Genomic DNA, 56,475 nt, shown 5'->3' with positions numbered 1-56,475 from the left:
CGCGGTGTGCAAGTGCCGTGATGGCAGAGCCTGCGGAGCCTTGGGCAGGCCTTGTACAGAGGGACACGGTGTAGGAGCAGGGAGGTTGGTCAGCTTGCACTGTGTCGGGTGCCGCGCTGCTGCACCAACCGACGGATTGGCCTTGGTGACCGTTCAGCCCTTGCGCTGCAAGTCCCGAGCCCCATAAGCACAGTACCCAGGCTTGGGGCTCTTCTTTTGTGGGTGCAGCCGGCACGTCTCCGGCCGCTTGTCATACACCGTGCACAGCCGGGTCTTCGGGTCCAGAAAATTGCAGTCCCCAGTGGCCCGCCGCGCCATCGTGAAGATCGCGTTCTTGTGATTGAAGTGGTCAATCAACCGCGCCTTGAGCAGCCGCTTGGCAATGTGCCGCAGCTCTTCATGCTCGGCCTCGAACGGGTCCACCAGCTCAAGCCGCACCAGGTCGGGCAACTGCACTTCCAGCGGCATCGTGCAGCAGTTGGCCGCGCAGGTGTCGCACAGGCCCGCGCGGTAGCGGGTCCAGGTGTCGAGGCGGTCGACGTCAACGATGGCGATGGGGGATCTCATGGATAGATGCCGCAACAGGTTCACTACCGCTCTTTCACTGGCGGTGCGTTTGGCTGCCCTGAAAGAGCTCAGTGCTTCAGGCGATTTTTGACTTTAGCGCACAAGATGAAGCGCATGCTGCAATGCTCTCGGGGCTCATGAACCGTCATTGGCAATCAACCTGCGCAATCCGTCGCGGAACTTCCCAAAGCTTGGAGAAGCGTTTCTTTCGATATCCATGCCTGGGCTGATCTTTCTGACCCACTCATGCTTAAGTTGCCCGGGCAGAGGCCAGCCCGCTTTTTGGATACTGGCGTGTCCGCCATGATGAACTGCATCCGCCAACAATTCCCAGGTGCCGCAAATGCTGTCTTGGACATACCTTGCCAGTACGTCTTTTCTTGCTTTTGGGTAGGCGGCCAGCAAGGCCGTGCGATCACCCAGAATCCAGGCTTCCATCTCTTCGATGGCAAGTCGAAAAAGCGTGTTGGGAGCAGGATTGCAGCGTTTCAGCAATACTTGTAATTCGGACAGAAAATCTTTGCAAGGACGGTTGTCACTGTCCAATACGACGACCACTGCGTCGATGCCGGGAGTTTTGCCGTAGCCGATCAGCAAGCGGGGCAATTGATCGAGCAATGCCCGCTTAGAGGGATCACCCTTGGCGACAAGCCCCTGAGGTATTCGACCCACGCCTTTGTAGGGATGGATGCGCCAGGAGTGTGGGTCGCCTTGGGGGCCGATTGCTTGGGGCATTAGGGACTCAATCAGCGCAGCACCGGAACTGTCTTCCACAAGCACTTCGATGTGCATGCCTACCTCGCGTCTAGATAGTCGCTGTACCAAAGGCCACCCAGGGGTAGACCCTCATCCACGAGGTTGCGCACCAGCTCGATATCAGATGCCCGCCGAACGGTCGAAAAGCCATTCCCGCTTTTTTCCAGAATCCAGACTTCGCTCGGAGACAGCGCATCTACGAAATAGGGTTGGTGCGTGGTCACGAAAATCTGAGGTTGGTTCTTCTTACCCGTGGCATGGCTGCGCAACTCGGTGGCCAAAGAGTCCAGTAGGCGGTGGTACAGCCCGTTCTCAGGCTCCTCAATACATATGAATGGGGGTGGCTCTGGATCCTCCATCAGAAGCAGATATGCGAAAATTTTCAGCGTGCCATCAGACATCTGCGACGCATAGAAAGGGTCGGCGAATGCACCATCGTTGAACTGGAGGAGAACGCGCTTGTCCTGTGTGACACTGGTCTTTATGCTTGTCACGCCTGGAATTTTGCTGGCAATGCGATCCAGAATTGCTTGAAAGCGTGCCTTGTGTTCACGCTCCATGTACTGCACCACATTGCCGATATTGTCTCCGTGGATGTTCAGGTGGCGCTGCGCACCGGCGGGCTGGATAGCACGCGCCGCATCGGGGTGAAAGTAGGAGAGATACCAGCCCTTTAGAAAGTCGCGGAAGCGTTTGATGCGCGGATGTTCTTTGAGCGTGCCCAGCGTGGCGATGCCCAATTGGCGCAAGTCGGTCAATTCCACATCTTCCTGTGCCCGGTCTTCTTCCTCGCTGTCCGTCTCTACGGCCTCCTCACCGGCCCACACCTTGCCGAGCCCGTGATGTAAGCGAAGGAACGGATAGGGCCTGCCGTGCTTCTGGCCTTTGCGGCGCTGCTTCAGGACCTCCGACTCAACGAAAGGTCGTCCGCTACGGTCCACATTGATCGCCAATTCGTAAGTGATGGGCCGCTCGCCGGGGGCTTCTCGGTAGTAGATGTCGAAGCGAATGGGTTCCGTGACTCCCAGGGAGCGCATGCGATCGAAGCCGCCGCGCAGCTTGCTATCGCAGGCTGTTTCCACATCGGTGTTTAGGCAATCTGCGACGAAGCCGAATGCATCGAACAAAGTGCTTTTGCCTACTCCGTTCTTACCGATGACTACGGTGAATGGAGTTAACGGGTCGCCTCCCTGGTCGGTAGAGAGTTTGCCTAATGTGATGTCGTGCAGCGCCCGGTAGTTGCGCACGCGAAAACCTTCGATCAGCGCCATGCATAGCCTCTTTTCATGATGTGCCTTTCGTGCTTGTCACCGGCCGAATTTACCGTCAGCAGCGCCAGCACGGCGGCCTTGGCGTTTTGCCCCGGTGTTGGCGTTTGAGAACAGCCTGTGCTAGTGACTGGCGCGAGCCAGCAGAAGTCAAGCAAGGCATGTTGCCAGCTGGCGGCTATGCATTTTCTGCGTGTGCTGGTAACTCTGGCAGGCATGGCGCCATGCGTGGGTCAAACGTCAATATTCCCCGCCCGCAGCGCATTCGTCTCAATGAAATCCCGCCGGGGCTCCACCTCATCCCCCATCAGCATCGTGAACACCCGGTCCGCCTCGATCGCGTCGTCGATCTGCACGCGCAGCAGGCGGCGCACGTTGGGGTCCATCGTGGTTTCCCACAGCTGCTCGGGGTTCATCTCGCCCAGGCCCTTGTAGCGCTGGCGGGATGTGCTGCGTTCGGCTTCGCTGATCAGCCACTTCATGGCCTGGCGGAAGTCGCCGACTTTTTCTTCCTTCTGCTTTTCGCCTTCGCCGCGCAGGGCCTTGGCGCCCTCGCCCAGCAGGCCGCGGAAGGTCTCAGCGGCTTCGGCCAGGGCGGCGTAGTCGGCGCCGTGCACGAAGTCTTGCGTGATGACGCTGCTCTTGATATTGCCGTGGTGGCGGCGGCTGATGCGCAGCAGGGGCTTGTCGGTGCGGGCGTCGAACTCGCCAGCCACTTCGGCGGGGGCGCCGGTGGTGTTCAGTTCGCGCAGCTTGGCCTGCAGGGCCACGGCGCTGGCTTCAGCGTCGGCCACGGTGTCGAGCTTCAAGCTCACGCCGTCGGCAATGGCGCGCAGGGCTTCGGCGTCCATGAAGTTGCCCAGGCGCGCAATCACGCTTTCGGCGATCTGGTGCTTGCGCGCCAGTTCGGCCAGGGTGTCGCCGGTCAGCGTTTGCGGGTTGGCACCGCCGGTGGTCACGCTGGCGTGGTTGAGCGCAATGCGCAGCAGGAAGCCGTCGAGCGCGGGGGCGTCCTTCAGGTACAGCTCTTCCTTGCCAGCTTTCACCTTGTACAGCGGTGGCTGGGCAATGTAGATGTGGCCGCGCTCGACCAGTTCGGGCATCTGGCGGTAGAAGAAGGTGAGCAGCAGGGTGCGGATGTGGGCGCCGTCGACGTCGGCGTCGGTCATGATGATGATGCGGTGGTAACGCAGCTTGGCCACGTCAAAGTCATCGCCACCCGTGGTGCCCCCGGCCTTGCCGATGCCGGTGCCGAGGGCCGTGATCAGCGTGAGGATTTCGTTGCTGGTCAGCAGCTTTTCGTAGCGGGCCTTTTCCACGTTCAGGATCTTGCCGCGCAGGGGCAGGATGGCCTGGAACTTGCGGTCGCGGCCTTGCTTGGCAGAGCCTCCGGCGGAGTCACCCTCGACGATGTAGATTTCGCACAGGGCGGGGTCTTTTTCCTGGCAGTCGGCCAGCTTGCCGGGCAGGCCCATGCCGTCGAGCACGCCCTTGCGGCGGGTCATTTCGCGGGCCTTGCGGGCGGCTTCGCGGGCGCGGGCGGCTTCCACGATCTTGCCGCAGATGATCTTGGCGTCGGCCGGGCGCTCCTGCAGGTAGTCGGTCAGCAGCTTGCCCACGATGTCTTCCACGGGGGCGCGCACTTCGCTCGATACCAGCTTGTCCTTGGTCTGGCTGCTGAACTTGGGCTCGGGCACCTTCACGCTCAGCACGCAGCACAGGCCTTCGCGCATGTCGTCGCCGGTCACTTCGACCTTGGCCTTCTTGGCGAACTCGTTTTCTTCGATGTACTTGTTGATGACGCGGGTCATCGCGGCGCGCAGGCCGGTCAGGTGGGTGCCGCCGTCACGCTGGGGGATGTTGTTGGTAAAGCAGAGCACTTGCTCGCTGTACGCGCTGTTCCACTGCATCGCCACTTCCACGCCGATGTGGGTGCCAGGGATGCCGCCATACGTCTCGGCCGGGCGCTCGCCCGCGGCGTAGAACGATGTGGGGTGCAGGACGGTCTTGCCCTTGTTGATGAACTCCACAAAGCCGCGCACGCCACCAGCGCCCGAGAAGTCGTCTTCTTTGCCGCTGCGCTCGTCTTTGAGGCGAATGCGCACGCCGTTGTTCAAGAACGAGAGTTCGCGCAGGCGCTTGGCCAGGATCTCGTAGTGGAACTCGTTGTTCTCCTTGAAGATCTCGGTGTCGGGCAAGAAGTGCACTTCGGTGCCGCGCTTGTCGGTGTCGTCCAGCACCTGCATGGGCGAGACTTCCACGCCGTCCACCGTCTGCACGATGCGGTTCTGCACGAAGCCCTTGCTGAACTCCAGCGCGTGCACCTTGCCTTCGCGGCGCACGGTCAAGCGCAGCATCTTGCTGAGCGCGTTCACGCAGCTCACGCCCACGCCGTGCAGGCCGCCCGAGACCTTGTAGCTGTTCTGGTTGAACTTGCCGCCCGCGTGCAGTTCGGTCAGTGCGATCTCGGCGGCCGAGCGCTTGGGCTCGTGCTTGTCGTCCATCTTCACGCCGGTCGGAATGCCCCGGCCGTTGTCGGTGACGCTGATGGAGTTGTCGGAATGGATGGTGACGACGATGTCGTCGCAGTGGCCGGCCAGGGCTTCGTCGATGGAGTTGTCGACCACCTCGAACACCAGGTGGTGCAAACCGGTGCCGTCGCTGGTATCGCCGATGTACATGCCGGGGCGCTTGCGCACGGCCTCCAGGCCTTCGAGGATGGTGATGGCGCCTTCGCCGTAGCTTTCGCTGGCCCCGGCTTGGTTGGTGTCGATCTTGGCGAGGGTGGGCTCAACATGGCCGGAGACGCCGGTGTCTTCGGGCTCGGAGGGGATGTTGTCAACGGTCATGGTGGGCCTTGGGATCCGTGGAAACCGGGGTTTCCAATGTGTCAATATGGGTCAAATAGGGCTCTAGCGCTTATCCAGTAAGCGCTAGTAGCTATCAAAACGGTAGTCGTTGTGGTCAGGCTGTGCAGCAGGACGGGGGCCGCCTCAAATGCGCATTGGCATGACCACGTACTTGAAGCTGTCGTTCTCTGGGATGGTCAGCAGCGCAGAGCTGTTGCCGTCCGAAAGCTCCACCTTCACCATGTCCTGGCCCATGTTGGCCAGGGCGTCGATGAGGTAGGTCACGTTGAAGCCGATCTCGATGGTGTCGCCACCGTAGTCGATGTCGAGCTCGTCCACGGCCTCTTCCTGCTCTGCGTTGTTCGACGCCACGCGCAGGGTGCCGGGCTCCAGGTTCAGGCGCACCCCCTTGAACTTGTCGCTGGTCATGATGGCCGTGCGCTGCAGGCTGGCCAGCAGCGGGGCGCGGCCCAGGGTGATGCTGTTCTTGTGGTTCTTGGGGATCACCCGGTTGTAGTCAGGGAACTTGCCCTCGACCAGCTTGGTGACGAACTCCATGCCGCCAAAGGTGAACTTGGCCTGGTTGTTGGCGAACTGCATTTCGATGTGGGGCTGGTTCTCGCCGCCCGCATCGCTGAGCAAACGCTGCAGCTCGATCACGGTCTTGCGCGGCAGGATGACTTCCTGCTTGGGCACTTCCACATCCAGCGTGGCGCTGGCAAAAGCCAGGCGATGGCCGTCGGTGGCCACCAGGGACAGCTGCTTGCCCTCAGCCACGAACAGGATGCCGTTGAGGTAGTAGCGGATGTCCTGCACCGCCATGGCAAACGACACCTGACCGAGCAGATCTTTCAGCGTCTTTTGCGGCACGGCGAACACGGGGCCGAAGGCGGCAGACTCTTGCACCAGCGGGAAGTCTTCAGCCGGCAGGCTTTGCAACGTGAAGCGGCTCTTGCCGCCTTTCAGGATGAGCTTGGACTGTGCCGATTCGAGGCTAACGGTCTGGTCGCCCGGCATGGTGCGCAGGATGTCGATGAGCTTGCGCGCCCCCACGGTGGTGGTGAAGTCGCCGGTGTCGCCGCCCAGCTCAGCCGTGGTGCGGATCTGGATTTCGAGGTCGCTGGTCGTCAGCTGCAGGGCATTGCCCGTCTTGCGGATCAGCACATTGGCCAGGATGGGCAGCGTGTGGCGGCGCTCCACGATGCCAGCCACGGATTGCAGAACCGCGAGAACCTTGTCTTGTGTTGCCTTCAGGACGATCATGTCTTCAACCTCTTGTGGTTTTTGGGACGGTGCGTGGACAGCGGCACAGGTCGTGCCTCCCCCTGCTGTATAACCCGCCATTTTGCCCGTTTACCGGGCGGGTTCTTTTCGGGGTCTCTCCCACCGGTTGTCAGCCTTTCAGGGTCTGTTCCAGCACATGCAACTGCTGGTTCAACTCGGTCAGCTGCTGGCGCTCGCCCGAAATCTTGCGCACTGCATGCAAAACGGTGGTGTGGTCGCGCCCACCAAACAATTCTCCGATCTCGGGAAGACTCTTTTGCGTCAGTTCCTTGGCCAGGTACATCGCAATCTGGCGCGGCCGGGCAATGCTGGCCGGGCGCTTCTTGCTGTACATGTCGGCGACCTTGATCTTGTAGTAGTCAGCCACCGTTTTCTGGATGTTTTCCACAGAAATCTGCCGGTTCTGGATCGACAGCAGATCGCGCAGCGCCTCGCGGGCGAGCTGGATGGAAATCTCTTTCTGGTTGAAGCGCGAGTAAGCCAGGATCTTGCGCAGCGCGCCTTCGAGCTCGCGCACGTTGGAGCGCACGTTCTTGGCCACGAAAAAGGCCACTTCTTCGGGCATCTCGGTGCCTTCGACGCGGGCCTTGTTGATCAGGATGGCCACGCGCATTTCCAGCTCGGGTGGCTCGATGGCCACCGTCAGGCCCGAGTCGAAGCGCGACACCAGCCGCTCGTGGATGTTGGCCAGGCCCTTCGGATACGTGTCCGACGTCATCACGATGTGAGACTTCTTGGCCAGCAGGGCTTCGAAGGCGTTGAAGAATTCTTCCTGCGTGCGGTCCTTGTTGGCGAAGAACTGCACATCGTCGATCAGCAGCAGGTCGAGCGAGTGGTAGCGCTCCTTGAATTCATCAAAGGTGCGCCGCTGGTAGGCCTTAACCACATCCGACACAAACTGCTCGGCATGGATGTAGAGAACTTTGGCGTCGGGCTTGTCCTGCAGCAGGCGGTTGCCCACAGCGTGCACCAGGTGGGTCTTGCCCAAGCCCACGCCGCCATAGATAAACAGCGGGTTGTACAGGTGGCCGGGCATGCCCGCCACGTGCATGGCGGCCGAGCGCGCCATGCGGTTGGCCGTGCCTTCCACCAGCGTCTCAAAGGTGAGGCCTGCATTGAGCCGGTTGCGGAAGGCGCCCGCCGAGGCTTCATCGCTGTGGCTCGATGGCGGTTCGGACTGCGTTGCGGTGTTCGATGGTTCAGACGCTGCGGGTCGTGCGTAAGTGCGTACAACGGATTCCCGCTGAGCGAGCGCTAACTCCAGGGTGACGGGCTGGCCATACAGGCCTTCGAGCAATGCGGCAATGCGGCCCGCATACTGCGCCCGGATCCAGTCGAGCTTGAACCGGTTGCCCACCAGCACGGTGACCTTGGAGAAGTCTTCGGCCACCTGGGCAATCAGGGGCTTGATCCAGGTGTTGAACTGCTGCTCGGGCAGGTCTTGCGCCAGTTGCTCTACGCAGGCTTGCCACAGGCCCTGGCCGGCATCTGCACCGGGTGAATGTTGGGGGCTGCGGGAGGGTTCCTCGATCATTTCAGGGGGATTCTTGTTGTGGATAGGAGGAACGGGGCTGGGCGGCGGATTGTAGCTTGTCAAATAGTTATCCACAATTTGAAAACTGCGGTGGTCAGAGGTGTTGATAGTCGTTCAGGGGGCGCTGTGGTGCTGGCGTGTACCCATTGAAAACCGCAGCTGTAATTGCCGTGAACCCGCGAAAAGCCGCGATAAAACAAGCCGAAACGTGATCCGGAGATAAGCCTGCCAGCCAAAAGGCATTGCCAGCAGCTGGCTAGCCTGCGATAATCTCGGGTTTCCCTGAATGTGTTCAGGGTGATTTGACCCGGCGCGCCGTTATTTCTGCCCCGTGGATCTGCCGCCAAAGTCCTGTTGTACAGGGCGTGGCTGCGCAGATTGCAGGGGGTTCAAGAGCAGCAGTCCGGAACTGAACCTCAAGGAATAGCACCATGAAACGTACTTATCAGCCCTCCAAGACGCGCCGCGCGCGCACCCACGGTTTCCTCGTCCGCATGAAGACCCGCGGCGGCCGTGCCGTTATCAACGCACGCCGCGCCAAGGGTCGCAAGCGCCTGGCCGTCTAAGGCCGCTACGGTCTACGGCCTGCTCCCCGCCTGTTCCCGGCTTGTACCGCCAGGTTCCAAACGGGGCGCTTGCATGCACAGGCTGAAAACCCGTCCGCAGTTCCAGGCCACCATGGCGGGGGGCACTGTCTCCCGTACAGCGCATTTTGTGCTGCACCGTCTGGTGCTGGATGCCGAACGTGCTGCGGCTGACCGCCAAGCCAGTGCTGCTTTACCCACAGGGCCCGGCTCCTTGCCACAACAGCAAGGGCCGCAGGCCCTGTTTGCCGTGCAGGGCGTCTGGCTGGGTGCCATGGTGCCCAAGCGCTGGGCGCGCCGCGCCGTGACGCGCAACACCATCAAGCGACAGATCTACACCGTGGGCGCCACGTTTGAAGCACGGCTCCCGCAGGCCGCCCATGTGGTGCGTCTGCGCACGGCGTTTGACCGCAAGCAGTTTGTGAGCGCTACGTCCGACCAGCTCAAGCAGGCGGTGCGGGCAGAGCTGCTGCAGCTGTTTGGCTACGCCGCACGGCGTGCAGGTGGGGCCGGTGCTGCTTCCCCCGCGCAGCAACAAGGTGGTGTTGCAGAGCCGGTGGTGCCATGCTGATGCAGCGCCTCTTGATCGGTGTCGTCAACGGCTACCGGCTGTTCCTGAGCCCTTGGCTGGGTTCGTCGTGCCGGTTTGAACCGACCTGCTCGGCCTATTCACTGCAGGCGCTGGAGCAGCATGGCGCTGCGGCGGGTAGCTATCTCACGGTGCGCAGGCTGGTACGCTGCCACCCCTGGTGTGACGGGGGCCATGACCCGGTCCCGCAACAATTGCCGCGCAGCATGCGGCTTTTCTCGCGGCTTCATCCTTCCAACACCCAACCATCCTCACCAAAGAAGTCTTCATGAACGACATTCGCCGCACCATCCTGTGGGTGATTTTTGGCTTTTCCATGGTTCTGCTGTGGGACAAGTGGCAGCTGCACAACGGCAACAAAGCCACCTTTTTCCCCACCACGCCCGCCGTGACGGCACCCGCCGCTGCTGGCGCTGCGTCGGGCGCGACCGGGGCTGCCAGCGTGCCTTCCACGAGTGCACCCGTGGCCGCTGCAGCGACGGGGGCCTCCGCCGTGCCGGGCCAGCCAGCGGCTGCTGCGGCAGCACCTGCCCCCCGCGAGCGCATCGAGGTCAAGACCGACCTGTATCGCCTGGTGTTTGACAGCGAAGGCGGCTCGCTCACGCATGCCGAGCTGCTCAAGCACGCCGACATGGCCGACAAGGCCCGCAATTTCCTGTTGCTGGACGAAAGCGCCCAGCGCGTTTATGTGGCGCAAACCGGCCTGATCGGTGGCACGTTCCCCACCCACAAGACTGCCATGACCGTGGTGCCCGGCCCGCGTGAACTCAAGGACGGTGAAGATGAAATCAGCGTTCGCTTCGAATCGCCTGCACAGGGCGGCGTGAAGCTGGTCAAGACCTGGACCATCAAGCGTGGCGCCTATGACATCGCTGTCAAGCACGACATCGTCAATACGGGCAGCGCGGCGGTGTCGCCCCAGCTGTACCTGCAATTGGTGCGCGATGGCAACAAGCCTCCCGGAGAGTCGTCGTTCTACTCCACCTTCACCGGCCCGGCCGTCTACACCGACGCCAAGAAGTACCAGAAGATCGAGTTCAAGGACATCGACAACGGCAAGATCGACATCCCCAAGGACTCGCCCAACGGCTACGTTGCCATGGTGCAGCATTACTTCGCCACAGCATGGCTGCTGGCCGACGGTGTGCAGCGCGAGCCCTTCACCCGCAAGGTGGACACCAACCTGTACTCAGTGGGTATGCTGACCTCGCTGGGCGCCATCGAGCCCGGTGCCACCAAGACCATCGATGCGCGCCTGTTCGCTGGCCCGCAGGTCGAAACGATGATGGAAAAGCTGTACCCCGGCCTGGAGCTGGTCAAGGACTATGGCTGGCTCACCATCCTGTCCAAGCCGCTGTACTGGCTGCTGGACCAGCTGCACAAGCTGCTGAACAACTGGGGCTGGTCCATCGTCGCCCTGGTGCTGTTGCTCAAGATCGCGTTCTACTGGCTCAACGCCAAGGCCTACGCCAGCATGGCCAAGATGAAGGCCATCAACCCCAAGATCATGGAGATGCGCGAGCGCCTGAAGGACAAGCCGCAGCAGATGCAGCAGGAGATGATGCGCATCTACCGCGAGGAGAAGGTCAACCCTATGGGCGGCTGCTTCCCTATCATGATCCAGATCCCTGTGTTCATTGCGCTGTACTGGGTGCTGCTGTCCAGCGTGGAAATGCGCAACGCGCCCTGGATCGGCTGGATCCACGACCTCTCCACGCCTGACCCGTTCTTCATCCTGCCCTTGCTGATGACGGCCAGCTCGCTGCTGCAGACAGCCCTGAACCCCGCGCCGCCAGACCCGATGCAGGCCAAGATGATGTGGTTCATGCCGCTGATCTTCAGCGTGATGTTCTTCTTCTTCCCGGCCGGCCTGGTGCTGTACTGGCTGACCAACAACATCCTGTCGATTGCGCAGCAGTGGCTCATCAACACCCGCATGGGCGTGCCACCGCAATTTAACTTGCCGAAGTTCAAGTGATGCCGCAGCGGCAACGCTGACATCAATGAACTGACTCCCGAAAGGCCGCGCAAGCGGCCTTTTTCTTGCCCATCCACCCTGTACAGTCACCACCATGCTTGCCCGCCACCAAGACCCCATCGTCGCCATCGCCACCGCCCCGGGGCGTGGGGCCGTCGGCATCGTGCGCGTGTCAGGGCGCGGGTTGGATGCGCTGGTGCAGGCGGTTTGCGGGCGCACCCTCAAGCCCCGCGAGGCCACCTACCTGCCCTTTCGCGATGCGCAGGGCCAGGCCATCGACCAGGGGCTGGCGCTGTACTTTCCCGGCCCGCACAGCTACACCGGCGAAGACGTGCTGGAGCTGCAGGCCCACGGCGGCCCGGTGGTGCTGCAACTGCTGCTGGCACGCTGCCTGGAGGCGGGTGCCGCCACCGACCCCGCTACCGGCCAGCCCAATCTGCGCGGCTTGCGCGTCGCCCAGCCGGGCGAGTTCACCGAACGAGCCTTCCTGAACGACAAGATCGACCTGGCCCAGGCCGAGGCGATTGCCGACCTGATCGACGCCAGCACCGAGGCGGCTGCCCGCAGCGCCAGCCGCTCGCTGACCGGGGCTTTTTCGGCCGAGATCCATGGCCTGCGTGATGCCCTCATCCACCTGCGCATGCTGGTGGAGGCCACGCTGGACTTCCCTGAGGAAGAAATCGACTTCCTGCGTAAGGCAGATGCGCATGGACAGCTATCGAATTTGCAGCAAACATTGGCCTCTGTGATGCAGCGGGCGCGCCAGGGCGCGCTGCTGCGCGAGGGCATCAAGGTGGTGATCGCAGGCCAGCCCAATGCCGGTAAAAGCTCGTTGCTCAACGCGCTGGCGGGGGCCGAGCTGGCCATCGTCACCCCCATTGCAGGCACCACCCGCGACAAGGTGCAGCAGACCATCCAGATCGAAGGTGTGCCCCTGCACATCATCGACACCGCCGGCCTGCGCGACAGCAGCGACGAGGTGGAGCGCATCGGCATCGCCCGCGCCTGGGACGAAATTGCCGGGGCCGACGCGGTGCTGTTCCTGCATGACCTGGAGCGTGCGGATGCTCCTGAATACATAGCTGGTGACGCCGATATAGCAAGCGCCATGGCCCAAAAAATGCCCAAGAGCATTCCCGTGATTGACGTCTGGAACAAGCTCGACCGGGCGCCAGGGGCGGCTGCGGCGGCGGGTGAAAACGCCCGGCCTGGCGTGCACCTGTCTGCCCGGACGGGCGAGGGCCTGGATGGTCTGCGGCGCCTGCTTCTGGAAGTAGCCGGCTGGCAGTCTGCGCCGGAAGGCCTCTACATTGCCCGCGCCCGGCATGTGGAGGCTTTGCAGGCAGTGGGGGCTCACCTGCAAGAGGCGGCCGACCAGCTGCAGGCCCAGGGCCCGGCGCTGGATCTGTTGGCCGAAGAGTTGCGCCTGGCCCAGAATGCCCTCAGCGCCATCACCGGCGAGTTCAGCTCGGATGACCTGCTGGGCGTCATTTTTTCCAGTTTTTGTATTGGCAAATAGGTCCGCAGAAGTGCGACTGTTCGTGCAGTTTGAACGGGCTGGCCTCCGACCAGGGCGCACAGGCCGCCGCCTGTCGCTTATGTTGTAAATGGACGTAAACAGCGCTTGTGCGCAATCTGTAACAAGGGTACTTTCGGCAAACCATGAATGTTCCCACGCCTGTTGTTTCCAAGGTAGACCTGCAAGGTCTGATCGATGCCATCGCACAGGCCAGTGCCGACGACAGCATGACCAACCCGCTGACCCAGGCGCAGTGGGACATCCTCTCGTCTTATCTTCTGCCCGTGGTCATGCCCGCCGGACAGGTGTTGTTCACCCAGGGCGCTACAGACCGCACCTTGTACCTGGTGGAAAGCGGCAGCCTGAGCGTGCACTACCAGGACGAAAAAGAGCGCTTGCGTCTGGCGATCGTCGGGGCAGGCTCCGTGGTGGGCGAAGGTGCGTTTTTCTCGCACCGCTCCCGTAGCGCCACCGTGCAGGCCAGCGCGCCCTGCAAGCTGTGGAGCCTGACCGCCATCCGCTTCACCGAACTTTCCATCCGCCAGCCTGCCATTGCGCTGGGTCTGGTGATGGCCGCTGGTGCGGTACTGGCCAAGCGGCTGGGCAATCGCCGCCGCCGCGTTGCGGCCACCTGACAGACCACCGATGTGGTGGTGGCCTGCGGGCTTTTGCGGGGCAAGAATGGGTGTACAGCAAGTTACACTCAATTTGGATTTTTCTGGCGCCGTCCCGTAGAAAGCAAGCCATGTCTCTGTTCAGTTGGTTTAGCCGCAAACCTGCTCCCCCCAAGCCCCGGCCCATGGCCGAACCGTCGGGCCTGTTGAATGCCGATGCCACGGTACCGCTCTCGCCAGGCCGCCAGGGCAAACCGCTGGTGGAGCCCCTGCCTCCCGAGCACGCCGCCAACCGCAAGAACGAACGCATGGAGCGCCGCGAGCTGCTCTACACGGTGGTCCGCGACGCGATGGTGCGGGCCGGTGTGCTGTCGGCCAGCTACAAGTTCAAGGTGCTGTCGCTGGACCAGCGGGGGCGCCAGTTTCTGGTCATGATGGACCTGGCGCGTGAATACGGTGGAGAAACTGTGCGCCTGTCCGAAATCGAGGCGCTGATTGCCCAGACGGCCAAAACCCGCTACGACATCCTGGTAACCGCCGTGTACTGGCGCATCAATGACCACGTGGCAGTGGGTATCCCCCAGAAGGGGGTTGCGCCCCAGGGGGCTTCCCTGCAGGCAGCGCCACCGCTGGCCCGGCGGCCGGTTCCGGTGGCTACGGCACCCGCTCCGGTGGTGGCCACCCCGGTCCGCCCGGTGGCGCCCGTGCCGACAGCCGCCGCCACGGCCCCCGCGCCACTGCGCCCTCCCCTGGCTGCTCCGGCGGTTGCGCCTGCTGCGGCGCCCACTGCGCCCGCCGCCGCACCACGCCCAGCACCACGGTACGAACCCATCGAGGCGGACGAAGTGGCGGCGTTCAAGCGCGCCCTGGCCTCGGCGGCAGGCACCACCGCCGCAGTGCCGCTGGCAGCGGCCAAGCCCGGTGTGCCTGTGCGTTCGGGGCCTTTGCTGCCGCCTTCGCAGCCTACGGGGTTTGAAGACACCGAAATGCCCGGGTCCGATGGCCCCGCGCCGGACCTGAGCAGCACCCAGTACGGCGAGCTGAACTGAACTGACCCTGCGGGCCGCAGCACGTCGGACTCTGGGCGGCCGTGATCAGTGGCCCTCGAAGTCCACCAGCGTGTACAGCGGCAGGCCGGATTCGCGCAGCCGTTTGGAGCCTCCCAGCTCGGGCAGGTCCACGATGGCGGCGCCCTCGGTCACCGTCGCGCCCAGTTTCTCCAGCAGCTTGCGGCCCGCCATCATCGTGCCGCCCGTGGCAATGAGGTCATCGATCAGCAGCACGCGGTCGCCTGCCTTTACGGCGTCGGTGTGCAGCTCCACCGTGGCGCTGCCGTATTCAAGTTCATAGGTTTCCTCCACCGTGGTGAAGGGCAGCTTGCCCTTCTTGCGGATAGGCACAAAACCCACGTTGAGTTCATAGGCCACCACGGCACCCAGGATGAAGCCGCGTGCATCCAGCCCGGCCACCACATCCGGGCGCAGCGCCTTGTCCATGTAGCGGTGCACAAAGGCGTCGATCAGCACGCGGAACACCTTGGGGTCCTGCAGCAGCGGGGTGATGTCCCGGAACTGCACACCGGGCGCGGGCCAGTCGGGTACGGTGCGGATGTGCTGGCGGAGGTATTCGTTGACGCTGAGTGGCTGCATGGGGTCGAGGGGGTAAAGAAAGGCTGCACGCGCAAACGTGCGCAGGCCAAAGGCCGTTGTGGGGCAAAGTGTATCCAGCCGGGGGTGGGTGCCCTGGGGGTGTGCCCGGAGCGCTGCAAGCCCCCATAATGTTTCCGTGCTGTTACACCCTTGGTAACGCCCCCCGTTGGACCACTCCACAACGCCGATCGGCCATGCCCATCTCCATCCTGCTGATCGAAAGCGATCACCACCACGCGCAGGCGGTGGTGGATGCGCTCGCAGACCCCTGGTCCGGCTGGCGGGTGGATGTGGCTCAGTCGCTGGCGCAGGCCCGGGACCACCTGGAGCACAGCAGGCCGGACATTGTGCTGGCGGCGCAGCGCAGCGTCGATGGCTCGGCCTTTGACCTGCTGCGGCTGCTCGATGGCGTCCCGGCCATGATCATCGTGCGCAAGGGCGCCGAGACCCATGCGGCCCAGGCCCTGCGCCACGGCTTTGATGACTATGCTGTGCAGGACCCTGCGCTGGACTACCTGCTGACCCTGCCCGCGCAGATCGATGCGGTGCTGGAGCGCAGTTCCAGCGCCCGTGCCCGGCTGGTGGCAGAGGCCATGCTGACGCGCCAGCACCGGTTGCTGCAGGCGATATCGCTCGCGCAGGCCATGTTTATCGCCAGTTCGGGCCCGCGCGCCGCGTTCGAGGCCCTGCTCAAGGAGCTGATGTCGCTCACGCAAAGTGCCTTTGGCCTGGTGGGCCAGGTACAACGTGCCGCCGACGGGCATCCCTTCCTGCGGGTGCATGCGATGACGGACATCAGTTGGGACGAGGCCTCCCATGCCCTCTATGCCCAGCACGCAGAAGAAGGCATGGTGTTCGACAACCTGCAGTCCCTGGTGGGCGCGGCGCTGGTGTCGGGCGAGCCGGTGCTCACCAACGATGCACGCCATGACATGCGCAGCGCGGGCACGCCCCCGGGCCATCCCCCGCTGCACACCTACCTGGGGCTGCCCATCCATGCGGCGGGCGAGCTGGTGGCCATGGTGGGCCTGGCCAATCGGCCCGAGGGGTATTCGGCGGCAGACGTGCAGTTTCTCCAGCCCCTGCTCAACACCGTGGGCCAGCTGGAAATGGCCCGCCGAGCCGAGCTGGCGCGCAGCGCGGTCGAGGTGGAACTCGCGCGCACCAGCGCGTTGCTGGCGGAGAAGACGCGCGCCCTCGAAGGCACGCTGGCCAGCGTGTCGCAAGGCATTACCAACGTGGATGCGGAGGGACGTATCCGCGTCTACAACCGGCGCTATCTGGAGCTGCTTGACCTGCCCGAATCCCTGCTGGCCGCCCAGCCCAAAGTCGAGGACGTGGTGCGGTTTCAGACCGAACGGGGCGATTTCGGCACCGGATTTGAGCTGATAGAACCCACGGCGCGCAACTATGTGGCGTCGGAATATGCGGCCCACGGTGGCAAGCTCACCATGCCGGACACCTATGTGCGGCGCACCCACAACGGCCGCTACATCGAAGTGCGCACCCGGGCCCTGGAGCCAGGGGGGCGCGTGCGCACTTTCACGGACGTGACCGACTACCTGAGCACCCTGGAGGCCTTGCGCCTGAGCGAATCGCGCTGGCGCAGCCTCACCCACCTGTCCTCCGACTGGTACTGGGAGCAGGATGCGCAGTTCCGCTTTGTGCGCCTGGACGGCAACCCCTACAACGATGCCGGTGTACCCGACGAGATGCACTACGGGCGCACGCGCTGGGAGCTGCCCAATACCTTTGTGAGCGAGGGCCAATGGCGGGAGCACCGCAGGCAACTGGAGGCGCACGAGGTGTTCCACGACTTTGAAATGCAACGTCTGACCGAAGACGGAAAGCCCGTGTGGGTCTCCATCAGCGGGGAGCCCATCTTTGATGGTGCCGGCCAGTTCACGGGCTACCGGGGCGTGGCGCGCGACATCACCGAACGCAAGCTGGCCGAGGCCGAGATCCAGCGCCTGGCCTTCTATGACGAACTCACCGGCCTTCCCAATCGGCGGCTGCTCATGGACCGGCTGGACCGCGCGGCCAACGCGTGTGCGCGGGAGGGATGCCACGGGGCTTTGCTGTTCCTGGACCTCGACAACTTCAAGGGCATCAACGACACCATGGGCCACGAGTGGGGAGACCGGCTGCTCGTGCAGGTGGGCGGGCGCATCGGCGCGTGCGTCCGCGCCACCGACACGGTGGCGCGTTTGGGTGGCGACGAGTTCGTGGTGGTGCTGCAGGGCCTCCACGCCGAGGTGGACGTTGCGGCCGCCGAAGCCGAGGCCGTGGCGCAAAAGGTGCTGGCGGCGCTGAATGAGCCCTACGTGGTGCAAAACAGCGAAGTGCACAGCACGCCCAGCATCGGCATTGCCCTTTTTCGCGGTGTGCAGCTGCCCGTGCAGGAGCTGCTCCAGCGCGCCGATCTGGCCATGTACCAGGCCAAGGCGCAGGGCCGCAACACGCTGTGTTTCTTTGACCCCGCCATGCAGGCGGCGGCGTCTGCGAGGTCGGCGCTGGAAGGCGACATGCGGCAGGGCATTCTGCGCAACGAGTTCCTGCTGCACTACCAGCCGGTGGTGGACGAGGCCGGCAAGGTGCTGGGGGCCGAGGCGCTGGTGCGCTGGAACCACCCGCAGCGCGGCATGGTGCCTCCCGGCGACTTCATCTCCCTGGCAGAGCAGACCGGACTGATCCTGGCGCTAGGGCGCCAGGTGCTGACCATGGCCTGCCGCCAGCTGGCGCTCTGGGCAACAGCGCCGCACACTGCGGACTGGACCGTGGCCGTGAACGTGAGCGCGCAGGAGTTTCGCCAACCCGGCTTTGCCGACGAAGTGCTCAGCGTGCTGCGCGATTGCGGGGCGGACCCGGCCCACCTCAAGCTCGAACTGACCGAAAGCCTGCTGCTGCATGACGTGGAAGACAGCATCCTCAAGATGCAGGCACTGCGCACGCTCGGCGTGGGCTTCTCGCTGGACGACTTTGGCACGGGCTATTCGAGCCTGAGCTACCTCAAGCGCCTGCCACTGGACCAGCTCAAGATCGACCAGAGCTTTGTGCGCGACGTGCTCACCGACCCCAACGACGCCACCATCGCCTGCACCATCATCACCCTGGCCCACAGCCTGGGCCTGGACGTGGTGGCCGAAGGGGTGGAAACCGAAGGGCAGCGCGCGTTCCTGTTGCGCAACGGTTGCCAGCAGTTCCAGGGCTATCTGTTCGGGCGGCCAGGGCCCGCCGAGCTTTTGTAGTTTGCTATTAAATATATAGCTATTGACGCTTGATAGATAAGCGCTAGGGCCATATTTAGTTCAAATTTTGGCGCCAGCCTCAGCCACTGGCACGCACTAGGCGAGAGATGCCAAGCAAGGGCCGCCCCGCAGCGAGGGCATCGTCCCCCTTCCCGGAGCGCGTAGCGCTTAGAGAGAAGGGGGAAGGCACGCAGTGCCTCAGGGGGATGTACCCTGCCTTTACCCCCGCAACAACTTGTCCTCCGCCAGTGCCAGCGCCGCCGGGTGCCCTGAGAGCACCAGCGTGTCGCCTTCGGCCAGCTGTGCGTCGTCCTCCGCTGCGCTGATGTGGCCGTTGCCACGCCGCAGGTTCACCACCCGAACGCCCATGGCGGGCAGGGCCAGCTGGCCCAGGCTGCGGCCCAGGGCTGTGGAGCCGGGCGGCAGGTTGATGGTGGACAGGCGTTCTTGGTCGCGCTCGTTGGCCGTGTCGTCGTCGGCGCCGTGGAAGTAGCCGCGCAGCAGGTTGTAGCGCGCATCGCGCTGGTCCTGCACCAGGCGCAGCACGCGGCGCATGGGCACGCCCACCAGGGCCAGCGCGTGGCTGGCGAGCATGAGCGAGCCTTCGATCGCCTCGGGCACGACCTCGGTGGCGCCCGCCTCTTGCAGCTTGTCCAGGTGCAGGTCGTCCTGCGTGCGCACCACCACGGGCACCTGCGGTGCGTGCGAGCGCGCGTTGGCCAGCACCTTCAGGGCGGCCGGCACGTCGATGTAGGTGATCGCCACCGCGCTGGCACGCACCAGGCCAGCGGCCATCAGCGCCTGCAGGCGGGTGGCGTCGCCATACACCACCGAATCGCCCGCAGCGGCGGCCTGGCGCACACGGTCCGGGTCCAGGTCCAGCGCCATGTAGGGGATGCCTTCATGCTCCAGCATTCGCGCCAGGTTTTGTCCGCAGCGGCCGTAGCCGCAGATGATCACGTGTTTGCTGGTGTTGATGGATTTGCGCGCGATGGACGTCATCTGCAGCGACTGCTGCAGCCAGTCGCTGGCCACCAGCTTCATCACGATGCGGTTGCTGTACATGATGAGAAACGGCGTCGCCAGCATGGACAGCACCATGGCCGCCAGGATGGGGTTCATCAGCGCGGGCTGCACCAGCCCGTTGGCCTGCGTGAGCGACAGCAGCACAAATCCGAACTCCCCCGCCTGGGCCAGGTAGAGCCCGGTGCGCAGGGCCACGCCCGTGGTGGCCCCCATGCTGCGGGCCAGCACCAGGATGATCCCCAGCTTGACCACCAGCGGCACCGTCAGCAGGGCCAGCACCAGCGCCCAGCGGTCCACCAGGATGTGCCAGTCCAGCATCATGCCGATGGTGATGAAAAACAGCCCCAGCAGCACATCGTGAAACGGGCGGATGTCCGTGCCCACCTGGTGCTTGTACTCTGTCTCGGACACCAGCACGCCCGCGATGAAGGCGCCCAGCGCCAGGCTCAGCCCCGCCAGTTCGGTCAGCCAGGCCAGGCCCAGCGTGATCAGCAGCAGGTTGAGCATGAACAGCTCCTCGCTCTTGCGCCGCGCCACCAGCGTGAGCCACCAGCGCATGAACCGCTGCCCGCCCGTGAGCAGAATGCCCACCAGCACCGTGGCCTTGACCAGCGCCCACGCCAGCGCGGTCAGCAGCTGGTCTGACGAGGAACTCAGCGCGGGGATCAACACCAGCAGCGGCACCACGGCCAGATCCTGGAACAGCAGAATACCCATCACGCGGCGGCCATGTTCGCTTTCGAGCTCGGCCCGCTCGGCCATGAGCTTGACCACAATGGCCGTACTGCTCATCGCCATCACGCCCGAGAGCGCCAGCGCCGTCTGCCAGCCCATATCCCACACGCCGCCCACCCAGCGGGAGAGCACCAGTGCCGCGCCGGTGACCACCACCATCGTCAGCACCACCTGCATCAGTCCCAGGCCGAACACCTGGCGCCGCATGGCGCGCAGCTTGGGCAGGCTGAACTCCAGCCCGATGGCGAACATCAGGAACACCACGCCAAACTCGCCCAGGTGCCGCACCCCTTCCGAGTTCTGCGTCAGCGCCAGCGCATGGGGGCCGATGAGCACCCCCGCAGCCAGGTAGCCGAGCATGGGTGGCAGCTTGAGGCTGCGGCAGACCACAACACCCAGCACTGCGGCCAACAGGTAAAGCAAGGTGAGGGCGAGTGAGGACATGGTTCGATGCTATCCGAGCCTTCCTGCGGCCCTCGGTGTTTTCTGTCCGAAGCAGGGTCCATGCCAGAGCCAGGGCAAAAAATCTGCCACCCGCGCAGGCATGCCCGGTCGATAGAATCCACCGGATGACCCCTGTGCCCGCCACGCTGCCCCCTTTTGACGCCGAACAGGCCCTGCGCCTGGCCCGCGAGACCTTTGACATTGAGGCGGCGGCGCTGACCGGGCTGGCGGCCCGCGTCGATGGCGTGTTTGCCGAGGCCGTGTTGATGGTGCTGCAGGCCCGTGGCCGTGTGGTGGTGATGGGCATGGGCAAAAGCGGCCACGTGGGCCGCAAGATTGCAGCCACGCTGGCATCTACGGGCACGCCAGCGTTTTTTGTGCACCCGGCCGAGGCCAGCCACGGCGATCTGGGCATGGTCACGGGCGACGACCTGGTCCTGGCGATCTCCAACAGCGGCGAAAGTGGTGAACTGACGGCCATCCTGCCCGTGCTCAAGCGCCTGGGCGCCCCGCTGATCGCGATGACCGGCGGGCTGCAGTCCACGCTCGCCCGCCATGCCGACCTGGTGCTCGACTGCAGCGTGGAGCGCGAGGCCTGCCCCCTGAACCTGGCCCCCACCGCCAGCACCACGGCCCAGCTGGCCATGGGCGACGCGCTGGCCGTAGCCCTGCTCGACGCCCGGGGCTTCCGCCCTGAAGACTTTGCCCGTTCGCACCCTGGCGGTGCGTTGGGGCGCAAGCTGCTCACCCATGTGAGCGATGTCATGCGCACCGGCAGGGAGGTGCCGCGTGTGGCTCCCGACGCCTCCTTCAGCGACCTCATGCGCGAAATGAGTGCCAAGGGCCTGGGCGCCTCGGCCGTCGTGGATGCCGCCGGCCAGGTGCTGGGCATCTTCACCGACGGCGACCTGCGCCGCCGCATCGAGGCCGGGGCCGACCTGCGCACGGCCACGGCGGGCCAGGTCATGCACCCCCACCCGCGCCGCATTGCCCCGGACGCCCTTGCGGTGGACGCCGCCGAAATGATGGAGGCGCATGCCATCACCAGCGTGCTGGTGGTGGATGCGGGAGGGGTGCTCACGGGGGTGGTGCACATCGGCGACCTGATGCGAGCCAAAGTCATATGACCTCACTTCAAATGACCCCCCTGAGTCGCTGCGCGCCTTCCCCCTTAGGGGACGCACCCGGTGGCCCGGCGAAGCCGGTTCCACGGGTGCACTGGTCTTGGCTGTGCCCGTTCGATCTGCATGCCCCTTATTGAAATGACCCTGCCCGTGCTGCAATTTCCCCCCGAGCTGCTGCTGCGCGCCCAAGGCGTGCGCATTGCCTTCTTCGATGTCGATGGTGTGCTGACCGATGGCGGCCTGTATTTCAGCGAATCGGGCGAAACGCTCAAGCGCTTCAATACGCTGGACGGGCATGGGCTCAAGCTGCTGCAAAAGGCAGGCATCACGCCTGCGGTCATCACGGGCCGCGACTCCGCGCCGCTGCGCGTGCGCCTGAAGGCGCTGGGGGTCGAACACGCGGTGTTCGGCACCGAAGACAAACGCCCCGCCGCTGAACAGATGCTGGCCACGCTGGGGCTGGACTGGTCCCAGGCTGCTGCGATGGGTGACGACTGGCCCGACCTGCCGGTGATGCGCCGCAGTGCTTTTGCGTGCGCCCCGGCCAACGCCCAGGCCGAAGTGCGCCATGCCGCCCATTTTGTGACGCAGGCCCGGGGCGGCGATGGTGCCGCGCGCGAGCTGTGTGATCTGCTGCTGGTGGCCTCGGGCCGCTATGCCGCACTGCTGGCGGAGTACACCGCATGAACCCGGGTTTTCTGCGCTCTTTCCCCACCTGCCAGGTTGTCGTGCCGGGCCCGGAGGCAACACCGTGATGCGCAACTGGGTCCGCCAGGGCTGGGAACAGTTCTCGCTCTATCTGCCCGTCGTGCTCATGGGGCTGCTGGCGCTGGGCACCTGGTGGCTGGTGCGCAACGCGCCCATGCCCCTGCTGCCTGCCATCGAGCGCCAACAAGGCAACCAGCCCGACTATTTCATGAAGTCGTTCTCGGTAAAAAGCTTTGACGCGAGCGGGCGCCTGCAAAGCGAAGTGCAGGGCGAAGAAGCGCGGCACTACCCCGACTCCGACACGCTGGAGATCGACAAAGCGCGCATGCGCTCGGTGACGCCGCAGGGCCGCCTCACCGTGGCCACGGCAGACCGCGCCCTGACCAACGCCGATGGTTCGGAGGTGCAGCTGTTTGGCAATGCCATCGTCACGCGCGAGCCCCTGCCCGCCAAGCCTGGGTCACCCGCCCAGCCTCGGCTGGAGTTCCGCAGCGAATTTCTGCACGCCTACACCAACACCGAACGCGTGCGTTCCGACAAGCCCGTCACCCTCACGCGCGGCAATGATCGCTTCACGGCCGACGGCATGGACTACGACAACCTCGACCAGGTGCTGCAGCTGCGCGGACGTGTGCGTGGCGTGCTCCAGCCCGGCGCGGCCAAGCCCTAGTACGCCGCCCCGATCGGAGCCCGCATGACCACTCCCCTAGTCTTCATCACCGGCGCGTCCAGCGGCATCGGCCAGGCCCTGGCCCTGCGCTTTCACCGGTCGGGCTACCGCCTGGCCCTGGTGGCGCGCCGCACTTCTGAGGTCAAAACATGGGCTAGCGCTCAAGGAATAAGCGCTGACAGCTACGAAATTTATAGTGCAGATGTAGCCGTGACCGACAGCATCGTTGCTGCGGGCCGCGATTGCATCGCACGCCAAGGGGTGCCTGACGTGGTCATTGCCAATGCGGGTATCAGCGTGGGCATGGACACGGCAGTGCGCGACGACATCGACGTGATGGCACGCACCTTTGCCACCAACAACATCGGCGTGGCGGCCACCTTCCATCCCTTTGCCGACGCGATGGCGCAGCGGGGCAGCGGCACGCTGGTGGGCATCGGCAGCGTGGCAGGCATCCGTGGCCTGCCCGGGCATGGTGCGTATTGCGCCAGCAAGGCGGCCGTCATCAGCTACTGCGAGAGCCTGCGCGGGGAGATGCGCCCCCACGGAGTGCGTGTGGTCACCATTTCTCCGGGCTACATCGACACGCCGCTCACCCGCCAGAACCGCTACAGCATGCCGTTTCTGATGCAGGCCGATGACTTTGCGGACCGTGCCTTCCGGGCCATCACGGCGGGTGCCAGCTACCGGGTCATCCCCTGGCAAATGGGGGTGGTTGCCAAGTTGCTGCGCATGGTGCCGAACGTGCTGTTCGACAAACTGCTGGCCGGGCGCCCGCGCAAGCGGCGGCAGAGCGAGCAGTAGCTCCTAGGTCCACCGGAGGTGGTTTTTGGCCGCCGGTTCGGGGCGGTCCTGGCTGCGATAGAAGCAAGGCGTGGCGGTCGTGCATGAAAAAAGCCCCCGAGGGGGCTTTCAGAGAAACGTCGCAGGTCTGCTTCAGTAGCCGTTGCCACCACCGCCACCATAGCCGCCACCACCGCCGTTGCGGCCACCGCCGCCACCGCCGTTGCGGGAGCCAGAGCCGTAGGGGCTGCGGAATCCGCCTTCGCTGCGGCCACCGCCACCACCGCCGCCGTAACCGCCGCCACCCTCGCGGCCGCCGCCATAACCACCACCGCCGCCGCCTTCACGGCCACCGCCGTAACCGCCGCCACCACTGCGACCACCGCCGCCGCCGTAACCGCCACCACCGCCGCCACCGCCGCCAAATCCGCCACTGCGGGGTGGGCGGGGCTCCATGGGGCGTGCTTCGTTCACGACGATGCTGCGGCCACCCAGTGGCTGGCCATTCATGCCATTGATGGCGGCCTGGGCTTCCGCGTCACTGCCCATTTCCACGAAACCAAAGCCCTTGGAGCGGCCTGTGTCGCGCTCCATCATGACCTTGGCGCTGGTCACTGCGCCGAATTGGCCAAAGGCCTGTTCGAGATCGCTGTCGCGCACCGAGTACGGCAGGTTGCCGACGTACAGTTTGTTGCCCATTGAGGGACTCCTCAAAAACACATGGAAAAAGCGATGGAGTCCCGAAAACGCAGCCAGCTAATCTCAATGACGCTCTCAGCGCGAAACTGACGGATCACCGCAAACTTTAAGCGGGGGAAACCCCGCTGGCTCATTATGCGCCACACTTTTGCGGAAAAAGCAAGCGGCAATGCCGACTGTGGTGGCGATGCCGCGCAGGCATGAAAAAAGGAGCCCAGGGGCTCCTTTGTTTTGCCTTTGGCAGACCGCAAAGGTCTGCCAGCAAGGTCTTTTTAGTAGCTGCTACGGCCACCGCCGTAACCACCACCACCGCCGCCGCCGCTACGGCCACCGCCGTAACCGCCGCCGCCACCACCGCCGTAGCCGCCGCCACCACCGTTGCCGCCGCCGAAGCCGCCGCTACGGGGAGCGCGGGGCTCCATGGGACGGGCTTCGTTGACCACGAGGTCACGGCCGCCGAAATTGGTGCCATGCACGCCTTGGATGGCGGCTTGGGCTTCAGCATCGCTGCCCATTTCGACAAAGCCGAAACCCTTGGAGCGGCCGGTGTCGCGCTCCATCATGACCTTGGCGCTGCCGACCGAGCCGTACTGGCTGAAGGTCTGTTGCAGATCTTCGTCGCGGAAAGAGTAGGGCAGGTTGCCCACGTAAAGTTTGTTGCCCATGAAGGACTCCTGAAAAAACACAAAAACGCGATGGAGTCCGACGCAATCAACAAACCTGTGACGACTTCAAAGACGCGAAACTGACCATTCACCGCTAAGCTAACTGCTTTCCTGCAAGCAGAAAAGCGAACCCATTATTAATCACTTTATGAAGCGTGTGGGGTTTATTTCTGGATCAAGCCATCCATCCTGCACAAATTTGTGGGTATTTTGGAGCGTGCAACGGCGGTTTTCAGGGGAAACCCGCAGGGTCTGAACGGCCATCCGAACCTGGCCCGTCGCCACCATTCGGCAACCACCCGCCTGTTTTCCCTGTCGGAAGCAGGGTAAAATCCGAGAGTCTTTGGGGAGTAGCCCGCCCGGCCGCGCAATGCGCCGGGGGCATGCGTCAACACACTTGGGTTCTTCGAAACCTATGGCGTATGCGGCTTTTGAGCTGGGCGAGACCATTGACTGCAAACCGATCCACATGGCCGGAGTCGGGGTGCAGTCAATGCGTTTTCCACCCATCCGGCCGGATAGGACCCCCTCCCCCATGGAAGCCTTCTTCATTTCTACCGCCATCGTCGCGCTCGCCGAGATGGGCGACAAGACGCAGCTGCTCGCGCTCGTGCTGGCCGCACGTTTTCGCAAACCCTGGCCGATCGTGCTTGGCATCCTGGTGGCGACCCTGGTGAATCACGGCCTGGCCGGGGCTTTGGGTGCCTGGGTGACCACGTTCCTCGGCCCCCAGGTACTGCGCTGGATCCTGGGTGCATCGTTCATCGCCATGGCGGTGTGGATGCTGATCCCCGACAAGCTGGACGAAGGCGAAGCCGACGGATCGCCACGCTGGGGGGTGTTTGGCACCACCGTGGTCGCATTCTTCCTGGCCGAAATGGGCGACAAGACCCAGATCGCCACCGTCATGCTGGCCGCGCAGTACAACGCCTACCTGTGGGTGGTGGCGGGCACCACGCTCGGCATGATGATCGCCAACGCGCCGGTGGTATGGCTGGGCGAGCGCATCACTCGCCGCGTGCCCATTCGCGCCGTCCATGTGGTCTCGGCGGTGATTTTTCTGGTGCTGGGGTTGGTGGCGATCTTCACGCCCGCCGGGTGAGCAGCAGCGGCCGTTTTGGTATATTTGCCAGACGCGCCGATTTGCCACAGCTTGCGGGCGCTTTATAAATCCTGCTAAAGACCCGTCCGACACATCCGCCCGGCCTCGTTTTTAGCGACGCCGGGTTTTTTTATGTCGTTTTTTGCCACGCCCCAGTCCATGCATTTTCCGGAGGTGCTCCCGCTGCAAAGCGGTGCGTCCATCCGCGACTACCACCTGGCCTACGAGACCTACGGCACGCTCAATGCCGACCGCTCGAACGCCGTGCTCGTGTGCCACGCCCTCAATGCCTCGCACCACGTCGCGGGCGTCTACGCCGGGCAGGACAAGAGTGAGGGCTGGTGGGACAACATGATCGGCCCCGGCAAGCCCGTGGACACTGACCGATTCTTCGTGATCGGCGTGAACAACCTGGGCTCCTGCTTTGGCTCCACCGGCCCCATGCACAACCATCCCGATACGGGCGAGGTCTATGGCGCGGACTTCCCGGTGGTCACGGTGGAAGACTGGGTCAACGCCCAGGCCCGCCTGCTCGACCGCCTGGGTATCCAGCAACTGGCCGCCGTGCTGGGTGGCAGCCTGGGCGGCATGCAGGCGCTGAGCTGGACGCTCCAGTACCCCGAGCGCATGCGCCACGCGGTGGTGGTGGCCAGCGCCCCCAACCTCACAGCCGAGAACATTGCCTTCAACGAAGTGGCCCGCCGCGCCATCGTGACCGACCCGGACTTCCACGGCGGCCACTTTTACCGCCACGGCGTGATCCCCAAGCGTGGCCTGCGCATCGCCCGCATGATCGGTCACATCACGTACCTGAGCGACGACGTGATGAACGAGAAGTTCGGCCGGCAGCTGCGCGAAGGCCTGGAGCTGAAATACAGCACGCAGGACATCGAGTTCCAGATCGAAAGCTACCTGCGCTACCAGGGCGACAAGTTCAGCGACTACTTCGACGCCAACACTTACCTGCTCATCACCCGCGCGCTCGATTACTTCGACCCCGCGTGCACCCATGCCGGCAACCTCACGCGGGCCCTGGCCCGGGCGCAGGCCAGGTTCCTGCTGGTGAGCTTCACCACCGACTGGCGCTTTTCGCCCAAGCGCAGCCGCGAGATCGTGAAGGCCTTGCTCGACAACCGCCGCAGCGTGAGCTACGCCGAGATTGACGCGCCCCACGGGCACGATGCCTTTTTGCTCGATGACGCCCGGTACATGGGCGTCATGCGCTCTTACTTCGATAGCATTGCCAAGGAGTTGCAACCATGACCGAAAAAGCGGCGATGCAAGCCTTGGCGCGCCTGGTGCCCCCCGGCTCGCGCGTGCTCGACCTGGGCTGTGGCAACGGCGCCATGCTCGACTACCTGCAGCGCGAGCGCGGCTGCAGCGGCTATGGCGTGGAGATCGACGACGCCAACGTGCTGGCCTGCGTGCAGCGCGGGGTGGATGTGATCCAGCTCAACCTGGATGAAGGCCTCGCCATGTTCGACGACAACAGCTTTGACGTGGTGCTGCAGATCGACACGCTGCAGCATCTGCGCAATGCCGAAACCATGCTGCGCGAGACAGCGCGTGTGGGCCGCACGGGTGTGGTGGCCTTCCCTAACTTTGCGCACTGGCCCAACCGCCTGTCCATCCTGCGCGGGCGCATGCCGGTGACGCGGCGCCTGCCCTACCAGTGGTACGACACGCCCAACATCCGCGTGGGTACCTACAAAGACTTCGAAGTGCTGGCCACCAAGAACAGCCTGCGCATCCTCGACTCCTTCGGGCTGCAGGACGGGCAAGAGGTGCGTTGGCTGCCCAATGCACGCGCGGGCACGGCCGTTTTTCACTTCGAACACGCGTAGGCATCCTCGCGACACGACGCTGTCAAACGCATCGGCTAAGGTGCGGGCTCTGCTTGTAGGAGACCCGCATGAAACGCACTGCACTGCGCGCCGTGACTGCCGCCGCGTTGCTCACCACCTGGGCGCTGGGCGCCGTGGCCCAGGCTTGGCCGCCCACCCCCACCGTCATCGCCCACCGGGGCGCCTCGGCGCTGCGGCCCGAGCACACGCTGGCCGCCTACCAGCAGGCCATTGACGACGGCGCCGACATCATCGAGCCCGACCTCGTCATCACCAAGGACGGCGTGCTGGTGGCGCGGCACGAGAACGCCATTGCCATCCTCAACGCCGACGGCTCGGTGAAGGAAGCCACCACCGACGTGGTGGACCGCCCCGAGTTCGCAGGCCGCAAAACCACAAAAACCATCGACGGCCAGGCCATCACCGGCTGGTTCACCGAAGACTTCACCCTGGCCGAGCTGAAAACCCTGCGCGCCCGCGAGCGCATCCCCGCGCAGCGCCCGGCCAACGTGGCCTACAACGGTCGGTTCGAGGTGCCCACGTTGCAGGAGGTGATCGACCTGGCCAAGGCGGCCACGGCCAAGACGGGCAGGACCATCGGCATCTACCCCGAGACCAAACACCCCACCTACTTCCAGTCCATCGGCCTGCCGCTGGAGGCGCCGCTGCTGGCCGTGCTGGAGAAAAACGGCTGGAACCACAAGGACGCGCCCGTGTTCGTGCAGTCCTTCGAGGTCAGCAACCTGCAGGCGATCCGCAAACTCAGCAGCGTGCGCCTGGTGCAGCTGGTCGCGCCTTCGGGCCGGCCGTATGACTTTGTGGCGCAGGGCACGGCCAACACGCGCGCTTATGCCGACCTGATCACGCCCGAGGGCCTCAAGCAGGTGGCCGCCTATGCCAATGCCATCGGCCCGTTCAAGACGCTGGTGGTGCCGGTCAAGGATGGCGTGCCGGGCGAACCCACCCCGCTGGTGGCGCGCGCCCGCGCCGAAGGCCTGGGCGTGCACATCTGGACGCTGCGGCCCGAAAACGCCTTTCTGCCCTCCGGGCTGAAAAAGGCGCCCGCCACCGATGGCACCGTGCGCGGCGACAGCGTGGGTGAGATCACGGCCTATCTGCGCGCAGGCATCGACGGCTTCTTCACCGACGACCCGGCCGTGGGCCGAGCTGCCGTTCAAGCATTCACGGCGACGAAGTGACGGGTGCCGGGCGCGGCTTGCCCGGCGCGGAGCGTGCCCCCTGGCGCTGCCCCAGTTGCCTCGCCTTTTCCACCCACTGCGCCAGCCGCTCGGTGCTGGCGCTGCGCACCGGGCCAAAGCTGTGCACCTGCACGGGGCTGATGCCGCAGAACTCCAGGATGGCCTTCTTCATCTGGTGGTGCCCCGGCATGCGTGTGACCCAGCGAAAGTACCAGGGCGGCGAGTCCATGGTCACCAGCAGCTCGGCCGAGCGACCTGCCAGCAGCTTGTCCCACAGCGATGAGCCTTTGCGGTACTTGAAGGCATAGCCGGGCAGCAGCACGCGGTCGATAAAACCCTTGAGCAGCGCGGGCATGGCGCCCCACCAGATCGGATAGACCCACACCAGATGGTGCGCCCAGGTGATGTCGGCCTGCGCGGCCAGCAAATCGGGTTCCAGCGGCTGGGCAGCGCCATAGCCCTGGAACAGGGGGTTGAAGGTCAGCTGACCCACGTCCAGAAACCGCACCTGTGCCCCTGCGCGCCTGGCGCCCTCGGCATAGGCACGTGCCATGCCTGCGCACAGGCTCTCGGCGGTGGGGTGGCCCAGGATGACCAGAATGTTTTGTTGCTTTGCCACAGACGCTCCATCACGGTGTTGTTGATGGCGCCATGGTCACCCTGCCCCACGGGGCAGAGTCAAGCGGTCAGGTCAAGTCGCGGTGAATCTCGCAGCGCCCGCCGTGGTCGCTGCACCAAATTGCGCGGGGTTGTGCGCTGGAGGTGCCACCGCCAGTGTGGAGGGCGCAGCGCAGGCTTCGGATGCCACGGGCACGGCCAGCGTGTCGCAGGTGTGCAGCTCGGCTTCCAACAGCGCCAGCTGCGCGTCCAGCGCTGACAGGCGCGCCAGCTCCTGCGCCACGGCGGCCCGCCGCCCGGCCACCAGCTGGGCCATGCGTTCCCAGCCTGCAGCGGTGTCGATGTGGGGCAGGCCATCCAGCTCCGACAGCCGAAAACCCAGCGCCTGGGCCTGGCGGATCAGCAACACGCGGGCTACATCGGCCTCGGCATAGTGGCGGTAGCTGCCTGCGCGCGCCACCGTGCCCAGCAGGCCCCGGGCCTCGTACAGCCGGATGGCCTTGGGCGTGGTGCCGGTGCGTTGGGCGAGTTCTCCGATGCGCATTGGGTGTCCTGGTAGGAGAGAAAATACTATCAAATTAATAGCTGCTAGCGCTTATCCATTAGGCGCTAGGGGCCAATTTGACTCATATTTTTCATGGGTGGAGCCTGGTTGAGGCTTGTCAAGGGCTTCTGGCCCCGATGCTGCACGATAAGCTGCTGCGCTCTGATTCCACCTCCCGCCCGCCATGCCCCAGTTTGCCGCCAATCTGAGCCTGATGTACACCGAGCTGCCGTTTCTGGACCGCTTTGCCGCTGCGGCGCGCGACCGGTTCACGGCGGTGGAGTTCTTGTTTCCCTATGCCTTCGAGCCCGTCGAGGTGGCGGCCCGGCTTGCGGACAACGGCCTGCAGCTGGTGCTGTTCAATGCCCCGCCTGGCGGCACCGACCGCAGCCGCATGGCGGCGGCGTGGGACCAGAACGCGCGCGGCACCGCAGCGCTGCCTGGGCATGAGGCCGAGTTCCGCGCGGGCGTGCAAGAAGCCCTGCGCTATGCCGAGGTGCTGGGCTGCCCGCGCATCCACGTGCTCTCGGGCATCGTGCCGCCCGGCGTGGAGCGCGAATCCCTCAAGGACCTGTGCGTTGGCAACCTGCGCTGGGCGGCCGCCGAGGCTGCGGGCGCGGGGTGCGACATCCTCATCGAGCCCATCAACCTGCGCGACATGCCGCGCTACTTTCTGAACCGGCAGGATCACGCGCACGAGCTGCTTGATGCGGCGCAGGCCCCCAACCTCAAGGTGCTGATGGACCTCTACCACTGCCAGATCGTGGAAGGTGACGTGGCCACCAAGCTGCACCAGTACCTGCCCACGGGCCGGGTGGCGCATGTTCAGATTGCCGGTGTGCCCGGGCGCCACGAGCCTAACCGGGGGGAGCTGAACTACCCCTTTCTCTTCGACACCATCGACGCGTTGGGCTACGGCGGCTGGGTCGGCTGCGAATACCGGCCCGCAGCGGGCACCTCGCAAGGCCTGGGCTGGATGACTGGGAATATCCGCTGAGTCGCTTTGCGCCTTCCCCCTACGCCTTCGTTGTAGGGCGGTACTTGCTCGGCGTCCTCGGCTTGGGCAGTGCCAGTTTCGCAGGCCATGACTCACACATCGGCGGCGTTGAGGTACGCAGCTTTGCGTAAGGGAATGCGTGAATAAATGTAACAAGCCTCTGGACGTAGAGTGACCGCAGACCGGCGACAGCCGGCTTTGGGCTTTCAATCTCCAGGAGACACACTGCATGGCTGCTTCCCTTGCCAACAACCGTTCCGTCGCGCGCCAGGTCACGCTGACCGCCATTGCGCTGGTGGCCCTGGTGCTGGTGCTGGTGGGGCTGGCCATTGCCGTGCTCACCGAGCGCAGCACCCGCGCCCTGGTCGCCTCCAGTGTGGGAGACACCGCGCAGAGCGTGGCCCAGTCGCTGGACGCCGCTGACAACACCAACCGCGAACTGGTGCAGCTCACCATGAAGGGCTTTCAGCGCTACTTCGAGGCCACCATGCAGCTCGACGAAGCCTCGGGCGAGCTGCGCAGCTATGGCGCGCTGGTCAACGAGGACTACGGCTCGGTCGATAAATTCGCTAACGAAACCGGTGGCATCGCCACGGTGTTCGCCAAGAAGGGCGACGATTTCATCCGCATCACCACCTCGGTCAAGAACGACAAGGGCGAGCGCCAGCAGGGCACGCCGCTGGGCAAGGACGACCCGGCCTATGCCACCGTGGCCAAAGGCGAGCCCTACACCGGCGTTACCGTGGTGGGCGGCAAGCCCTTCATGGGCCACTACCTGCCCGCCAAGGACGCTTCGGGCAAGGTGATTGCGCTGCTGTTCATCGGCAACGACATCAGCGTGTTCCACGCCATGCTGCAAAAGCAGGTCACGCAGACAAAATTCTTCGAGCATGGCGGCACGTACGTGATCAACCCCGGCACCTCGCTCGACAAGGCGGTGTTTGTGTACCACCCCACCGCACGCGGCAAGCGTGTGCTGGAGGCCTACCCCCAGGCCCGCCCGTTTTTTGAAGCCTTGGCCGCATCGCCCGATGGCTTTGTTCGTGAAGCCGCCCCCGTGTTGGGCGCAGGCGCCGAAGACCCCTGGGCCCTGGTGCGCAAAACCGGCGGCGGCTGGTGGGTGGTGGCGGAGGTGGCCGACGGCGAGGCCATGGCCAGCCAGCGCCGCGTCACGCTCGCCGTGTGGGGCTTGATGGCCGTGGCCGTGGTGCTGCTGGCCATTGGCCTGTTCCTCATGCTGCGCCGGGGCGTAAGCCGCCCGCTGCAGGATCTGACCCAGGCCATCACCCTGGTAGCGCAGGGCGACCTGACCGAAGAATTCCGCACCACGCGGCGCGACGAAATCGGCGCGCTGGTGCAGGAGGTGGAAGGCATGCGCCAGCGCTACACGCAGATGCTGCAGCAGGTGCGCACGGCGGTGGACAGCATCACCACCGCCAGCGCCGAGATCGCCAGCGGCAACCAGGACCTGTCGGCCCGCACCGAGGCCACGGCCAGCAGCCTCGCGCAGACCGCGCAGAGCATGGAGCACCTCACCTCCACCGTGCGCCAGTCGGCCGACGCCGCGCGCCAGGCCAACCAGCTGGCCAGCACCGCCGCCGCCGTGGCCGCACGCGGTGGCCAGGTGGTGGGCGAGGTGGTCACCACCATGGGCGACATCAACCAAAGCTCGCGCAAGATTGCCGACATCATCGGCGTGATCGATTCCATTGCGTTCCAGACCAACATCCTGGCATTGAACGCAGCGGTGGAAGCCGCCCGCGCAGGTGAACAAGGCCGGGGCTTTGCCGTGGTGGCCAGCGAGGTCCGCAGTCTGGCAGGGCGCAGTGCCGAGGCCGCGCGCGAGATCAAGGCGCTCATCGGCGCCTCGGTGGAGCGGGTGGAATCGGGCGCACGCCTGGTGCAGAACGCGGGCACCACCATGGACGAGATCGTGGGCTCGGTCAAACGCGTGGGCGACATCATTGGTGAGATCACAGCGGCATCGAGCGAGCAGTCCGACGGCATCGGCCAGGTCAACACTGCCGTGAACCAACTGGACCAGATGACACAGCAGAACGCTGCCCTGGTGGAGGAATCCGCTGCCGCAGCCCAAAGCCTGCGGGAGCAGGCATCCCGCCTGGCGGGGGCGGTGCAGGTGTTCAAGCTCTCGCGGGCCGAGGGCGCGGCCGGTGGCGGTATCGGCTACACCCAGCGCGCGGCCCTGGCCGCGCCCATGGCACAAACGGGCGAGGGCGAGGCGGTGCACGCCCCCGGCAGTGGCGCGCGCGCACCCGCCCAGTTGCAATAGCCCACTGCACCCGACCAATCGGCTGTGCGGCGGGGGCGCGTGGTCATCTGGCGGTTTGCGGTCTGCAGACCTTCGTTTATGCTGATCTGAAACCCCCCACCACACTGCCCACCCCCATCCATGGCCGCCCACGTTCCCACCATGCTGGTCATGATCATCGTGAGTTCGCTCATGATGGCCGCCTCCATGGCTGTGGTGGGCTGGGGGCGTCGGCGCGATGGCCTGGGGCGGTGGGCGGCCGCCCTGATGGTCAATGCCGTCGGGCATTTGCTGATCATGCTGCGGGGCCTGGTGCCGGATGTGGTGTCCATCGTGATGGGCAACCTGCTGCTGTCCTGCGTGTTTGTGGGGATGATCGCCGCGATCTACCAGTTCCAGGGGCGCCCGCCACGGTGGCTGCTGCTGCTCACACCGTCGGCGCTGGTCACGTGTTTTGTCATCGTGTTTATCGACAACTTTCCGGCGCGCGCGAGTTTTGTGGGCCTGGTCATCGGGCTGCAGGCCGTGTGGGCTCTGGTGGCGGCCCTGGAGCGCCGCCATGCCACCGTGGGGCGCGGGCAGTGGCTGCTGGTGGCAGGGCTGGGCCTGGAGGCCCTGGTGCTGGGGGGCCGCGCGCTGCTGGCCTTGGGCGAAAGCCAGACGGCCACCAGCATCCTCCAGGGCAGCCTGCTGCAGACGCTGACCTTCATGGCCACGTTTTCGGTGGTGCTCATCAGCTCCATGGGATTTGTGTTCATGTCACGCGACCGTGCCGACGAGAACAACCGCATCATGGCGGCGCTGGACCCGCTTACCGGCGTGGCCAACCGCCGCTCGCTGATCGCGGCGCTGGACCGCGACGTCTCGCGCGCCGTGCGCTCGCGCGAATCCATCGCGCTCATGATGGTGGACATCGACCACTTCAAGCGGGTCAACGACCGCTACGGGCACCCCGCCGGTGATCAGGTGCTGTGCAGCGTGGTCAATGTGCTGAGCGAGCGCGTGCGGGCGCAGGACCTGGTGGGCCGCTACGGGGGTGAGGAATTCATGGTGGTGCTGCCCGACACCACGTTGCTGGGGGCCGAGCAGCTGGCGCGGGAACTGTGCAAGGCGGTGGAGGAATCGCGTTGCCGCATCCGCGCAGTGGGCGGAGCCGCGCCAGATGCAACCACCGACGCGGCCCTGGGCATTGCCGTCACGGTCAGCATTGGCGTCTTTGGCGGCCGGCTGGAGCCCGGCGACAGCTGGGACATGCTGATCGCCGCAGCCGACCGTGCGCTCTACCAGGCCAAGGAAAACGGCCGCAACCGGGTGGAGGTGTCCACCAGCCTGCGGCGCCCCGCCTCCTTGGCGGCGGCACAGGCCAATCCCGACACGCATCCTGTTTCCCGGTATTGACCCCCAAGAGGGACGCGGGACGGGCCACGCTGGGCACACCACCCGAAGAAGAGCTGCGCCCCCTGCCACAGCGCTGCCAGACTATGTCGCGGGTGTATGGATACCTGCCATGGCGCCCGCACAGGCGTTGTGTTGGAATGCTGGTTTCGGTCCACAAGATCCGCCGTATTCAGGAGAGCTGCCCATGAACGCCCGAGTCCCCCCCCACGCCCTGCAACCCGCCCTGGCCCTCGAACGGGTCAGCCAAGCCTGGGACAACGATATTGTTCGACAGCTCACCGACTACATCGCCATCCCCGCCAAGTCGCCCATGTTCTCGCCCGACTGGGCCGAGCAGGGCCTGCTCGACACCGTGGTGCGCAATGCCGCCGCGTGGGTCGAGTCGCAGAAAGTTGAAGGCCTCACGCTCGAAATCGTGCGCCTGGAAGGCCGCACCCCCGTGCTGTTCTTTGAAATCGACGCCACCCAGGCCGGCGCCACCGATACCGTGCTCATGTACGGCCACCTCGACAAGCAACCCGAGTTCAGCGGCTGGCGCAACGACCTCGGCCCTTGGACGCCCAAGTACGAAGACGGCAAGCTCTATGGCCGCGGCGGTGCCGACGACGGCTACGCGGTCTACGCCAGCATCGCGGCCGTGCAGGAGCTCAAACGCCAGAACGTGCCCCACCCGCGCATCGTGGGCCTGATCGAGACCTGCGAGGAAAGCGGCTCGCGCGACCTGCTGCCGTACATCGACGCCCTCAAGCCCCGTATGGGCAACGTGGCACTGGTGGTGTGCCTGGACTCGGGCGCCGGCAACTACGACCAGCTGTGGCTCACCACCAGCCTGCGCGGCATGGCCACCGGCACGCTCAAGGTCGAGATCCTCACCGAAGGCATCCACTCCGGTGACGCCTCGGGCCTGGTGCCTTCGTCGTTCCGCATCATGCGGCAGGTGCTCGACCGGCTCGAAGACAGCGCCACCGGCCGTCTCCTGCCCCAGAGCTTTCATTGCGAAGTGCCTGCCGACCGCCTGGCCCAGGCCCGCGCCACGGCGGGCATCCTGGGCGAAGAGGTGTACAAGCGCTTCCCCTGGGCGCACTACGACTGCGGCGGCTCCACCACCTTTGCATTGCCCACCACCACCGACCCGCTGCAGGCCCTGCTCAAGCGCACCTGGGAGCCCACGCTGAGCGTGACCGGCGCCGAAGGCTTCCCGGCCCTGCAGGACGCAGGCAATGTGCTGCGCCCCTACACCGCCTTCAAGCTCAGCCTGCGCCTGCCGCCCCTGGTAGATGCCGCCCAGGCTGTGCAGGAACTCAAGGCCTTGCTGGAAGACAACGCGCCCTACCAGGCCAAGGTCACCTTCCAGAGCATGAGCGGCGCCACAGGCTGGAATGCCCCCGCCACCACGCCCTGGTTCGAGCAGGCGCTCAACGCCGCCTCGCAGGCCCACTTCGGCGCACCCTGCGGCTACATCGGCCAGGGCGGCACCATCCCGCTCATGAACATGCTCAGCGAAGGCTTCCCCACCGCGCAAATGATGGTGTGTGGTGTGCTCGGCCCCAAAAGCAACGCCCACGGCCCCAACGAGTTCCTGCATGTGCCCTACGCCAAGAAGCTCACCGCCGCCGTGGCGCAGGTGATTGCAGGCATGGCACAGCAGGCGGTCGCACCTGCCGCAGCGGGCTGATAGGCGCGATCTTTTCAGCTTTCACCGTTCTTTCACACCCACGACTGACGCAAAAATGGGCATGGGCATGGGCATGGGCATGGGCATGGGCAGCCGGCACGCTCCAAGCGATGCGGCCGCTGCGTTCCGGTTTGCGCAAGTCCTCACACCCTTCTGGCAGGCACAGATCACCATGGACAAACGCGCTTTTCTCCACGCCTGTACGGCCACCACACTGGCCGCTGCGGTACACCCTCTCGTCCACGCCCAGGCGCCTGCGGCAACGGCGGGGGTTGCCGCTCTTGGCCCGCGCCACACGCTGTTGGGCACCAACAGCGAAGGCAAGCCTGTCGCACTGACCGACTTTGCGGGCAAGGTGTGCCTGGTGAGCTTTTTCACCGCTGGCTGCGCCCTGTGCACCAACGAGCTGCGGCTCATGCGCGAGTTCTATACGAACAACCGCCAGCGCGACTTTGTGCTGCTGGGCGTGAACATGGACGACAAAAACGCGGACTTCATGCAGTACATCGAGCTGCTCAAAGTGTCCGTGCCTGCCGAGCAGCGCTTTCCGATTACCTGGCGCAACGCTGTGGGGCACCAGGACAGCTTTGGCACCATCACCCGCCGCCCCACGCACTATGTGCTCAACCGCCAGCACCAGCAGGTGTTGCGCCGCGAAGGCAATTTTCTGCCCACGGATTGGGACGACCTCTGGGCCTCCATCGCCTGATGCGGGTTGCGCCACGCATGCTGCGTTCGGCCACCGCCGGGCCATGCCGTACCGCCTTTTTATGGGATTGCCTTCCTGTTCTTTTCTGGTTGAGCGATTGCCCGCTCAACAGCACCGCCCGCCATGATCTCTGACGACCCCATTCCCTCCACCCTCACCACCTTCACCGCCAGCGATGGCGAAAACCTGGCTGTGCAGGACTGGCCCCTGCCCGAGGGCGAGCCCTGCCGGGGCACCGTGCTGCTGGTGCACGGCCTGGGCGAACATGTGGGTCGCTATGACGCGGTGGCCCGCCGCCTCAACGACTGGGGTTTTGCCGTGCGGGGTTACGACCAGTATGGTCACGGCGAATCCGGCGGGCCGCGTGGCGGCCTCACTTCGGACCTGCGCCTGCTGGATGACCTGGCCGACCTGGTGGACGCCACGCGCGCCCGCATGCCCGCAGGCCAGCCCCTGGTGCTGCTGGGCCACAGCATGGGCGGGCTTGTGGCTTCGCGTTTTGTGTCGTTGAAGATACGGCCTGTGGACGCCCTGGTGTTGTCATCCCCCGCGCTGGATGCGGGCCTGGGCGCCGTGCAAAAGCTGCTGCTGGCCACGCTGCCGCGCATCGCACCCAACCTGCGCGTGGGCAATGGGCTCGATGCGCAGTACCTCTCGCACGACCCGGCCGTGGTCGCGGCCTACCTGGACGACCCGCTGTGCCACGACCGCATCAGCGCCCGTCTGGCCCGCTTCATCGCCAACGGCGGCCCCGCCACCGTGGCCCGCGCCACGCACTGGAGCGTGCCCACGTTGCTGATGTGGGCGGGCAGCGACAAGCTGGTCCACCCTGCGGGCAGCCGTGCCTTTGCGGCCGCAGCCCCCAAGGCCGTCGTGCATGCACACTGCTTTGAGCCCCTGTTCCACGAGCTGTTCAATGAAAGCCCGGAACTGGCCGAGCCGGTGTTCGACCTGCTGCAGCAGTGGCTGGTGCGGCGCTGTCCGGCAGTGAGGTAGCCGGGTCGCCGCGGTTACCCAAAATTTCAAGCAAAAATGGCCGCCAGCGCTGATCTATCAAGCGCCAGCAGCTATCATTTTTGTAACAATCCGCCCAGCATTCCGAGGAGGTCGTTCGAGGTGCCAAACCCGCCCTGCGGCGCCTCGCCGCGCGGGCTGAGCTGGTCGATCAGGCCCGGCAGCACCTGGGCCAGCTGGCCTGCTGCAGCGCCGGGGCCCACGCCCAGTTGCGATGCGATCTGCGACAGCGGGCCGGCGCCCAGCACGTTGGACAACTGCTCACCTGAGATCGCCTGGTTCGGCCCCGCGCTCAGCCAGGACGCAATCACATTGCCCAGCCCCGCCTGCTGAAACTTGGCCATCAGCCCCGGCAGACCACCCACCGGGCCGTCGTTGCTGATCAGGGACATCACGGCCTGCACCAGCTGCGGGTTCTGCGCAGCCAGGCTGATCAAGCCGCCCAGGCCACCCCCGGCCCCACCGGCTGCAGCGGCGCCATTGCCGCCTTGCGATGCATTGTTGATAACGGCACCCAGAACGGAATCGAGCAAACCCATGGTGTTCTCCTGCAGAGGGATAAAGGACGGCTGTGCGCCGCCCCGGACGGAACCACCCATGGTACGCACCTTGGCGTCCCCTTCATGTCAACAATCGTGAATTGTGGTGCTGCGGACCCTGACCGGCAGGGCACGCGGCAACACGCCACCCACGGCCCGCTCCACTCCCGCGCTGGTGTGTGTCGCTGAGAGGGCGCCCCGCTGCCGCGCAACTACTTGGTGCGGGGTGGGCGCTTGTCCAGCAGCGGTGCGCTCACACCCTGCACCCCCACCAGCCCCAGCACCGTGACCAGCGAGGTCTGAGCACCCTTCCAGGCGTCCGTCAGGTCAATCCACTCGGACAGTGCGTGGAACCCGCCCGTCTTGCCGCCGCCCCCGATCACGATGGCGGGGATGCCCAGCGACATCGGCACGTTGGCGTCGGTGCTGGCGCCGCCCAGCACGGTCTTGCGGCCAAACGCCGTGTTGGCGCGCACGGCCGCTTCCACAATGACCGAATCCGCCGCCGTGCGGCCACCGGGCCGGTCGCCGATGAGTTTGGTCGATGCGCTCAGGGTGTTCACGCCCCAGCGTGCGTTCTCTTCGGTCACGGCGCTGTCCACGGCGGCCAGCACCTGCTTTTCGGTGGCCAGCATCGGGGCTGTTTCGTCGGAGCGGATGTCCACCGCCATGCGCGCATCCGGCGCGATGGTGTTGACGGATGTGCCGCCGCCCACAGTGCCCACAGTGAACGTGGTCTTGGGGCTCTTGGGCGTGCGGATGTCGGCGATCTTGGCAATGGCGCGGCCCATGCCGTGGATGGCGCTGGGCACCTCGCCGAACGCGGCGTAGCTGTGGCCGCCCGGGCCCTTGAAGGTCACCTCGTGGCGGTGGCTGCCCGTGCCCAGCACCAGCACCGTGCCATCGGGCGCGGGCTCCAGCGCCACCATGCCGTCGATGTCCAGGTGTTCCTTGAAAAGGTGCTTCATGCCGCGCAGGTTGCCCAGCTCTTCCTCGCCCACATTGCCCACGAACACCAGGTCGCCCACGGTGGCGATCTTCTGGTCGTTCAGCACCTTGAGCCACGACAGCAGCACGGCCAGGCCGCGCGTGTTGTCGGAAATGCCGGGCGCATAGAGCTTGCCGTCGCGCTCCTTCACCTTCACGTCGGTGCCGGATGGGAACACCGTGTCCAGGTGGGCCGAGATGACCAGCTTGGGGCCGTTGCCCGTGCCCTTGCGCACGCCCACCACATTGCCTTCGGCATCGATAGCGGCGTTGGTCAGGCCCAGGGCCTGGAGCCGGGCAAGAAAGGCTTCGGCACGCTTTTGTTCCTTGAACGGCGGCGCCTCGATCTCGGTGAGCATGCGCAGGTCTTCGGTGGCGCGGTCGTGGTCGGCCTTCACGGCGTCAAGCAGCTGCAGGATCTGGGGCGCAGCCATGAGCTGGCCGTAGGCCTTGTCCACGGCGGGACGCAGCGTGGTGGGCGTGGGCGCCACGGCGCCGAACTGCGCATGGGCGGCACCGGGCAGCAAGGCGGCGCAGGCGAGGGCCATGGCACCCGCAAGGGCTGTGGCACGGAAGGTATGGAGAGGGAGAGTCATGGTGATCCAGCGAAACACGAACACAAACGGAAGGGGTGACCGGCCTGTCCAGCCATCGTGGATGGAGCCGTGGGCCGGCATGCAGGGCCACGCAATTGTTGGACCGAACCCCGCCCCTGGGCTCTGCTTTAATCTGCCCAGCCGACAGTTTTTCTTACATGCGCAAACACATCCCCAGCACCCGCGCCCTGCTTGTTTTCGATGCCGTGGCACGCCACCACGGCGTGAGCAAAGCCGCCGAAGAACTCTGTCTCACCCACAGCGCCGTGAGCCAGCAGCTGCGCCTGCTGGAGGGCCAGCTGGGCCTGCAGCTGGTGCAGCGCGGCGCACGCGGCTCCACGCTCACCGACGTAGGCCGCCGCTACCACGCGCAGGTGGTGGGCGACTTGCTGCGGCTGCAGAACCACACCCTCGAAGCCATGGCCCAGCGGCCCGATGGCGCGCGCCTGCTGGTGGGTTGCGTGCCGGTGTTTGCCGAGCGCTGGCTGCTGCCCCGGCTGCCTGCCTTCCTTGCGCAGCACAAAGGCTGCAGCCTGCACCTGCAGGTGTACCCCACGCAGATCTACATGGCGGAGATACCGTTCGACGTGGCCGTGCAGTACGACGACGCGGCCTGGCCCGGTGTGGTGCCAGCGCCCCTGATGCCCGAGGTTTGCGTGGCCGTGTGTGCACCGCAGTCGCGCCACCGGCGTGCGACGGAGCGCGGCGATTTTCGGGCCGTGCCGCTGCTGCAGCTCAGCTCGCGCCTGGGCGCCTGGGACGACTGGCTGGCCCGTGCGGGCATCACGCGCATCCCCGGCCACACGTTGGGAGGCCACCGCTTTGATCTGTTCTCGATGCTGGTGGAGGCCGTGCGCGCCGACTTGGGGCTAGGCCTGGTGCCCCGGTATTTTGTGGAGCGCGAACTGCAATCGGGCGAGCTGGTGCTGGCCCACCCGCACCACGACAGCGGTGCGCGGGGCTACAGCCTCTTCGTGGCGCCGGGGCGCCTGGAAGACCGGGCGGTGGCGGCGTTTGCACAGTGGCTGCGCACCACGGTGGCCGCAGAAGGCGCTGTGGCTGAGGTGCCTTCAGACGCCGCGTGAAACGCGCTTGCGCTGCACACCCAGCCAGGCCAGTGCCAGCCCCGTCACCACAATCGGCACCAGCGAACCGGCGTTCAGCAGCGTCCATCCCTGCGTCGTGACCAGCACGCCCGACGAGAACGCACTCAGCGCCAGCGTGGCGTACACGCAGAAGTTGATGGCCGCCTGGGCGCGGTCCTTCTCCTCGGGGCGGTAGGCCGTCATGGCCAGCGTGGTGGAGCCAGTGAACAGGAAGTTCCAGCCCACCCCCAGGAAGAACAGTGCAATGCCGAAGTGGTGCAGTTCCACGCCCATCAGCGCCACGGCTACGCAGGCGAAGTTGAGCAACACCCCCGTGCCCATGATGGGCAGCACGCCAAACCGCTTGATGAGGTGGCCGGTGACAAAGCCGGGAGCGAACATGCCGATCACATGCCACTCCAGCACCAGCGCCGAGGCATCAAAGTCAAAGCCACACACCTGCATGGCCAGCGGCGTGGCCGCCATCAGCAGGTTCATCACCCCATAGCCCAACGCGGCACCCACAATGGCCACGATAAAGGCAGGCTGGCGCATCAGTACAGAGAGGGGGCGCCCCTGCTCGCGTTGGCCCGCTGCGTTGAGCACCACGGGTTGCGCTTCGAAGCGGGTGGCTGCCATGGACAGCATGGACAACAGCGCCACGCCGATCAGCGCGATGTAGGCACCCGCAAACGGCACTGGGAACAAGGTGCGCGTGGCGCTGGCCAGATTGGGGCCCGCCACGGCGCCGAGCAGGCCACCGGCCAGCACCAACGACACGGCCTTCTCGCGGTAGTCCGGGGCCGCCAGCTCGGCGGCCGCAAAGCGGTACAGGCCACCGTTGGCGCTGTAGTAGCCCGCCACCAGCGTAGCGGTGCACAGCAGCCAGAAGCTGCCGCTGAACGCCGCCCAGGCACACAGCGCGGCCGATGCCACGGCCACGGCCAGCCCGATCTGGAACGACACCTTGCGCCCCCAGCGCGACTGCGTGCGCGCCACCAGCGGGGTGGACAGCGCCCCGCCCACCACGTAGCCCATCACCGGCAGCGTGGCCATCCAGCCAAAGGGCGCCAGCTGCAGGCCCACCAGGCCATTGATAGCAATGAAGACAACGTTGTTGGTGAGGAAAAGGCCTTGGCACAGCGCCAGCAGCCACAGGTTCTTGTTCATGACAGGGCAGCGCCCGGGTTGGGCAAAAGGAAGGAACGAAAAGTGGGACAGCGTAGACGCAAGTCAAGGCCTGGCGGCTATGGGGTGCGCTGCGGAGGCGGGCCACATCAAAACCCGACTGGTTTGCTCCGGAATTGTGCACCGCCGTTGATGAAGATCAGCGGATGCGTGGGGTGTCCTCATTATGGTGGCGCCCAGTGCTGTGGCCCGGCCCGGGGCCCGCGTTTGAATGTTTGTGATGGAACCCCTGAAATCGATGGAGGCGGTGCTGCCTGAAGCTGCAACCCCCGGTCTGGAACTCGTCTGCCCCGCCGGCAGCCTGCCCGCCCTGAAGGCCGCTGTGGACCACGGCGCCAACTGCGTCTACCTGGGCCTGCGCGACGCCACCAATGCGCGCAATTTTGCGGGCCTCAACTTTGACGAGGCCGCCATCGCCAACGGCATTGCCTATGCGCATGGTCGCGGCTGCAAGGTCTTCATGGCGCTCAACACCTACCCGCAGGCGGCCAACCCGGGGCCGTGGCGCAGCGCACTGGACAAGGCGGTGGACCTGGGCGTGGACGCGGTCATCCTGGCCGACCCCGGCCTCATGCACTACGCGGTGCAGCACCATCCCCGGCTGCGCCTGCACCTGTCGGTGCAGGGCTCGGCCACCAACTACGAGGCCATCAACTTCTACCGCGAGCAGTTCGGCATCGTGCGCGCCGTGCTGCCGCGCGTGCTCTCGATGGAGCAGGTGCGCCAGGTCATCGATCGCACGCCGGTCGAGATCGAAGTCTTCGGCTTCGGCAGCCTGTGTGTGATGGTCGAGGGGCGCTGCGCGCTGTCGTCGTACGTGACCGGCGAATCGCCCAACACGCACGGCGTGTGCTCTCCGCCCAAGGCCGTGCGCTGGGTGGAGACCCCGCAGGGCCGCGAGTCGCGCCTGAACGGCGTGCTCATCGACCGCTATGCACCCGGCGAGAACGCGGGCTACCCCACGCTGTGCAAGGGGCGTTTCGACGTGGGAGACGATGAGAACTACTACGCCATCGAAGAGCCCACCAGCCTCAACACGCTGGAGTTGCTGCCCCAGCTGCTCAAGATGGGTGTGCGCGCCATCAAGATCGAAGGCCGCCAGCGCAGCCCCGCGTATGTGGCGCAGGTCACCCAGGTCTGGCGCGAGGCCATGGACCAGTGCCTGGCCTATCCCCACCGCTACGCGCCCAAGACACGCTGGATGGCCAGCCTGGACCAGGTGGCAGAAGGCCAGCAGCACACCCTGGGTGCCTACCACCGCCCCTGGAAATGAAATGATCAGGCGACAACCCCCTGAGCCGCTGCGCGGCTTCCCCCTTCTCTCTACGCGCTTCGCGCTAGGGGAAGGGGGACAACGCCAGCGCACGACAGCGAAGCGCCGCATACGCGGCTTGGCGGCCCTTGCGCGGCGTCCCCTGGCCTGGATCGCGCCAGATCGAAGGTCGGTGCGCCGCTTTGAATCCGAAATATCACGATGAAACCCCGGAGATCGCCCCATGAAACTCTCTCTCGGCCCGCTGCTGTACTACTGGCCCCGCGACACCGTGTTCGCGTTCTACGAGGCCATGGCCGCCACGCCCGTGGATGTGGTGTACCTGGGCGAGACGGTGTGCTCACGCCGCCATGAGTTGCGCCTGGCCGACTGGCTGGCGCTGGCGCGCATGCTGCGGGACGCGGGCAAGGAGGCGGTGCTGTCCAGCCAGGTGCTCATCGAGTCCAGCGCCGACGTGGGCGTGATGCACAAGATCACAGGCAACGGCGAGTTTCTGGTCGAGGCCAATGACATGGGTGCGGTGAGCTGCCTTGCGCGTGCACCCGCCGGGCCGCAGGCCTTTGTGGCCGGGCCGCACCTGAACCTGTACAACGCGCCCTCGTTGCAATGGATGGCGCAACGGGGCGCCACGCGCTGGGTGATGCCGCTGGAGATGTCGCAGGATGCGCTCGCTGCTGTGCTGGCGCAGCGGCCCGCAGGCATCGAGACCGAGGTGTTTGCCTACGGCCGCATGCCCCTGGCCTATTCGGCGCGCTGCTTCACCGCCCGCCACCGCAACCTGCCCAAGGACGACTGCCAGTTCAGCTGCCTCGACCATCCTGACGGCCTGCCGCTGCGCACGCGCGAGAGCGAGGGCTTTCTCGTGCTTAACGGCACGCAGACCCAGTCGGCCCGCGTCTACAACCTGGCCAACGAGCTGGCGGCGATGCGCACCCAAGGCGTGGACGTGGTGCGCCTGAGCCCGCAGGCCCAGCACATGCCGCAGGTGATCGCGGCGTTTGACGAAGCCCGCCGCGCCGTGGCTGCGGAGGATGCTGGCGAAAAGGCACCTGACTATGTGGAGCGCATGCAGCCCTTCATGCCCGATCTGCCCTGCAACGGCTACTGGTTCGGGCGACCGGGCCTGGAGCAGGGGCTGCATGGCGCTGTAGGTGGTGGTGCCGCGCGGCCTGCCATGCATCCATAACGCGAAGCGAATCACCGCATGTACCCCGGCGAACGTTTCAACAGCATCAGCCACCTGGTCGGCGCCCTGCTCGCCACGGCGGGCGCGACTGTGCTCATCACCCTTGCTGCGCGCCTGGGCGATCCGTGGAAGGTGGTGGCGTTCAGCATCTACGGCGCCATGCTGGTGGCGCTGTACGCCGCCTCCGCCGCGTACCACAGCGTGCGCCGACGCACCATCAAGGCCGTGCTGCAAAAGCTGGACCACTGCAGCATCTACCTGCTGATTGCGGGCAGCTACACGCCGTTTGCGCTGGTGTCGCTGCGCGGGCCCTGGGGCTGGTCGCTGCTGGGCGTGGTGTGGGGCCTGGCCCTGCTGGGCATTGCGCAGGAGATCTGGTGGGCGCGGGGTGCACGCGTGCTGTCGCTGGTCATCTATGTGCTCATGGGCTGGCTGGCGCTGGTGGCCGTGGTGCCGTTGTGGCATGCGCTCACGCCTGCCGGGTTTGCCTGGCTGCTGGCGGGCGGCGCCTGCTACACGCTGGGCATCGTCTTTTATGCACTGGACCACCGCGTGCGCCACGGCCACGGGCTGTGGCACCTGTTTGTGCTGGCCGGCAGCGTCTGCCATTTTTTCACCGTGTTTTTTTACGTGGCCTGAGGGCCCGTCTTCTACCAATGGCTGCTTTCCCTTCTTCGCCCACGCCTGCCGCGAACCAACGACAAGTGCCGCCGCCCGTGGGGGCTTTGCTGGCGCGCCTGCCCGCCTACCCCGGCTCGATGCTGCTGGTGACGGCGCTCAACCTGGCGCTCGCGCGGCACCTGCCCGATGACGTGGGCCGCTTGTTGCTCCACAAGAAGATGCGGGTGCAAGTGCGCGATGCGCGCGTGGCCTTCGACTTTGCCTGGACGGGCCAGCGCTTCGCCCCCCACGCACCGCTGGTGCTGCCGCAGGTGGCCGACGTGACGCTGAGCGCCACAGCCTATGATTTTTTGCTGCTGGCCCAGCGCCAGCAAGACCCGGACACGCTGTTCTTCAGCCGCCGCCTGTCGATGGAGGGCGACACCGAGCTGGGCCTGGTGGTGAAGAACGCGCTCGATGCCATCGAGCTTCCCGTGCTGGACCCGCGCCAGTGGGCGCAGAGGCTGGCGCCGCGCCAGGTGCTGGGCCACCTGCGGCGGCACCTCGACCCCACTCCACGCCACGGAGGATAAGCATGGCCACCAACACCGATCCCCAGAACCACCCCTTGGTCTATTCCTGCTCCGGCTGCTCCAGCGCCGCGCAGCTGGCCAACCACGTGGCGCTGCAGCTCGATCGGCGCGGCGTGGCCGAGATGTCGTGCATCGCCGGGGTGGGCGGCGATGTGCCGCACCTGATGAAGACCGTGCGCTCGGGCCGGCCCATCATCGCGCTCGACGGCTGTCCGCTGGTCTGCGTCAAAAGCACGCTCGCGCGCCACGGCATCGTGGCCGACCGGCATTACCAGCTGCAGCAATACGGTGTGAAAAAACGCGCGCACGAAGACTTTGACCCGGTGCAGGCCGCGCTGGTGCTGGAGCAGGTGGAGGCCGACCAGCAGGCCCAACCCCTGCGGCGCCCTTCTGTGGTGGAGCCCTCGCATGGCTGATGCTGCCCACACCCGCCGCATCATCGTCGCCATTTCGGGCGCCAGCGGCGCCGTGTACGGCGCGCGCCTGCTGCAGGTGCTGCAAGGCCAGAGCGGCATCGAGACCCACCTGGTCGTCTCCGACGCTGGCTGGCGCAACCTGCAGCACGAGCTGGACATGGACCGCCCCGCCGTCGAGGCCCTGGCCCACCGCGTGCACGACGTGGCCAACGTGGGCGCGGCCATCGCCAGCGGCTCGTTCCAGTGCCATGCCATGGTGGTGGCACCCTGCTCCATGCGCACGCTGGCTACCATAGCGCATGGGCTGGCCGACAACCTGCTCACGCGCGCGGCCGACGTGGCCCTCAAGGAGCGCCGCCGCCTGGTGCTTATGGTGCGCGAGTCGCCCCTGCACCTCACGCACCTGCGCAACATGGTGGCCGTGACCGAGATGGGCGGCATCGTCTGCCCGCCGCTGCCCGCGTTCTACCTGCGCCCGCAGACCGTGGGCGAGGTGGTGGATTACAGCGTGGCGCGCGTGCTCGACCTTATCGATGTGCCGCACGCCCTGGCGCCTCGGTGGCAAGGTCTGGAGCTGAATGCTTCTTAATTGATAGCTGTTTGCGCTTGTTGGAAAAGCGCTAGCGGCCAATTTCATTCAAATTCTGGACCTGATATGGCCTACCGCGACCTGCGCGACTTCATGGCCCAGCTCGAAGCCACGGGCGATCTGCGCCGCGTGGCGGAGCCGGTTTCGCCCCACCTGGAGATGACAGCGCTGAGCGACCGTGTACTGCGCGCCGGAGGGCCAGCGCTGCTGTTCGAGCAGCCCACGGGCCACACCATGCCGGTGCTCACCAACCTGTTTGGCACCACAGACCGCGTGGCGCGCGCCATGGGTGTGGCCAACCTGCGCGGTGTGCGCGCCCTGGGCGAACTGATGGCCACCCTCAAGGAGCCCGAGGCGCCCAAGGGCTTCAAGGACATGCTGGGCATGGGCCAGCTGCTTAAGACCCTGTGGAACATGGCGCCGCACACCGTGGCGCGCGGCGCGCCCTGCCAGCAAGAGGTGTGGGAGGGGCCGGATGTGGATCTGGCCCGCCTGCCCGTGCAGCACTGCTGGCCCGGCGACGTGGCCCCGCTCATCACCTGGGGCCTGACCATCACGCGCGGGCCGCGCAAGGCGCGGCAGAACCTGGGCATCTACCGCCAGCAGGTGCTCTCGCGCAACCAGGTCATCGTGCGCTGGCTGGCCCACCGGGGCGGGGCGCTGGACTTTGCCGACCACTGCGCCGCCCACCCCGGCCAACCCTACCCCGTGGCCGTGGCGCTGGGGGCCGACCCGGCCACGCTGCTGGGTGCCGTCACGCCCGTGCCCGACAGCTTGAGCGAGTACCAGTTCGCCGGCCTGCTGCGCGGTGCGCGCACCGAAGTCACGCCAGCGCTGGGCGTGCCGCTGCAAGTGCCCGCCACCGCCGAGGTCGTGCTCGAAGGCCACATCCAGCCCGATGCCCATCACGCGAGCGGCTGGCAGCATGCGCTGGAAGGCCCTTACGGCGACCACACCGGCTACTACAACGAATGCGCCGAGTTCCCCGTGCTCACCGTGGACCGCATCACCCTGCGCAAGGACGCGATCTACCACAGCACCTACACGGGCAAGCCGCCCGACGAACCCGCCGTGCTGGGCCTGGCGATGAACGAGCTGTTCATCCCGCTCTTGCAAAAGCAGTTCCCCGAGATCGTGGACTTCTACCTGCCGCCCGAAGGCTGCAGCTATCGGCTAGCGGTGGTCAGCATCCGCAAGGCCTACGCAGGCCACGCGCGGCGCGTGATGATGGGCGTGTGGAGCCACCTGCGCCAGTTCATGTACACCAAGTTCATCGTGGTGGTGGACGACGACGTGGACGTGCGCGACTGGAAGGAAGTGATCTGGGCCATCACCACCCGCATGGACCCGGCGCGCGATACCCTGCTGGTGGAGCACACGCCCATCGACTACCTGGACTTCGCCTCGCCCGTGAGCGGCCTGGGCAGCAAGATGGGGATGGACGCCACGAACAAATGGCCGGGGGAGACGCAGCGGGAGTGGGGGAGACCGATGCGGATGGAGGAGGGGGTGGTGAAGCGGGTGGAGGCGCTGTTTGTGGGGTTGGGGTTGTGAGGTGGATGTTGCGACGGTACGGCAAAGGTTCGTGCGGCGCACGTCTTAAATGCGTTGGAAGGACTGAACCTCCTACGCGAGCGTGATCACCACGGAGTGCTTGGAACCTCCGCCTTCTGGCGTGGGGTGAAAACAGAAGCTCAACGTTGCGTCTGATTCGCGATCACGGCATTCCGATGTGGGCCGCTTCAAGAGGCAGTCCGTGCAACTTGTGGCGATACGGTGACGCAGAGCCGTATGGGTATGGACTAACAACGAGTCCACAACAATGCCGGATACGCGGCTGCATGTGCTTCACCATTGGTCCACAACTGGTCTGGCTTCTGCTGTTATGAAGGTGTCGATATGGTTACGCTGCGTTGTCTTCTGTAGGCAAGGAGTGATTCGCACGGCCCAAGACGCCGCGTTTGATTGCGCTGGCTTTGATGAGATGGTCCTTGCCAAGGGGGGTCAGAGCTGCCAACTTGTAAGGCCTTCCGTCTTTGTCTTCAGCATTTGAGATTTCCAGAAAGTTCATGGCGGTGAACTGGACGAAGATCATTTGAAGTGTGGAGTCCGACACGTTGAAAGCTCCAACGTTGAGATCGGGATACATCTCTTGGACTGTCTCCAGTCTTTTCTCGCGGATCAACCTATTGATCCCTGATTTGATCCCACTGAACTTTGTTGGAGTAAGCAGGTGTGGCGCAAACGATTTATAGACCTCGTCCCAGGTAACGACTATCTGCGAGCTTAGCCTAGACGTGCGATCGGCGTAAGGAAGGCTCGGATCGGAAAGCGTCACAGTGAAGCCGAGTTCAAGCTGATCATCCCCCTGGGCCAGCGCGTCGTTCGCGGAACTATGTACGACCGTTAGACGAGATATCTCCTCGTCCTTTCTGTCGATTGTGTTTCTCAATCGAAGAATTTCCTCACTGGCCTCTGAGCTAGCAAGCCTGTCTGATCTTACCCACCCAGGCCTTGGATTTCGCTTGATGAGTTGCGTCAGACTTCTGCTGACTACCGCACCAAGTTCTGCAGGTGATGACCAAGTCTTGCACAACTTAGATTGAACAAGCTTGCGGAACTCATCTAGCTTTCGTCTTCCGTCTGGGTCAGCCTCGGCTTTGCCCTGCGGGATCTGATCAGGCTGCGCGTGCACGAACCCGATTACTGGAATTCCTTTTTCAAGTGCGTACCGGTATTCCTTTTCGGTGAAGCTGAGACCGTCAGACGACATTGATCCGTAGCGCGCACCTACGACTACCACGTAGTAGTCGCATTGATCGATCAGTTCTTGGATAAATGACCACTGATCGTCATTGGTAGCCGGAAAGTATTCCATCCCGGATGGAATGCAGTCGAGTTCCAGCAGAGCTCGCATGACTTCAAGTCTCTCTTCCTTGAGGTCTACATACGTTGAACTGAGAAAGACTTGATAGCGTTTTTCCATAATTTCTTAATGCAGCCTGACTTGATGCGCCCCATGGGTTTGCGAAAAAAACTGGACCAGGAGAATACAGCGTCACTGATGCCCTGAAAGCGTGCAGCTTAGATCCGCATGCTCAGCGCGGCTAAGTCACTTAGAAACGAAAATTCCGTAAAACCCGGCACACTTCAAGTGTGCAGCTATGTCGAGCAGGTAGCCTCAACGGTCTGATTTCGAGTGTGAGCAAGCTCGGGCTCTGACAAGTTGCGTTGGGAAATAGTAGTCACCGTGGTTTTGGTCTACATCCGACAAATCGACGGTAGGGTATGCGGCCCAGCTCCAACGGGAAAAGGCTCACCCCAGTCACCCCCTACGGCACCTTGGCGCTTTCTTCTGCACCGGGTTGGTCAGCAGCCACTGCGCCGCGTTTCGCCGCATGAACTCCCTGACCTTCTACGGCCGCTCCGTGAGCACGCGTTGCATGCGCCTTCATTCAGGATGGCGGGCATGCTCTTTTCGCTGCCCGCCGGGCCTCAGTGCTGCAGCACGTTGAGAGTTCGCGTCCACCCTGAGCAGGCGGTAGCTCACGGACCCTTCGCCGTCCGTTCCCTGTCAGCGCGGCATCTCTTCTCGGATTGCCTGGATGAGTCGCGCAAACGACAAGCAAGCCCCGCGTTGTTTGCGACGATGCGCAAGCCTCACATAGAAGGCTCTGCACCGGCACCCCACGGATGCCGCGACGCAGCAAGGCATACATCCCTAGGAGACAACTGCAATGCAGCAGCACCAGCCCGGCAGCATGATGGACCGGCCATTACTGGTCTCGGCCATCCTCGACCATGGCGAGAACCAGTACGGCGATCAGCAGGTCGTCTCGCGCGACACCGATGGCAGCCTGCACCGCTACCGTTTCGCCGACATGGCCCGGCGCGCCCGGCAGCTGGCCAACGCGCTGCAGACGCTGGGCCTGCGCCCTGGCAGCGTGGTGGGTTCGCTGGCCTGGAACAACCACCGCCACCTGGAGGCGTATTACGCCGTGTCGGGCAGCGGCATGGTCATGCACACCTGCAACCCGCGCCTGCACCCCGAGCAACTGGCCTACATCGTCAACCATGCCGATGATGAGGTCGTGCTGTTTGACACCACCTTTGCGCCGCTGGTGCGCGCCATCGCAGCGTCGTGCCCCCGTGTGCGCCATTGGGTCGCGCTGTGTGATGCGCAAACGCTGGGCACCATCGATCTGCAAGGGGTGGCCGGGGTCGAGGCGTTCGAGACGCTGCTAGCCCGCGAGAACGACCGCTTCACCTGGCCCGAATGCGATGAAAAAGCCGGCGCGGCGCTGTGCTACACCTCCGGCACCACCGGCAACCCCAAGGGTGTGCTGTATTCGCACCGGGCGCTGGCGCTCAGTGCCCTGTCGGCCTGCATGCCGGGTGTGCTCAGCATCAGCGCGCGGGAGACCATCCTGCCCGTGGTGCCCATGTTCCACATCAACGCCTGGTGCCTGCCCTATGCGGCCCTGATTGGCGGGGCCAAGCTGGTGCTGCCCGGCCCGCGCCTGGACGCCGCCAGCCTGTACGAGCTGATGGAGACCGAGCGCGTCACCGTCAGCGCGGGTGTTCCCACCATCTGGATGGGCCTGATCCAGCATGTGGAGCAGCACGGTCTGCGCTTTACCACCATGCGGCGCACGGGCGTAGGCGGCTCGGCCATGCCCAAGGCACTGATCGCCAAGTTCAATGACGTGTACGACGTGGAGGTACGCCACGGCTGGGGCATGACCGAGACCACGGCCATTGCCACCATGAGCGTGCTGGGCGCTTCCGATGCCGAACTGCCGCCCGAGGACCGCCATGCACTGGTCGCCAAGCAGGGCAAGTCGGTGTTCGGCATCGAGCTTAAGCTGGTGGACGAAAACGGCGCCAGCCTGCCCCGCGACGGGGTGGCGCAGGGCGAGCTGATGGTGCGCGGCCAGTGGATCGTGGACCGCTACCACAAGGCCGAGCGTTCGGCGCTGGTCGATGGCTGGTTCCCCACCGGCGACATCGCCACCATCAGCCCCCAGGGCGTGGTGCAGATCCGCGACCGCACCAAGGACGTGATCAAGTCGGGCGGCGAGTGGATCAGCTCCATCGACCTGGAGAACGCCGCCGTGGCCCACCCAGCGGTGGCCATGGCCGCTGTCATCGGCGTCAAGCACCCCAAGTGGGACGAACGCCCGCTGCTCTTCATCGTGCGCAAGCCCGGCCAGTCGCTCGACAAGGCGCAGATCCTGGACTTCCTCGCAGAGCGTGTTGCCAAGTGGTGGCTGCCCGACGACGTGCTGTTTGTCGAGAGCCTGCCATTGGGCGGCACCGGCAAGGTCCAGAAAAACGAGCTGCGACAGCGCCATGGCGCGGTGTTCGGCGGCGAGTGACGCAGCCACGCGTTGACGGCTTTCGGCTTTCCTTTCTTTCCCACTCACCCACCCCACGGAGACAGACATGAATTTGGTTCCCAGGAAATGGCTTCAGGTCGGCGCATGCGCCGCAGCGCTGGTGATGGCCGCACACGCCGGGGCGGCCGAGACGGTAAAGATCGGCTTCATCGATCTGCTGTCCGGCCCGTTCGCGCTCACCGGCCAAAGCTCGCTCAACCAGCTGCGCGAGGTGGTGGCGCAGGTCAATGCCAAGGCCGGGCCCAACGAGCCCAAGTTCGAGGTGATGGACTTCGACAACAAGGGCACGCCGCAGGAGAGCCTGAACGCCCTGAAGGCTGCCACCGACCGGGGCGTGCGCTACATCACCCAAGGGGGTGGATCGGGGGTGGCGCTGGCGCTGGTGGACGGGCTCAACAAGCTCGCCGAGCGCGACCCGGAGCGCGCCACCGTGTACCTGAACTACGCCGCCATGGACCCGCAGCTCACCAACGAGCGCTGCAGCTTCTGGCACTTCCGCTTCTATCCGTCGAGCGAGATGAAGATGGAGGCGCTGACCACCTACCTGCAAGGCCGCAAGGATGTGAAGCGCGTGTACCTGCTCAACCAGGACTACACCCACGGCCGCCAGGTCTCCAAGGCCGCCAAGGAATACCTGGCGCGCAAGCGGCCCGACATCGAAATCGTGGGCGACGACTTCATCCCCATCGCGCAGACGCGCGACTTTGCCCCCTATGTGGCCAAGATGGCCGCTGCCAAGGCCGATACGGTCATCACCTCCAACTGGGGCAGCGACCTGACGCTGCTGTTCAAGTCGTCCCGCGACTATGGGCTCAACATTAACTACTTCACGCTCAACGCCAACAACCCCGGCACGCCCGCGCAGATCGGGCCCTGGGGCGAGGGCAAGGTCGGGGTGATCTGGAACTGGGTGCACAACGCCCCCACCCCCGATCTGGAAAAGATCTACGTGGACTACAAGAAGAAGACCGGCGACGACTTTGTGTTTGCCGCGCACTGGAACAGCATGCACATGCTGCGTGAAGCCATGCGCAAGGCCCAGTCCACCGATGCGAAGAAGGTGGCCTTTGCGCTGGAAAATATGACCTACAAGAGCCCCATGGGCGAGGTGCGCATGCGCAAGACCGACCACCAGCTCGAAGCACCGCTGTACCTGGGCATCTGGGCCAAGCAAGGCAGCAAGGGCGTGAAGTACGACGCGGAGAAGACCGGCTACGGCTTCCGCTCCGAAGTGGCCTGGGACAACTACATCAGCGCCCAGCCCACGTCCTGCCAGATGAAGCGGCCGTCCTGAGTCTCCCACCGCGCCACCGTGCCGCTCACGCGGCGCGGCATCAGCCCAGCAGACCCTTGGGCACCTTGTCCGCCTTTTTTTCCACCGGGTTGGCCGTGAGCCACTGCGCCGCGTACTGGCGCATGAACTCCTTGGCCTTCTCTGGCCGGGCCGTGAGCCACGCGTCGTAGGCGCCTTCGTTCAGGATGGCAGGCATGCTTTTTTCGCTGCCGGGCTGGCCGTAGCGGTGCAGCAGTGCGTGGTTGTTGGCGTTCACCGTGAGCAGGCAGTAGCTGATGATCACCTCGCCATCGGCCCCCTGCCAGCGTGCCCACAGGCCCGCCACGCCCATGGGTTTGCCGTCCACGCGCGCCACGCGGGTGGGCACGGCCTTGCCGCTGCGCAGGTCGTCTTCGTAAAACGCCACCATGGGCACGATGCAGCGTTGGCCGTTCAGCCACGCGTCGCGGAACGCGGTGCCGGTGGAGGCGGTGTCGGACTTGGCATTGACCAGCTTGGGCGCGCGCAGCTTGGCATCGGATGCCGACTTGACCCAGTGCGGCACCAGGCCCCATTGCGCGGGCACGAGCACGCGTTCCGTGCTGGCGGCGGGTGCGTCTGTGGGCGTGTCTGCCGGGGGGCTGGGTTCGGCGTCGGCCGCCGCTTTGGCCACCACTGGCTGGGCGATGGCGGCTGCCGTGGCCGCATGCACGATGAAGAAGCCGGGCTTGCGTGGCCACAGGTGGCGTTCACCCAGGGCCTGCGGTGGCTCGACCGCAAAGGCCTCGCGGTAGGTGTCGGCGTGGGGCAGGGTTTCGTATTGGGTGCTCATGGGGCGATGGTAGCGTGTGGCGTTGAGGTTTCTTGCATGAAATAGGGCTCTAGCGCTTGTTTGATAAGCGTTAACAGCTATAAAAACAGAAGCATCTGCAGGCCCGCTGTGTCACCCATCCGGCCCGGTCCTGACTTGTATCAAGCCCGTTGTCGCCTGCGTTGTGACGCGCGCTGGCGCTGTTTTCACAATGTCCGCATGGACTTCGCACCTTCTCCTCTGGCCCTTCAATGGCGTGATCGCCTGCTGGCGTTCATGGACCGGTATCTGCTGCCGTACAACCCTGCCTGGCATGCGGCCGTGCTGGCGGGCGACTACCCGCCGCCTTTTGTGGAGGACCTGAAGGCGCTGGCGCGCGAAGAAGGCCTGTGGAACCTGTTCCTGCCCACGCTTGAGGACGACGAGCCCGGCACGCGGCTGTCCAACCTCGACTACGCGCCGCTGGCCGAGGCCATGGGCCGCCTGCCGTGGGCGGCCGAGGTGTTCAACTGCCACGCGCCGGACACCGGCAACATCGAGCTGTTGCACCGCTTTGCCACACCCGCCCAGCGCGCCCGCTGGCTGGTGCCGTTGCTGCACGGCCATATGCGTTCGGCGTTTGCGATGAGCGAGCCCGACGTGGCCTCGTCCGACCCTACCAACCTGCAGACCACGGTGCGGCGCGAGGGTGACCACCTGGTGCTCAGCGGTCGCAAGTGGTTCATCACCGGCGCTGCGCATCCGCATTGCCAGCTGCTCATCGTGCTGTGCCGCAATGCAGGTGACGTCCAGACCGACAGCCACCATCGCCACAGCATGGTGCTGGTGCCCGTGGACACGCCGGGTGTGCAGATCGTGCGCAACATCAGTGTGCTGCACCACCATGCACCCGAGGGGCATTGCGAGATCCTGCTGCAGGGCGTGCGTGTGCCTGCGGACCACCTGCTGGGCGATTGGGGGGCGGGGTTTGCCATGGCGCAGGCGCGCCTGGGCCCCGGCCGTGTGCACCACTGCATGCGCACCATCGGCCAGTGCGAGCTGGCGCTCTCCCTGGCCACCGAGCGGGCGCTGGAGCGCACGGCGTTTGGCAAGCCGCTGGCCGAGCAGGCCAATGTGCAGGAATGGCTGGCCGAGTCGCGCATCGAGATCGACCAGGCGCGCCTGCTGGTGCTGCATGCGGCCTGGCTGCTGGACCAGGGCGACGCTGCGGATGCGCGCACTGTGCGTGCCCAGGTTGCCGCCATCAAGGTGGTGGCCGCGCGCCTGCAACAGCGCGTG

Annotated in this window: 50 protein-coding genes and 1 riboswitch (1 of these 51 only partly in view); of the genes, 33 read left to right on the top strand and 17 right to left on the bottom strand. The window is 65.2% G+C overall.

The window, feature by feature from the left end; all coding sequences use genetic code 11:
- Positions 1 to 153: 153 nt before the first annotated feature.
- The 6 genes from ACSQ22_RS03555 to dnaA form a co-directional block, all read right to left on the bottom strand.
- Complete coding sequence (locus ACSQ22_RS03555) at positions 154 to 567, bottom strand: YkgJ family cysteine cluster protein (protein WP_409860535.1); 414 nt, start codon at positions 565 to 567, stop codon at positions 154 to 156.
- Positions 568 to 702: 135 nt separating this feature from the next.
- On the bottom strand, positions 703 to 1,359 hold the full coding sequence (locus ACSQ22_RS03550; protein ID WP_436129445.1) for a hypothetical protein: 657 nt from the start codon (positions 1,357 to 1,359) through the stop codon (positions 703 to 705).
- 2 nt (positions 1,360 to 1,361) lie between these two features.
- Positions 1,362 to 2,594, bottom strand: a complete 1,233-nt coding sequence (locus ACSQ22_RS03545) for an AAA family ATPase (RefSeq protein WP_436129444.1) — start codon at positions 2,592 to 2,594, stop codon at positions 1,362 to 1,364.
- 230 nt (positions 2,595 to 2,824) lie between these two features.
- Positions 2,825 to 5,440 (bottom strand): DNA topoisomerase (ATP-hydrolyzing) subunit B, encoded by a 2,616-nt coding sequence (gene gyrB / locus ACSQ22_RS03540; protein WP_055401225.1) that lies wholly within the window; start codon positions 5,438 to 5,440, stop codon positions 2,825 to 2,827.
- Between the two features lie 144 nt (positions 5,441 to 5,584).
- Entirely contained in the window at positions 5,585 to 6,703 is a 1,119-nt protein-coding gene (gene dnaN, locus ACSQ22_RS03535; RefSeq protein WP_055401227.1) for a DNA polymerase III subunit beta, read from the bottom strand.
- A 130-nt stretch (positions 6,704 to 6,833) separates the two neighbouring features.
- Positions 6,834 to 8,258, bottom strand: coding sequence for a chromosomal replication initiator protein DnaA (dnaA, locus tag ACSQ22_RS03530; protein WP_121421707.1), 1,425 nt, complete (start codon positions 8,256 to 8,258; stop codon positions 6,834 to 6,836).
- A gap of 431 nt (positions 8,259 to 8,689) precedes the next feature.
- Here dnaA and rpmH point away from each other — a divergent pair, with 431 nt between their 5' ends.
- From rpmH to ACSQ22_RS03495, 7 genes are all read left to right on the top strand, one after another.
- Positions 8,690 to 8,824, top strand: a complete 135-nt coding sequence (rpmH, locus tag ACSQ22_RS03525) for a 50S ribosomal protein L34 (RefSeq protein WP_005798102.1) — start codon at positions 8,690 to 8,692, stop codon at positions 8,822 to 8,824.
- Between the two features lie 73 nt (positions 8,825 to 8,897).
- On the top strand, positions 8,898 to 9,413 hold the full coding sequence (locus ACSQ22_RS03520) for a ribonuclease P protein component (RefSeq protein WP_436129443.1): 516 nt from the start codon (positions 8,898 to 8,900) through the stop codon (positions 9,411 to 9,413).
- A complete protein-coding gene (gene yidD, locus ACSQ22_RS03515) occupies positions 9,410 to 9,703 on the top strand; it encodes a membrane protein insertion efficiency factor YidD (RefSeq protein WP_436129638.1) in 294 nt (97 codons plus the stop codon). Before ACSQ22_RS03520 ends, yidD begins: the two co-directional genes overlap by 4 nt.
- Positions 9,700 to 11,409: a membrane protein insertase YidC gene (gene yidC, locus ACSQ22_RS03510; RefSeq protein WP_121421705.1), complete on the top strand. Its 1,710-nt coding sequence runs from the start codon at positions 9,700 to 9,702 to the stop codon at positions 11,407 to 11,409. Before yidD ends, yidC begins: the two co-directional genes overlap by 4 nt.
- A 94-nt stretch (positions 11,410 to 11,503) precedes the next feature.
- Positions 11,504 to 12,928 carry a tRNA uridine-5-carboxymethylaminomethyl(34) synthesis GTPase MnmE gene (gene mnmE / locus ACSQ22_RS03505; RefSeq protein ID WP_121508085.1) on the top strand — a complete coding sequence of 475 codons (1,425 nt, stop codon included), beginning with the start codon at positions 11,504 to 11,506 and terminating at the stop codon, positions 12,926 to 12,928.
- A 143-nt stretch (positions 12,929 to 13,071) separates the two neighbouring features.
- Entirely contained in the window at positions 13,072 to 13,563 is a 492-nt protein-coding gene (locus ACSQ22_RS03500) for a Crp/Fnr family transcriptional regulator (protein WP_055401233.1), read from the top strand.
- Positions 13,564 to 13,673: 110 nt separating this feature from the next.
- Entirely contained in the window at positions 13,674 to 14,591 is a 918-nt protein-coding gene (locus tag ACSQ22_RS03495; RefSeq protein ID WP_436129442.1) for a hypothetical protein, read from the top strand.
- A gap of 45 nt (positions 14,592 to 14,636) precedes the next feature.
- On the opposite strand, the gene ACSQ22_RS03490 is transcribed toward ACSQ22_RS03495, so the two are convergent.
- Positions 14,637 to 15,191 (bottom strand): adenine phosphoribosyltransferase, encoded by a 555-nt coding sequence (locus ACSQ22_RS03490; RefSeq protein ID WP_121421703.1) that lies wholly within the window; start codon positions 15,189 to 15,191, stop codon positions 14,637 to 14,639.
- Between the two features lie 194 nt (positions 15,192 to 15,385).
- Here ACSQ22_RS03490 and ACSQ22_RS03485 point away from each other — a divergent pair, with 194 nt between their 5' ends.
- On the top strand, positions 15,386 to 18,439 hold the full coding sequence (locus ACSQ22_RS03485) for an EAL domain-containing protein (protein ID WP_436129441.1): 3,054 nt from the start codon (positions 15,386 to 15,388) through the stop codon (positions 18,437 to 18,439).
- A gap of 219 nt (positions 18,440 to 18,658) precedes the next feature.
- Here the strand turns inward: ACSQ22_RS03485 and ACSQ22_RS03480 are convergent, their stop codons facing one another.
- Positions 18,659 to 20,644: a monovalent cation:proton antiporter family protein gene (locus ACSQ22_RS03480; RefSeq protein ID WP_055401241.1), complete on the bottom strand. Its 1,986-nt coding sequence runs from the start codon at positions 20,642 to 20,644 to the stop codon at positions 18,659 to 18,661.
- Positions 20,645 to 20,769: 125 nt separating this feature from the next.
- Here ACSQ22_RS03480 and ACSQ22_RS03475 point away from each other — a divergent pair, with 125 nt between their 5' ends.
- From ACSQ22_RS03475 to ACSQ22_RS03460, 4 genes are all read left to right on the top strand, one after another.
- Complete coding sequence (locus ACSQ22_RS03475) at positions 20,770 to 21,771, top strand: KpsF/GutQ family sugar-phosphate isomerase (protein WP_436129440.1); 1,002 nt, start codon at positions 20,770 to 20,772, stop codon at positions 21,769 to 21,771.
- A gap of 120 nt (positions 21,772 to 21,891) precedes the next feature.
- Positions 21,892 to 22,455 carry a KdsC family phosphatase gene (locus ACSQ22_RS03470; protein ID WP_436129439.1) on the top strand — a complete coding sequence of 188 codons (564 nt, stop codon included), beginning with the start codon at positions 21,892 to 21,894 and terminating at the stop codon, positions 22,453 to 22,455.
- Between the two features lie 67 nt (positions 22,456 to 22,522).
- Entirely contained in the window at positions 22,523 to 23,146 is a 624-nt protein-coding gene (lptC, locus tag ACSQ22_RS03465) for an LPS export ABC transporter periplasmic protein LptC (protein WP_121421699.1), read from the top strand.
- A gap of 24 nt (positions 23,147 to 23,170) precedes the next feature.
- A complete protein-coding gene (locus ACSQ22_RS03460) occupies positions 23,171 to 23,950 on the top strand; it encodes an SDR family oxidoreductase (RefSeq protein ID WP_436129438.1) in 780 nt (259 codons plus the stop codon).
- Positions 23,951 to 24,082: 132 nt separating this feature from the next.
- Here ACSQ22_RS03460 and ACSQ22_RS03455 read toward each other — a convergent pair whose 3' ends face one another.
- Entirely contained in the window at positions 24,083 to 24,628 is a 546-nt protein-coding gene (locus ACSQ22_RS03455; protein ID WP_436129437.1) for an RNA recognition motif domain-containing protein, read from the bottom strand.
- A gap of 272 nt (positions 24,629 to 24,900) precedes the next feature.
- Complete coding sequence (locus tag ACSQ22_RS03450; RefSeq protein ID WP_100408622.1) at positions 24,901 to 25,293, bottom strand: RNA recognition motif domain-containing protein; 393 nt, start codon at positions 25,291 to 25,293, stop codon at positions 24,901 to 24,903.
- Positions 25,294 to 25,626: 333 nt separating this feature from the next.
- Positions 25,627 to 25,819, top strand: a riboswitch (yybP-ykoY riboswitch).
- Positions 25,820 to 25,828: 9 nt separating this feature from the next.
- Between ACSQ22_RS03450 and ACSQ22_RS03445 the strand changes: the two genes are divergently transcribed.
- The 4 genes from ACSQ22_RS03445 (at position 25,829) to ACSQ22_RS03430 (ending at position 29,438) form a co-directional block, all read left to right on the top strand.
- On the top strand, positions 25,829 to 26,395 hold the full coding sequence (locus ACSQ22_RS03445) for a TMEM165/GDT1 family protein (protein WP_121421696.1): 567 nt from the start codon (positions 25,829 to 25,831) through the stop codon (positions 26,393 to 26,395).
- Between the two features lie 132 nt (positions 26,396 to 26,527).
- A complete protein-coding gene (gene metX, locus ACSQ22_RS03440; protein WP_436129436.1) occupies positions 26,528 to 27,658 on the top strand; it encodes a homoserine O-succinyltransferase MetX in 1,131 nt (376 codons plus the stop codon).
- The gene (metW, locus tag ACSQ22_RS03435; protein ID WP_108498592.1) at positions 27,655 to 28,239 is read left to right on the top strand and encodes a methionine biosynthesis protein MetW; all 585 of its coding nucleotides are present in this window, start codon (positions 27,655 to 27,657) and stop codon (positions 28,237 to 28,239) included. The genes metX and metW overlap by 4 nt, the downstream gene beginning before the upstream one ends.
- Positions 28,240 to 28,307: 68 nt before the next feature.
- A complete protein-coding gene (locus ACSQ22_RS03430; RefSeq protein WP_436129435.1) occupies positions 28,308 to 29,438 on the top strand; it encodes a glycerophosphodiester phosphodiesterase in 1,131 nt (376 codons plus the stop codon).
- Here ACSQ22_RS03430 and ACSQ22_RS03425 read toward each other — a convergent pair.
- Together ACSQ22_RS03425 and ACSQ22_RS03420 are read right to left on the bottom strand one after the other, a co-directional pair.
- On the bottom strand, positions 29,422 to 30,057 hold the full coding sequence (locus tag ACSQ22_RS03425; RefSeq protein ID WP_436129434.1) for an NAD(P)H-dependent oxidoreductase: 636 nt from the start codon (positions 30,055 to 30,057) through the stop codon (positions 29,422 to 29,424). The genes ACSQ22_RS03430 and ACSQ22_RS03425 overlap by 17 nt on opposite strands.
- A 72-nt stretch (positions 30,058 to 30,129) precedes the next feature.
- Complete coding sequence (locus ACSQ22_RS03420) at positions 30,130 to 30,600, bottom strand: MerR family transcriptional regulator (RefSeq protein WP_436129433.1); 471 nt, start codon at positions 30,598 to 30,600, stop codon at positions 30,130 to 30,132.
- 184 nt (positions 30,601 to 30,784) lie between these two features.
- Between ACSQ22_RS03420 and otnI the strand changes: the two genes are divergently transcribed.
- The 6 genes from otnI to ACSQ22_RS03390 all read left to right on the top strand — a co-directional run bounded on the left by otnI (position 30,785) and on the right by ACSQ22_RS03390 (position 38,644).
- Positions 30,785 to 31,597: a 2-oxo-tetronate isomerase gene (gene otnI, locus ACSQ22_RS03415; protein WP_436129432.1), complete on the top strand. Its 813-nt coding sequence runs from the start codon at positions 30,785 to 30,787 to the stop codon at positions 31,595 to 31,597.
- Positions 31,598 to 31,826: 229 nt separating this feature from the next.
- Entirely contained in the window at positions 31,827 to 33,887 is a 2,061-nt protein-coding gene (locus ACSQ22_RS03410) for a methyl-accepting chemotaxis protein (RefSeq protein WP_436129431.1), read from the top strand.
- A 120-nt stretch (positions 33,888 to 34,007) separates the two neighbouring features.
- Positions 34,008 to 35,264, top strand: coding sequence for a diguanylate cyclase (locus ACSQ22_RS03405; RefSeq protein WP_436129430.1), 1,257 nt, complete (start codon positions 34,008 to 34,010; stop codon positions 35,262 to 35,264).
- 184 nt (positions 35,265 to 35,448) lie between these two features.
- Positions 35,449 to 36,939 carry a M20 family metallopeptidase gene (locus ACSQ22_RS03400; RefSeq protein WP_055401400.1) on the top strand — a complete coding sequence of 497 codons (1,491 nt, stop codon included), beginning with the start codon at positions 35,449 to 35,451 and terminating at the stop codon, positions 36,937 to 36,939.
- 61 nt (positions 36,940 to 37,000) lie between these two features.
- Positions 37,001 to 37,648 (top strand): TlpA family protein disulfide reductase, encoded by a 648-nt coding sequence (locus ACSQ22_RS03395; RefSeq protein ID WP_436129429.1) that lies wholly within the window; start codon positions 37,001 to 37,003, stop codon positions 37,646 to 37,648.
- A gap of 123 nt (positions 37,649 to 37,771) precedes the next feature.
- Entirely contained in the window at positions 37,772 to 38,644 is an 873-nt protein-coding gene (locus ACSQ22_RS03390) for a lysophospholipase (protein ID WP_436129428.1), read from the top strand.
- A gap of 74 nt (positions 38,645 to 38,718) precedes the next feature.
- On the opposite strand, the gene ACSQ22_RS03385 is transcribed toward ACSQ22_RS03390, so the two are convergent.
- Both ACSQ22_RS03385 and ACSQ22_RS03380 read right to left on the bottom strand, forming a co-directional pair.
- Complete coding sequence (locus ACSQ22_RS03385) at positions 38,719 to 39,261, bottom strand: YidB family protein (protein ID WP_436129427.1); 543 nt, start codon at positions 39,259 to 39,261, stop codon at positions 38,719 to 38,721.
- 152 nt (positions 39,262 to 39,413) lie between these two features.
- Positions 39,414 to 40,784 (bottom strand): M20/M25/M40 family metallo-hydrolase, encoded by a 1,371-nt coding sequence (locus ACSQ22_RS03380; protein WP_288851708.1) that lies wholly within the window; start codon positions 40,782 to 40,784, stop codon positions 39,414 to 39,416.
- A 158-nt stretch (positions 40,785 to 40,942) separates the two neighbouring features.
- Here ACSQ22_RS03380 and ACSQ22_RS03375 point away from each other — a divergent pair, with 158 nt between their 5' ends.
- Positions 40,943 to 41,869 carry a LysR family transcriptional regulator gene (locus ACSQ22_RS03375; protein ID WP_228897105.1) on the top strand — a complete coding sequence of 309 codons (927 nt, stop codon included), beginning with the start codon at positions 40,943 to 40,945 and terminating at the stop codon, positions 41,867 to 41,869.
- Here ACSQ22_RS03375 and ACSQ22_RS03370 read toward each other — a convergent pair.
- Positions 41,855 to 43,039, bottom strand: a complete 1,185-nt coding sequence (locus tag ACSQ22_RS03370) for an MFS transporter (RefSeq protein ID WP_436076003.1) — start codon at positions 43,037 to 43,039, stop codon at positions 41,855 to 41,857. The two genes, ACSQ22_RS03375 and ACSQ22_RS03370, sit on opposite strands and share 15 nt — an antisense overlap.
- 256 nt (positions 43,040 to 43,295) lie before the next feature.
- Here ACSQ22_RS03370 and ubiU point away from each other — a divergent pair, with 256 nt between their 5' ends.
- The 7 genes from ubiU to ubiD all read left to right on the top strand — a co-directional run bounded on the left by ubiU (position 43,296) and on the right by ubiD (position 49,268).
- Positions 43,296 to 44,330 (top strand): ubiquinone anaerobic biosynthesis protein UbiU, encoded by a 1,035-nt coding sequence (ubiU, locus tag ACSQ22_RS03365; RefSeq protein ID WP_436076083.1) that lies wholly within the window; start codon positions 43,296 to 43,298, stop codon positions 44,328 to 44,330.
- 223 nt (positions 44,331 to 44,553) lie between these two features.
- Positions 44,554 to 45,516 carry a U32 family peptidase gene (locus ACSQ22_RS03360; RefSeq protein WP_228897108.1) on the top strand — a complete coding sequence of 321 codons (963 nt, stop codon included), beginning with the start codon at positions 44,554 to 44,556 and terminating at the stop codon, positions 45,514 to 45,516.
- An 18-nt stretch (positions 45,517 to 45,534) separates the two neighbouring features.
- Positions 45,535 to 46,155 carry a PAQR family membrane homeostasis protein TrhA gene (gene trhA / locus ACSQ22_RS03355; RefSeq protein ID WP_228897109.1) on the top strand — a complete coding sequence of 207 codons (621 nt, stop codon included), beginning with the start codon at positions 45,535 to 45,537 and terminating at the stop codon, positions 46,153 to 46,155.
- A 17-nt stretch (positions 46,156 to 46,172) separates the two neighbouring features.
- A complete protein-coding gene (ubiT, locus tag ACSQ22_RS03350; protein WP_436129426.1) occupies positions 46,173 to 46,709 on the top strand; it encodes a ubiquinone anaerobic biosynthesis accessory factor UbiT in 537 nt (178 codons plus the stop codon).
- A 2-nt stretch (positions 46,710 to 46,711) separates the two neighbouring features.
- Positions 46,712 to 47,125, top strand: a complete 414-nt coding sequence (locus tag ACSQ22_RS03345; RefSeq protein WP_436129425.1) for a putative zinc-binding protein — start codon at positions 46,712 to 46,714, stop codon at positions 47,123 to 47,125.
- Positions 47,118 to 47,714 (top strand): UbiX family flavin prenyltransferase, encoded by a 597-nt coding sequence (locus ACSQ22_RS03340; RefSeq protein ID WP_436129424.1) that lies wholly within the window; start codon positions 47,118 to 47,120, stop codon positions 47,712 to 47,714. The genes ACSQ22_RS03345 and ACSQ22_RS03340 overlap by 8 nt, the downstream gene beginning before the upstream one ends.
- 66 nt (positions 47,715 to 47,780) lie before the next feature.
- The gene (gene ubiD, locus ACSQ22_RS03335) at positions 47,781 to 49,268 is read left to right on the top strand and encodes a 4-hydroxy-3-polyprenylbenzoate decarboxylase (protein WP_436129423.1); all 1,488 of its coding nucleotides are present in this window, start codon (positions 47,781 to 47,783) and stop codon (positions 49,266 to 49,268) included.
- 349 nt (positions 49,269 to 49,617) lie between these two features.
- Here the strand turns inward: ubiD and ACSQ22_RS03330 are convergent, their stop codons facing one another.
- Positions 49,618 to 50,700 (bottom strand): DUF4062 domain-containing protein, encoded by a 1,083-nt coding sequence (locus ACSQ22_RS03330; RefSeq protein ID WP_436129422.1) that lies wholly within the window; start codon positions 50,698 to 50,700, stop codon positions 49,618 to 49,620.
- 751 nt (positions 50,701 to 51,451) lie between these two features.
- On the opposite strand from ACSQ22_RS03330, the gene ACSQ22_RS03325 reads away from it, so the two are divergent.
- A complete protein-coding gene (locus tag ACSQ22_RS03325; protein WP_436129421.1) occupies positions 51,452 to 53,092 on the top strand; it encodes a long-chain-fatty-acid--CoA ligase in 1,641 nt (546 codons plus the stop codon).
- A gap of 67 nt (positions 53,093 to 53,159) precedes the next feature.
- Entirely contained in the window at positions 53,160 to 54,407 is a 1,248-nt protein-coding gene (locus ACSQ22_RS03320) for a branched-chain amino acid ABC transporter substrate-binding protein (protein WP_121421679.1), read from the top strand.
- 40 nt (positions 54,408 to 54,447) lie between these two features.
- Here the strand turns inward: ACSQ22_RS03320 and ACSQ22_RS03315 are convergent, their stop codons facing one another.
- Positions 54,448 to 55,218: an SOS response-associated peptidase gene (locus tag ACSQ22_RS03315; protein WP_436129420.1), complete on the bottom strand. Its 771-nt coding sequence runs from the start codon at positions 55,216 to 55,218 to the stop codon at positions 54,448 to 54,450.
- A gap of 198 nt (positions 55,219 to 55,416) precedes the next feature.
- Here ACSQ22_RS03315 and ACSQ22_RS03310 point away from each other — a divergent pair, with 198 nt between their 5' ends.
- Positions 55,417 to 56,475 carry the 5' portion of an acyl-CoA dehydrogenase family protein gene (locus tag ACSQ22_RS03310; protein WP_436129419.1) on the top strand. 231 nt of this gene lie beyond the right edge of the window, so only the first 1,059 of its 1,290 coding nucleotides appear in the window; its start codon is at positions 55,417 to 55,419; its stop codon lies beyond the right edge, outside the window.

This window comes from Acidovorax sp. LjRoot38 (genome assembly GCF_964252975.1).
GTDB lineage: Bacteria > Pseudomonadota > Gammaproteobacteria > Burkholderiales > Burkholderiaceae_C > Acidovorax > Acidovorax facilis.
Note: the sequence above shows the minus strand (reverse complement) of the source record. Positions and strands in the feature narration are given on the sequence as shown.

Coding starts and splice junctions, on each gene's coding strand:
- ACSQ22_RS03555 (WP_409860535.1), bottom strand. CDS start 567: ATGAGATCCCCCATCGCCATCGTTGACGTCGACCGCCTCGACACCTGG.
- ACSQ22_RS03550 (WP_436129445.1), bottom strand. CDS start 1,359: ATGCACATCGAAGTGCTTGTGGAAGACAGTTCCGGTGCTGCGCTGATT.
- ACSQ22_RS03545 (WP_436129444.1), bottom strand. CDS start 2,594: ATGGCGCTGATCGAAGGTTTTCGCGTGCGCAACTACCGGGCGCTGCAC.
- gyrB (WP_055401225.1), bottom strand. CDS start 5,440: ATGACCGTTGACAACATCCCCTCCGAGCCCGAAGACACCGGCGTCTCC.
- dnaN (WP_055401227.1), bottom strand. CDS start 6,703: ATGATCGTCCTGAAGGCAACACAAGACAAGGTTCTCGCGGTTCTGCAA.
- dnaA (WP_121421707.1), bottom strand. CDS start 8,258: ATGATCGAGGAACCCTCCCGCAGCCCCCAACATTCACCCGGTGCAGAT.
- rpmH (WP_005798102.1), top strand. CDS start 8,690: ATGAAACGTACTTATCAGCCCTCCAAGACGCGCCGCGCGCGCACCCAC.
- ACSQ22_RS03520 (WP_436129443.1), top strand. CDS start 8,898: ATGCACAGGCTGAAAACCCGTCCGCAGTTCCAGGCCACCATGGCGGGG.
- yidC (WP_121421705.1), top strand. CDS start 9,700: ATGAACGACATTCGCCGCACCATCCTGTGGGTGATTTTTGGCTTTTCC.
- mnmE (WP_121508085.1), top strand. CDS start 11,504: ATGCTTGCCCGCCACCAAGACCCCATCGTCGCCATCGCCACCGCCCCG.
- ACSQ22_RS03500 (WP_055401233.1), top strand. CDS start 13,072: ATGAATGTTCCCACGCCTGTTGTTTCCAAGGTAGACCTGCAAGGTCTG.
- ACSQ22_RS03495 (WP_436129442.1), top strand. CDS start 13,674: ATGTCTCTGTTCAGTTGGTTTAGCCGCAAACCTGCTCCCCCCAAGCCC.
- ACSQ22_RS03490 (WP_121421703.1), bottom strand. CDS start 15,191: ATGCAGCCACTCAGCGTCAACGAATACCTCCGCCAGCACATCCGCACC.
- ACSQ22_RS03485 (WP_436129441.1), top strand. CDS start 15,386: ATGCCCATCTCCATCCTGCTGATCGAAAGCGATCACCACCACGCGCAG.
- ACSQ22_RS03480 (WP_055401241.1), bottom strand. CDS start 20,644: ATGTCCTCACTCGCCCTCACCTTGCTTTACCTGTTGGCCGCAGTGCTG.
- ACSQ22_RS03475 (WP_436129440.1), top strand. CDS start 20,770: ATGACCCCTGTGCCCGCCACGCTGCCCCCTTTTGACGCCGAACAGGCC.
- ACSQ22_RS03470 (WP_436129439.1), top strand. CDS start 21,892: ATGCCCCTTATTGAAATGACCCTGCCCGTGCTGCAATTTCCCCCCGAG.
- lptC (WP_121421699.1), top strand. CDS start 22,523: ATGCGCAACTGGGTCCGCCAGGGCTGGGAACAGTTCTCGCTCTATCTG.
- ACSQ22_RS03460 (WP_436129438.1), top strand. CDS start 23,171: ATGACCACTCCCCTAGTCTTCATCACCGGCGCGTCCAGCGGCATCGGC.
- ACSQ22_RS03455 (WP_436129437.1), bottom strand. CDS start 24,628: ATGGGCAACAAACTGTACGTCGGCAACCTGCCGTACTCGGTGCGCGAC.
- ACSQ22_RS03450 (WP_100408622.1), bottom strand. CDS start 25,293: ATGGGCAACAAACTTTACGTGGGCAACCTGCCCTACTCTTTCCGCGAC.
- ACSQ22_RS03445 (WP_121421696.1), top strand. CDS start 25,829: ATGGAAGCCTTCTTCATTTCTACCGCCATCGTCGCGCTCGCCGAGATG.
- metX (WP_436129436.1), top strand. CDS start 26,528: ATGTCGTTTTTTGCCACGCCCCAGTCCATGCATTTTCCGGAGGTGCTC.
- metW (WP_108498592.1), top strand. CDS start 27,655: ATGACCGAAAAAGCGGCGATGCAAGCCTTGGCGCGCCTGGTGCCCCCC.
- ACSQ22_RS03430 (WP_436129435.1), top strand. CDS start 28,308: ATGAAACGCACTGCACTGCGCGCCGTGACTGCCGCCGCGTTGCTCACC.
- ACSQ22_RS03420 (WP_436129433.1), bottom strand. CDS start 30,600: ATGCGCATCGGAGAACTCGCCCAACGCACCGGCACCACGCCCAAGGCC.
- otnI (WP_436129432.1), top strand. CDS start 30,785: ATGCCCCAGTTTGCCGCCAATCTGAGCCTGATGTACACCGAGCTGCCG.
- ACSQ22_RS03410 (WP_436129431.1), top strand. CDS start 31,827: ATGGCTGCTTCCCTTGCCAACAACCGTTCCGTCGCGCGCCAGGTCACG.
- ACSQ22_RS03405 (WP_436129430.1), top strand. CDS start 34,008: ATGGCCGCCCACGTTCCCACCATGCTGGTCATGATCATCGTGAGTTCG.
- ACSQ22_RS03400 (WP_055401400.1), top strand. CDS start 35,449: ATGAACGCCCGAGTCCCCCCCCACGCCCTGCAACCCGCCCTGGCCCTC.
- ACSQ22_RS03395 (WP_436129429.1), top strand. CDS start 37,001: ATGGGCATGGGCATGGGCATGGGCATGGGCAGCCGGCACGCTCCAAGC.
- ACSQ22_RS03390 (WP_436129428.1), top strand. CDS start 37,772: ATGATCTCTGACGACCCCATTCCCTCCACCCTCACCACCTTCACCGCC.
- ACSQ22_RS03385 (WP_436129427.1), bottom strand. CDS start 39,261: ATGGGTGGTTCCGTCCGGGGCGGCGCACAGCCGTCCTTTATCCCTCTG.
- ACSQ22_RS03380 (WP_288851708.1), bottom strand. CDS start 40,784: ATGACTCTCCCTCTCCATACCTTCCGTGCCACAGCCCTTGCGGGTGCC.
- ACSQ22_RS03375 (WP_228897105.1), top strand. CDS start 40,943: ATGCGCAAACACATCCCCAGCACCCGCGCCCTGCTTGTTTTCGATGCC.
- ACSQ22_RS03370 (WP_436076003.1), bottom strand. CDS start 43,039: ATGAACAAGAACCTGTGGCTGCTGGCGCTGTGCCAAGGCCTTTTCCTC.
- ubiU (WP_436076083.1), top strand. CDS start 43,296: ATGGAGGCGGTGCTGCCTGAAGCTGCAACCCCCGGTCTGGAACTCGTC.
- ACSQ22_RS03360 (WP_228897108.1), top strand. CDS start 44,554: ATGAAACTCTCTCTCGGCCCGCTGCTGTACTACTGGCCCCGCGACACC.
- trhA (WP_228897109.1), top strand. CDS start 45,535: ATGTACCCCGGCGAACGTTTCAACAGCATCAGCCACCTGGTCGGCGCC.
- ubiT (WP_436129426.1), top strand. CDS start 46,173: ATGGCTGCTTTCCCTTCTTCGCCCACGCCTGCCGCGAACCAACGACAA.
- ACSQ22_RS03345 (WP_436129425.1), top strand. CDS start 46,712: ATGGCCACCAACACCGATCCCCAGAACCACCCCTTGGTCTATTCCTGC.
- ACSQ22_RS03340 (WP_436129424.1), top strand. CDS start 47,118: ATGGCTGATGCTGCCCACACCCGCCGCATCATCGTCGCCATTTCGGGC.
- ubiD (WP_436129423.1), top strand. CDS start 47,781: ATGGCCTACCGCGACCTGCGCGACTTCATGGCCCAGCTCGAAGCCACG.
- ACSQ22_RS03330 (WP_436129422.1), bottom strand. CDS start 50,700: ATGGAAAAACGCTATCAAGTCTTTCTCAGTTCAACGTATGTAGACCTC.
- ACSQ22_RS03325 (WP_436129421.1), top strand. CDS start 51,452: ATGCAGCAGCACCAGCCCGGCAGCATGATGGACCGGCCATTACTGGTC.
- ACSQ22_RS03320 (WP_121421679.1), top strand. CDS start 53,160: ATGAATTTGGTTCCCAGGAAATGGCTTCAGGTCGGCGCATGCGCCGCA.
- ACSQ22_RS03315 (WP_436129420.1), bottom strand. CDS start 55,218: ATGAGCACCCAATACGAAACCCTGCCCCACGCCGACACCTACCGCGAG.